The organism is Altererythrobacter sp. B11, assembly GCF_003569745.1.
Lineage (GTDB): Bacteria > Pseudomonadota > Alphaproteobacteria > Sphingomonadales > Sphingomonadaceae > Croceibacterium_C.
Genome location: NZ_AP018498.1, coordinates 115,344 through 173,014 on the forward strand (window position 1 = coordinate 115,344; position 57,671 = coordinate 173,014).

The 57,671-nt window shown below is 66.4% G+C and carries 53 protein-coding genes (2 of these 53 cut by a window edge); 20 read left to right on the forward strand and 33 right to left on the reverse strand.

Going from position 1 to position 57,671, the window contains the following annotated elements; genetic code table 11:
• From AEB_RS00495 to AEB_RS00535, 9 genes are all read right to left on the reverse strand, one after another.
• Positions 1–509, reverse strand: partial view of a hypothetical protein gene (locus AEB_RS00495; RefSeq protein ID WP_119081329.1) — the 5' portion only. It extends 370 nt beyond the left edge of the window; the window shows 509 of its 879 coding nt (coding positions 1–509); its start codon is at positions 507–509; its stop codon lies off the left edge, out of view.
• A 6-nt stretch (positions 510–515) separates the two neighbouring features.
• A complete protein-coding gene (locus AEB_RS00500; protein WP_172592950.1) occupies positions 516–1,025 on the reverse strand; it encodes a glycosyltransferase in 510 nt (169 codons plus the stop codon).
• A complete protein-coding gene (locus AEB_RS00505) occupies positions 1,022–1,459 on the reverse strand; it encodes a UDP-N-acetylglucosamine--LPS N-acetylglucosamine transferase (protein WP_231958831.1) in 438 nt (145 codons plus the stop codon). Before AEB_RS00505 ends, AEB_RS00500 begins: the two co-directional genes overlap by 4 nt.
• 24 nt (positions 1,460–1,483) lie before the next feature.
• Positions 1,484–2,608, reverse strand: coding sequence for a Gfo/Idh/MocA family protein (locus AEB_RS00510; protein WP_119081332.1), 1,125 nt, complete (start codon positions 2,606–2,608; stop codon positions 1,484–1,486).
• Between the two features lie 154 nt (positions 2,609–2,762).
• Complete coding sequence (locus AEB_RS00515; RefSeq protein ID WP_119081333.1) at positions 2,763–3,542, reverse strand: sulfite exporter TauE/SafE family protein; 780 nt, start codon at positions 3,540–3,542, stop codon at positions 2,763–2,765.
• Position 3,543: 1 nt separating this feature from the next.
• On the reverse strand, positions 3,544–4,290 hold the full coding sequence (locus AEB_RS00520) for a 3'(2'),5'-bisphosphate nucleotidase CysQ (RefSeq protein WP_119081334.1): 747 nt from the start codon (positions 4,288–4,290) through the stop codon (positions 3,544–3,546).
• 25 nt (positions 4,291–4,315) lie between these two features.
• Entirely contained in the window at positions 4,316–6,235 is a 1,920-nt protein-coding gene (gene cysN / locus AEB_RS00525) for a sulfate adenylyltransferase subunit CysN (RefSeq protein ID WP_119081335.1), read from the reverse strand.
• Positions 6,235–7,137, reverse strand: a complete 903-nt coding sequence (gene cysD, locus AEB_RS00530; protein WP_231958832.1) for a sulfate adenylyltransferase subunit CysD — start codon at positions 7,135–7,137, stop codon at positions 6,235–6,237. Before cysD ends, cysN begins: the two co-directional genes overlap by 1 nt.
• Before the next feature lie 151 nt (positions 7,138–7,288).
• Complete coding sequence (locus tag AEB_RS00535; RefSeq protein ID WP_172592951.1) at positions 7,289–8,665, reverse strand: acyltransferase family protein; 1,377 nt, start codon at positions 8,663–8,665, stop codon at positions 7,289–7,291.
• 5 nt (positions 8,666–8,670) lie between these two features.
• On the opposite strand from AEB_RS00535, the gene AEB_RS00540 reads away from it, so the two are divergent.
• From AEB_RS00540 to AEB_RS00560, 5 genes are all read left to right on the forward strand, one after another.
• Complete coding sequence (locus AEB_RS00540) at positions 8,671–11,373, forward strand: acyltransferase family protein (protein ID WP_145985248.1); 2,703 nt, start codon at positions 8,671–8,673, stop codon at positions 11,371–11,373.
• A gap of 105 nt (positions 11,374–11,478) precedes the next feature.
• On the forward strand, positions 11,479–11,916 hold the full coding sequence (locus tag AEB_RS00545) for a hypothetical protein (RefSeq protein ID WP_119081339.1): 438 nt from the start codon (positions 11,479–11,481) through the stop codon (positions 11,914–11,916).
• Between the two features lie 146 nt (positions 11,917–12,062).
• Positions 12,063–13,553, forward strand: coding sequence for a TolC family protein (locus AEB_RS00550; protein WP_172592952.1), 1,491 nt, complete (start codon positions 12,063–12,065; stop codon positions 13,551–13,553).
• 101 nt (positions 13,554–13,654) lie between these two features.
• Positions 13,655–15,382, forward strand: a complete 1,728-nt coding sequence (locus AEB_RS00555) for a type I secretion system permease/ATPase (RefSeq protein WP_119081341.1) — start codon at positions 13,655–13,657, stop codon at positions 15,380–15,382.
• Between the two features lie 12 nt (positions 15,383–15,394).
• Entirely contained in the window at positions 15,395–16,747 is a 1,353-nt protein-coding gene (locus AEB_RS00560) for an HlyD family type I secretion periplasmic adaptor subunit (RefSeq protein ID WP_119081342.1), read from the forward strand.
• 22 nt (positions 16,748–16,769) lie between these two features.
• Here the strand turns inward: AEB_RS00560 and AEB_RS00565 are convergent, their stop codons facing one another.
• Complete coding sequence (locus AEB_RS00565; RefSeq protein WP_119084366.1) at positions 16,770–17,195, reverse strand: TIGR01244 family sulfur transferase; 426 nt, start codon at positions 17,193–17,195, stop codon at positions 16,770–16,772.
• 125 nt (positions 17,196–17,320) lie between these two features.
• On the opposite strand from AEB_RS00565, the gene AEB_RS00570 reads away from it, so the two are divergent.
• Positions 17,321–17,959, forward strand: a complete 639-nt coding sequence (locus AEB_RS00570; RefSeq protein ID WP_119081343.1) for a peroxiredoxin — start codon at positions 17,321–17,323, stop codon at positions 17,957–17,959.
• Positions 17,960–17,961: 2 nt separating this feature from the next.
• Entirely contained in the window at positions 17,962–18,327 is a 366-nt protein-coding gene (locus AEB_RS00575) for an ArsR/SmtB family transcription factor (RefSeq protein ID WP_231958833.1), read from the forward strand.
• A 4-nt stretch (positions 18,328–18,331) separates the two neighbouring features.
• Here the strand turns inward: AEB_RS00575 and trxC are convergent, their stop codons facing one another.
• The 3 genes from trxC to AEB_RS00590 are packed head-to-tail and all read right to left on the reverse strand — an operon-like array spanning position 18,332 to position 23,014.
• On the reverse strand, positions 18,332–18,772 hold the full coding sequence (trxC, locus tag AEB_RS00580; protein ID WP_119081344.1) for a thioredoxin TrxC: 441 nt from the start codon (positions 18,770–18,772) through the stop codon (positions 18,332–18,334).
• Positions 18,765–22,004 carry an efflux RND transporter permease subunit gene (locus tag AEB_RS00585; RefSeq protein ID WP_119081345.1) on the reverse strand — a complete coding sequence of 1,080 codons (3,240 nt, stop codon included), beginning with the start codon at positions 22,002–22,004 and terminating at the stop codon, positions 18,765–18,767. Before AEB_RS00585 ends, trxC begins: the two co-directional genes overlap by 8 nt.
• Complete coding sequence (locus AEB_RS00590; protein WP_231958834.1) at positions 22,001–23,014, reverse strand: efflux RND transporter periplasmic adaptor subunit; 1,014 nt, start codon at positions 23,012–23,014, stop codon at positions 22,001–22,003. The genes AEB_RS00585 and AEB_RS00590 overlap by 4 nt, the downstream gene beginning before the upstream one ends.
• Before the next feature lie 191 nt (positions 23,015–23,205).
• Here AEB_RS00590 and AEB_RS00595 point away from each other — a divergent pair, with 191 nt between their 5' ends.
• The 3 genes from AEB_RS00595 to AEB_RS00605 are packed head-to-tail and all read left to right on the forward strand — an operon-like array spanning position 23,206 to position 25,975.
• The gene (locus AEB_RS00595) at positions 23,206–24,486 is read left to right on the forward strand and encodes an NAD(P)/FAD-dependent oxidoreductase (RefSeq protein ID WP_119081347.1); all 1,281 of its coding nucleotides are present in this window, start codon (positions 23,206–23,208) and stop codon (positions 24,484–24,486) included.
• 11 nt (positions 24,487–24,497) lie between these two features.
• Positions 24,498–24,701: a YgaP family membrane protein gene (locus tag AEB_RS00600; protein ID WP_119081348.1), complete on the forward strand. Its 204-nt coding sequence runs from the start codon at positions 24,498–24,500 to the stop codon at positions 24,699–24,701.
• 8 nt (positions 24,702–24,709) lie between these two features.
• Positions 24,710–25,975: a TolC family protein gene (locus tag AEB_RS00605; protein ID WP_119081349.1), complete on the forward strand. Its 1,266-nt coding sequence runs from the start codon at positions 24,710–24,712 to the stop codon at positions 25,973–25,975.
• Positions 25,976–26,067: 92 nt separating this feature from the next.
• Here AEB_RS00605 and AEB_RS00610 read toward each other — a convergent pair whose 3' ends face one another.
• Entirely contained in the window at positions 26,068–26,403 is a 336-nt protein-coding gene (locus tag AEB_RS00610; protein ID WP_119081350.1) for a hypothetical protein, read from the reverse strand.
• A gap of 379 nt (positions 26,404–26,782) precedes the next feature.
• On the opposite strand from AEB_RS00610, the gene AEB_RS00615 reads away from it, so the two are divergent.
• The gene (locus tag AEB_RS00615; RefSeq protein WP_119081351.1) at positions 26,783–27,748 is read left to right on the forward strand and encodes a diguanylate cyclase domain-containing protein; all 966 of its coding nucleotides are present in this window, start codon (positions 26,783–26,785) and stop codon (positions 27,746–27,748) included.
• 109 nt (positions 27,749–27,857) lie between these two features.
• Here AEB_RS00615 and AEB_RS00620 read toward each other — a convergent pair whose 3' ends face one another.
• The 3 genes from AEB_RS00620 to AEB_RS00630 form a co-directional block, all read right to left on the reverse strand.
• On the reverse strand, positions 27,858–28,514 hold the full coding sequence (locus AEB_RS00620; RefSeq protein WP_172592953.1) for a flavin reductase family protein: 657 nt from the start codon (positions 28,512–28,514) through the stop codon (positions 27,858–27,860).
• 355 nt (positions 28,515–28,869) lie between these two features.
• Positions 28,870–30,459 carry an ATP-binding cassette domain-containing protein gene (locus AEB_RS00625; RefSeq protein ID WP_119081352.1) on the reverse strand — a complete coding sequence of 530 codons (1,590 nt, stop codon included), beginning with the start codon at positions 30,457–30,459 and terminating at the stop codon, positions 28,870–28,872.
• Positions 30,459–31,994, reverse strand: a complete 1,536-nt coding sequence (locus tag AEB_RS00630) for an ATP-binding cassette domain-containing protein (protein ID WP_231958835.1) — start codon at positions 31,992–31,994, stop codon at positions 30,459–30,461. Before AEB_RS00630 ends, AEB_RS00625 begins: the two co-directional genes overlap by 1 nt.
• Positions 31,995–32,154: 160 nt before the next feature.
• On the opposite strand from AEB_RS00630, the gene AEB_RS00635 reads away from it, so the two are divergent.
• Genes AEB_RS00635 through cydX form a run of 3 tightly spaced genes read left to right on the forward strand, consistent with a single transcriptional unit; the run spans position 32,155 to position 35,039 of the window.
• A complete protein-coding gene (locus AEB_RS00635; protein ID WP_197714478.1) occupies positions 32,155–33,732 on the forward strand; it encodes a cytochrome ubiquinol oxidase subunit I in 1,578 nt (525 codons plus the stop codon).
• A gap of 23 nt (positions 33,733–33,755) precedes the next feature.
• Complete coding sequence (gene cydB / locus AEB_RS00640) at positions 33,756–34,907, forward strand: cytochrome d ubiquinol oxidase subunit II (RefSeq protein WP_119081354.1); 1,152 nt, start codon at positions 33,756–33,758, stop codon at positions 34,905–34,907.
• A 12-nt stretch (positions 34,908–34,919) separates the two neighbouring features.
• Complete coding sequence (cydX, locus tag AEB_RS00645; RefSeq protein ID WP_119081355.1) at positions 34,920–35,039, forward strand: cytochrome bd-I oxidase subunit CydX; 120 nt, start codon at positions 34,920–34,922, stop codon at positions 35,037–35,039.
• Positions 35,040–35,275: 236 nt separating this feature from the next.
• Here the strand turns inward: cydX and AEB_RS00650 are convergent, their stop codons facing one another.
• The 3 genes from AEB_RS00650 to AEB_RS00660 form a co-directional block, all read right to left on the reverse strand.
• Positions 35,276–35,878, reverse strand: a complete 603-nt coding sequence (locus AEB_RS00650) for a twin-arginine translocation pathway signal protein (protein WP_119081356.1) — start codon at positions 35,876–35,878, stop codon at positions 35,276–35,278.
• Positions 35,879–35,994: 116 nt separating this feature from the next.
• The gene (locus tag AEB_RS00655; protein ID WP_119081357.1) at positions 35,995–37,668 is read right to left on the reverse strand and encodes an alkaline phosphatase D family protein; all 1,674 of its coding nucleotides are present in this window, start codon (positions 37,666–37,668) and stop codon (positions 35,995–35,997) included.
• 2 nt (positions 37,669–37,670) lie between these two features.
• Positions 37,671–40,199 carry a TonB-dependent receptor gene (locus AEB_RS00660; RefSeq protein ID WP_119081358.1) on the reverse strand — a complete coding sequence of 843 codons (2,529 nt, stop codon included), beginning with the start codon at positions 40,197–40,199 and terminating at the stop codon, positions 37,671–37,673.
• 174 nt (positions 40,200–40,373) lie between these two features.
• Here AEB_RS00660 and AEB_RS00665 point away from each other — a divergent pair, with 174 nt between their 5' ends.
• The 6 genes from AEB_RS00665 to gluP all read left to right on the forward strand — a co-directional run bounded on the left by AEB_RS00665 (position 40,374) and on the right by gluP (position 45,596).
• On the forward strand, positions 40,374–41,759 hold the full coding sequence (locus AEB_RS00665) for a spinster family MFS transporter (protein ID WP_119081359.1): 1,386 nt from the start codon (positions 40,374–40,376) through the stop codon (positions 41,757–41,759).
• Positions 41,756–42,166: a nuclear transport factor 2 family protein gene (locus AEB_RS00670; RefSeq protein WP_119081360.1), complete on the forward strand. Its 411-nt coding sequence runs from the start codon at positions 41,756–41,758 to the stop codon at positions 42,164–42,166. Before AEB_RS00665 ends, AEB_RS00670 begins: the two co-directional genes overlap by 4 nt.
• Positions 42,163–42,570, forward strand: coding sequence for a nuclear transport factor 2 family protein (locus tag AEB_RS00675; RefSeq protein ID WP_119081361.1), 408 nt, complete (start codon positions 42,163–42,165; stop codon positions 42,568–42,570). Before AEB_RS00670 ends, AEB_RS00675 begins: the two co-directional genes overlap by 4 nt.
• Before the next feature lie 79 nt (positions 42,571–42,649).
• On the forward strand, positions 42,650–43,111 hold the full coding sequence (locus AEB_RS00680) for a MarR family winged helix-turn-helix transcriptional regulator (RefSeq protein WP_172592954.1): 462 nt from the start codon (positions 42,650–42,652) through the stop codon (positions 43,109–43,111).
• Between the two features lie 151 nt (positions 43,112–43,262).
• Entirely contained in the window at positions 43,263–44,243 is a 981-nt protein-coding gene (locus AEB_RS00685; RefSeq protein ID WP_119081363.1) for a LacI family DNA-binding transcriptional regulator, read from the forward strand.
• 72 nt (positions 44,244–44,315) lie between these two features.
• Positions 44,316–45,596, forward strand: coding sequence for a glucose/galactose MFS transporter (gluP, locus tag AEB_RS00690; protein ID WP_119081364.1), 1,281 nt, complete (start codon positions 44,316–44,318; stop codon positions 45,594–45,596).
• Between the two features lie 108 nt (positions 45,597–45,704).
• Here gluP and pcaF read toward each other — a convergent pair whose 3' ends face one another.
• The 13 genes from pcaF to AEB_RS00760 form a co-directional block, all read right to left on the reverse strand.
• On the reverse strand, positions 45,705–46,913 hold the full coding sequence (gene pcaF / locus AEB_RS00695; protein ID WP_119081365.1) for a 3-oxoadipyl-CoA thiolase: 1,209 nt from the start codon (positions 46,911–46,913) through the stop codon (positions 45,705–45,707).
• Positions 46,910–47,590 (reverse strand): 3-oxoacid CoA-transferase subunit B, encoded by a 681-nt coding sequence (locus AEB_RS00700; RefSeq protein ID WP_119081366.1) that lies wholly within the window; start codon positions 47,588–47,590, stop codon positions 46,910–46,912. Before AEB_RS00700 ends, pcaF begins: the two co-directional genes overlap by 4 nt.
• A complete protein-coding gene (locus tag AEB_RS00705) occupies positions 47,587–48,291 on the reverse strand; it encodes a 3-oxoacid CoA-transferase subunit A (RefSeq protein ID WP_119081367.1) in 705 nt (234 codons plus the stop codon). The genes AEB_RS00700 and AEB_RS00705 overlap by 4 nt, the downstream gene beginning before the upstream one ends.
• Positions 48,292–48,340: 49 nt before the next feature.
• Complete coding sequence (locus AEB_RS00710; protein ID WP_119081368.1) at positions 48,341–49,639, reverse strand: MFS transporter; 1,299 nt, start codon at positions 49,637–49,639, stop codon at positions 48,341–48,343.
• 2 nt (positions 49,640–49,641) lie between these two features.
• The gene (locus AEB_RS00715) at positions 49,642–49,914 is read right to left on the reverse strand and encodes a hypothetical protein (RefSeq protein ID WP_172592955.1); all 273 of its coding nucleotides are present in this window, start codon (positions 49,912–49,914) and stop codon (positions 49,642–49,644) included.
• Between the two features lie 144 nt (positions 49,915–50,058).
• Complete coding sequence (locus tag AEB_RS00720; protein ID WP_231958836.1) at positions 50,059–50,841, reverse strand: GntR family transcriptional regulator; 783 nt, start codon at positions 50,839–50,841, stop codon at positions 50,059–50,061.
• Positions 50,842–50,859: 18 nt separating this feature from the next.
• Positions 50,860–51,576 carry an HpcH/HpaI aldolase family protein gene (locus tag AEB_RS00725; protein WP_119081369.1) on the reverse strand — a complete coding sequence of 239 codons (717 nt, stop codon included), beginning with the start codon at positions 51,574–51,576 and terminating at the stop codon, positions 50,860–50,862.
• Positions 51,573–52,397 (reverse strand): hypothetical protein, encoded by an 825-nt coding sequence (locus AEB_RS00730; protein WP_145985249.1) that lies wholly within the window; start codon positions 52,395–52,397, stop codon positions 51,573–51,575. The genes AEB_RS00725 and AEB_RS00730 overlap by 4 nt, the downstream gene beginning before the upstream one ends.
• A 15-nt stretch (positions 52,398–52,412) precedes the next feature.
• A complete protein-coding gene (locus AEB_RS00735) occupies positions 52,413–53,066 on the reverse strand; it encodes a flavin reductase family protein (RefSeq protein WP_172592957.1) in 654 nt (217 codons plus the stop codon).
• Between the two features lie 193 nt (positions 53,067–53,259).
• On the reverse strand, positions 53,260–54,117 hold the full coding sequence (locus AEB_RS00740) for an amidohydrolase family protein (protein ID WP_172592958.1): 858 nt from the start codon (positions 54,115–54,117) through the stop codon (positions 53,260–53,262).
• A gap of 226 nt (positions 54,118–54,343) precedes the next feature.
• Positions 54,344–55,528, reverse strand: a complete 1,185-nt coding sequence (locus tag AEB_RS00745) for an alpha/beta hydrolase (protein ID WP_172592959.1) — start codon at positions 55,526–55,528, stop codon at positions 54,344–54,346.
• 111 nt (positions 55,529–55,639) lie between these two features.
• Entirely contained in the window at positions 55,640–56,452 is an 813-nt protein-coding gene (locus tag AEB_RS00755; protein WP_119081374.1) for an IclR family transcriptional regulator domain-containing protein, read from the reverse strand.
• 173 nt (positions 56,453–56,625) lie between these two features.
• On the reverse strand, positions 56,626–57,671 hold the 3' end of the coding sequence (locus AEB_RS00760) for a TonB-dependent receptor (RefSeq protein WP_119081375.1). 1,498 nt of this gene lie beyond the right edge of the window; 1,046 of the gene's 2,544 nt are visible here — the last part of the coding sequence; the start codon falls outside the window, past its right edge — the gene reads right to left on this strand; the stop codon is at positions 56,626–56,628.

Consider the following 57,671-nt stretch of genomic DNA (forward strand, 5'->3'; position numbering starts at 1 on the left):
AAGATGGCGAAGGCTTCGTAATAGCCGAGACCAAGGATCAGGTCGGTGACGATATTCTGCAGGAAGATGACCGGCGTATCCAGTCCCTTGAAGGCCTTCATCTCGGCGTCGATCAGCAAGGTGGCGACCTTGGCTACGTCACCGCTGACCAGGGCCTTGCCGCCGCGCATCATGGCATCGACGATGCCGCCCGACGGCAGCAACTGCTTGAGCGCGCCGAAATAGCCCAGCTCGGTGACCGCATTGGCGTATTTATGGGCATAGGGCATGCCCGGATAGAACCGCAGCCCTTCCCACCGCTCGGGCTCGCTCTTGATGATCTTGACGAGTTCGATGATCCGCTCATGCGTGGTGCAGGCAAAGCCTCGCACCCCTGCATCATAGGCATCGTGCAGCGTATCCGCGATCACGCGGATATCCTGGAACTTCATCAACTGCTGGCGGGCCTTCTCCTCCGACGCATGGTTGATGCCGAAGAACTGGTTATCGCCGTAAAGAATGCGATCCATGGTGAATTAATTCCCCCTCTGGAGCGGTGACCTGCCGGTGCGCAGGAAATAGGCTATGTTGTCGGTCATCGCTTGCGGAGCGAAAGGCGGAAGGCCTTCCGATTCCGGCAGCGGGTTGGCGAGCAGCTCCGAAATGCCGGCCTTCAGCGCGGCGGCATCGTCCACGATCCGCAGCCCGCGGACATGGCCGAAGCGGGCCGCCGTATGCAGCTGGTGATCGGTCGTATGTTCGCGCAGGGACGCTTGGCGGGGCAGCAGCAGCATCTGTCGGCGCAGTTCCAGCCCCTGAAGGATAGAACCCATGCCGACATGCGCGACGAAGAGCGAGCAGCCCTCCAGACGCTGGCGATATTCCTTGTAGGGGACGATGCGCGCCCACGGGGCGTGCTGCGGCTCGTACTCGCCCTCGCCGATCTGGATGAAGACCGGCTCTTGCGGGTTATCGCGCGCCCAGTCGTCCACCGCACGCACGAAGCGGTCGAACGGCAGCATGGAACCGACCGAAGCGAAGATCATATCACCGCCCCCCAATGCGGCACGCCCTCGGCCTCGGCCACTTCCGGCCATTGCGAAACGACCTGATGCGCCAGCTTCCGCGCCATCCGGCCAGAGGAGGACATGCGTTCCGAATTGGCGATGCTGTCCACCCACAGCGTGCGAATGCCGAACAGGCGGCCAAGGAGGATGAACGCCAGCATCGGCGCCGATCCGGTCGTCACGATGGCAACAGGCCGTTCCTTGAGGATGATCCTGAGCGCCTTGGTGAAGACCGGCGCGAAGCCCTTGATGTCGAAGCGGGAAGCATCGGGAACCAAGTGGAAGCGCGCTTCCCCGACCTGTTCGGCATAGCTTTCCAGCATCGACACGAAGACGACGTCATATTCCTCGAACGCCGGGCGCAGGCGCAGCAATTGGACCCAGTGCCCCCCGCCAGATGCGATCGCGAGCATTTTCCGACGGGCGGCCATAACGGATCAGCGCCCGATGACTTTGGCGAGCAGGCCGCGGCGGCGCCGCACCGGCTCCGACCGATCCACTTCCGCCGGAACATACTCGGCATGAACGCGCTCGGCCGAAGCCGCCGCGCGGATCATTTCCAGCGTCAGGTCTGTCTGCGCGGCACTGGCGAAGCCGTTCTCCAGCGCCCCGTTCCCCTGCGTGATGGCGCGGCCGAAGGCATCAATCTGCGCCGAATATTCCTCGCCGCGGAGGTAGTAATCGACGTTCTCGGTCAGTTCGGTGATGTTGCGCACCGTCCAGCCTTCGCCGTAGCCGTCGATCTGCTTTCCGGTGGCGCCGACGTAGATCATCAGTTCCTGCCGATCGACGATGATCTTGCCACCATCGCCGTAGACGGTCACGCGGGTGGTCATCTTCCGCATGGTCTCGTCCGACCAGTTGACGGAAACCTGCCCAGTCACGCCGTTGGGGAACGTCAGATTGGCATAGACCGCATCTTCCACGCCGGTGGAATATTGCTGCGGCAGTTCGGCGCCGCCGCACATGATCGGCGCGCCCACATACCAGTTCATCAGATTCACCGGGTGCGCGGCATAGTCATAGAGGCAGCCGCCGCCCTCCTTGGGGTCGCTGCGCCAGGTTGCAGCCGTGGGGCGCAGCACCACGGGACCATATGCCTCTGCATGGACATGGCGAACGCGGCCGATGACGCCGAGGTCGATCAAGCGCTTCGCCTCGCCGAAGGTGCCGACGAACCGATTGTGGTAGCCGACTTGCCCCACCAGGCCCGCATGCTCCGCCGTATCCGCCAGCGCGCGGCTTGCCGCGGCGGAAAGCGTCATCGGCTTTTCGCAGAACACATGCTTGCGCGCCTCAAGCGCCGAGGAGACCATCATGTCGTGCACCCGCGTGGGCGTCGCGATGATGACCGCGTCAACCTCCGGCATGGCGATGACGTCGTTGTAATCCTTGATGAAGCGGATACCGCAGTACCGTTCCACGCCCTGACCCACCAGGCTCGAGCTGTCGCACACGCCGACCACGCGGAGATGGCGGCTGGCGTTGGCAATGGCGAGGTGGGAGATGCCCATCTTGCCCAAGCCGACGACGACAACACCCGGCACTTCGGACTGAATCATGGCTAATTCCCTCTTGCTGCGCCCCTCCTAGAGTTCACCCCCCCGAGCCGCAAGTGCCGCAGTGCAGCATAACGGCTCTGATCCAAACGGGGGCAGTCACTCCAGTTTCGTGGACACCATTTTCACCTTGTGGCCTCGCGCCGTTTTTCCTGCGCTAGCCGAAGATCATCTTGATTGCCGAAATCGCCAGCATCGTGGCCAGCGCGGTGCGCACCAGCACTTCGTTCACGTGCCCCGCGACGAGCGAACCGATCACAATGCCGGGAAGCGAGCCCAGCAGCAGATTGCCGAGCAGCGTTACATCCACATTACCCAGCCAGCTGTGCCCGAGTGCCGCCACCAGCGCGAGCGGAACCGCGTGCACGATATCGGTGCCCACGATGGACCGGGTGCGCAGCCGCAGCGGGTAGAGAATGGCGAGCATGACTGCCACGATGGCGCCCGCGCCCACGGAGGTCAGGGTGACGAGGCTGCCTACCACCGCGCCGCCGATCACGGTCGCGGCGACCTGCCGGCTGCGCATCGCGGGGCCCAGCGCGTTTCGCAAGCGCAGCAGCGGCCCATGCAATCGCGGCTTCACCAGCATCATGCCCGCGCTCACCAGCAGGGCGACGCCCAGCAAATGCATGAGCAATTCCGGTTTGAGACTCCCGCCCTGGTATCGGGCGAGCCAGAACAGCGTGAGCAGGGCCGCGGGAATGCTGCCGGCTGCCAACCGCAGCACGATCTTCCAGTCCGGGGAGCCGAGGCGGTGATGAATTCCGCCGCCGACGGACTTGGTGATGGCGGCGAACCACAAATCAGTGCCGATGGCGGTGGCCGGATTGATTCCGAAGATGATCAGGATGGGCGCCATCAGCGAGCCCCCGCCGACGCCGGTCAGTCCCACGAGGAAGCCGACGAAGGCCCCCGCCAGGGCGTAGCCCGGCTCCATCTCAGGCCGTGCGCGCCATCGCCTGGAGCGAATTCAATACCGGCTCGGCCCATTCGGGCCGACAAATCAGCAAGTCAGGCATGTAGGTGTCCTGCTGGTTGTAGACGAGCGGGCTGCCATCGATCCTGCTGGTATGGAGGCCGTGCGCCTTTGCCACTGCCGCCGGGGCGCAGCTGTCCCATTCGTATTGGCCGCCGGAATGGAGGTAGATATCGGCCTCACCGCGGATGACGGCCATGGCCTTCGCCCCGGCGGAACCCATGGCGACCAGTTCGCCGCCCAAGCGCTCAGCCACGGCAACGGCTTCGGCAGCAGGGCGCGTGCGGCTGACCAGCAGCCGCGGCGGGCCATCATGCACGGGAAGCGACACGGGCTTGTCCGTCCGGAACACGGTTCCGCCGTCAAGCCCCGGCAGGGCCACGGCGCCGGTCACCGCCTCACCATCGATGGTCAGTCCGACATGCACCGCCCAGTCGGCGCGTGCCTCGCCATACTCGCGCGTGCCGTCCACCGGATCGACGATCCACACGCGTGACTTGCCGAGCCGCTCCGCCGTGTCCTTGCTTTCTTCGGACAGCAATCCATCCTCCGGCCGTTGCTGGCGCAGCGCGTGGACCAGGAACTGGTTCGCCGTCTGATCGCCCGCCTTGCCCAGCGCCTTGCCCTCGAACATCCCGCTGTCTCGCACCTGCAACAGGATACGCCCGGCGCAGTCGGCGAGATGGGCGGCGAGTTCCGCGTCGGTCATTGCTGTATGCCCCCCTTGCCCCGGCTCAGCCGATCAACCGGTCGACGATAATCTGTGCCGCTTCCTCGGGGCTGATCGCCGTGGTGTCGATATGCAATTCGGGCTGCTCCGGCGCTTCATAGGGGCTGTCGATCCCGGTGAAGTTCTTGAGCTTGCCCTCGCGCGCCTTGCGATACAGGCCCTTCACGTCGCGGGATTCGGCCACCTGCAGCGGCGTGTCGATATGCACTTCGATGAATTCGCCTTCCGGCAGCATCGCGCGCACCATCTCGCGCTCGGCGCGGAAGGGGCTGATGAAGGCGGTGATCACGATCAGCCCGGCGTCCGCCATCAGCTTCGCCACTTCGCCCACGCGGCGGATATTCTCGATCCGATCCGCCTCGGTAAAGCCGAGATCCTTGTTGAGCCCATGCCGCACATTGTCGCCATCGAGCAGGAAGGTGTGCCGGTTCATCCGGTGCAGCTTCTTCTCCACGAGATTGGCGATGGTGGACTTGCCCGAGCCGGAGATGCCCGTGAACCACAGCACCGCCGGCTTCTGGTTCTTGAGCGACGCGTGCTGTTCACGCGTGATCTCCAGCGCCTGCCAGTGGACGTTCTGCGCCCGCCGCAGGGCGAAGTGGATCATGCCCGCTGCCACGGTGGCATTGGTGATCTTGTCGATCAGGATGAAGCCGCCCAGCTGCCGGTTATCGGCATAGGGCGCGAAGGTAATCGGCCGCTCGGTCGTCAGCTCGGCCACGCCGATCCCGTTGAGACCCAGCGTCCGCGCCGCCAGATGCTCCAGGCTGTTGACGTCGATCTCGTATTTCGGCTCGGCCACCGTGGCGGTGACGGTCTGCGTTGCCAGCTTGAGCTGGTAACCCCGGCCGGGGATCAGCGCTTCGTCGCTCATCCACACGATCGTGGCTTCGAACTGGTCGGCGCTCTCCGGCGGATCGCCCGCTGCCGCGATCACGTCGCCCCGGCTGCAATCCACCTCATCCATCATCGTCAGCGTGACGGACTGGCCGGAGACCGCCTCCGCCAGATCGCCGTCCATGGTCACGATGGACTTCACAGTGCTGGTCTTGCCCGAGGGGAGGATGCGCACCGGATCGCCCGGCTTCACCGTGCCGCTTGCGATCAGGCCCGAGAAGCCGCGGAAGTCCAGATTGGGCCGATTGACCCACTGCACCGGCATGCGGAAAGCATGTTCCTGCGCCGCCATGTCCGCGATCTCCACCGTCTCGAGGTGGTCGATGAGGCTCGGCCCGCCATACCACGGCGTGTTGGCCGAAGGCGCGGCGGTGATGTTGTCACCCTTGAAGCCCGAAATGGGGATGGGAGTGAAGGCCTCGATCCCGATACCGCTGGCGAAGGCGCGGTAATCTTCCACGATGGCATCGAACGTCGCCTGGTCGTAACCGACGAGGTCCATCTTGTTCACTGCCAGCACCACATGCGGAATGCCGATCAGCTTGGCGAGGAAGCTGTGCCGCCGCGTCTGCGGCAGCACGCCCTTGCGCGCATCGATCAGGATCACGGCGAGGTCGGCTGTGGAGGCGCCCGTCACCATGTTGCGCGTATATTGCTCGTGTCCCGGCGTATCGGCGACGATGAACTTGCGCTTCTCGGTCGCGAAGAAGCGATAGGCTACGTCGATCGTGATGCCCTGTTCGCGTTCGGCGGCAAGGCCGTCCACCAGCAGGGCGAAGTCGATCTCCTGCCCCTGCGTGCCCACACGCTTGCTGTCGGCTTCCAGCGCGGCGAGCTGATCCTCGAAGATCATCTTGGAATCGTAGAGCAGGCGCCCGATCAGCGTGCTCTTGCCGTCATCCACGCTGCCACAGGTGATGAAGCGCAGCAGCCCCTTGTTCTGGTGCAGCTCGAGATAGGCATCGATGTCCTCTGCAATGAGGGCATCGGTGCGATAGGTGGGTTCCTGAGTGGAGAGATCGGCCATCAGAAATAGCCCTCCTGCTTCTTCTTCTCCATGCTGGCATCGCCGGCGTCGCGATCGATCGCGCGCCCCTGCCGTTCGGAGGTGGTCGTGAGCAGCATCTCCTGCACCACTTCGGAAAGGTTCGCCGCGGTGCTTTCCACCGCGCCTGTCAGCGGATAGCAGCCCAGCGTGCGGAAGCGGATGGAGCGCATCACCGGCTCCTCCCCCGCCGCCAGCGGGAAGCGATCGTCATCGACCATCAGCAACAGCCCGTCGCGCTCCACCGTGGGGCGCATCGCGGCCATGTAGAGCGGCACGATCTCGATATTCTCGGCCATGATGTATTGCCAGATGTCGAGCTCGGTCCAGTTGCTCAGCGGGAAGACGCGGATGCTCTCCCCCTTGTTCTTGCGGGCGTTATAGAGGTTCCACAGCTCCGGGCGCTGGTTCTTGGGATCCCAGCCGTGGCTGGCGGTGCGGAAGGAAAAGATCCGCTCCTTCGCGCGGCTCTTCTCCTCGTCGCGCCGCGCGCCGCCGAAGGCCGCGTCGAAGCCATGCTTCGTCAGCGCCTGCTTCAGCCCTTCCGTCTTCCACATGTCCGTGTGCAGCGGACCGTGGTCGAATGGATTGATCCCGCGCTCCTTCGCTTCCGGGTTCTGATGCACGATCAGTTCCATCCCGGCATCGCGAGCCGCCTTGTCGCGCAGTGCATACATGTCGCGGAACTTCCACGTCGTATCCACATGCATCAGCGGGAAGGGCGGCGGCGAAGGGTAGAAGGCCTTCTTCGCCAGATGCAGCATCACGGCGCTGTCCTTGCCCACCGAATAGAGCATGACGGGGCGGCTCGCCTCCGCCACCACTTCGCGCATGATGTGAATGCTCTCGGCCTCTAGCCGCTCAAGATGGGTCAATCGCTGCATCGCAACATGGGATTGCCCCATAGGCCGGCCGGTCGCAAGGCAACTCTTGGTAAAAAATTCTTGATCGGTTCAAAGCTGGACGCACTTGGCAGCCTGCTGCCGCAGCCCGAACGCAGCAGGCCGGGATAGCCCGCTCCGGCCGTGGCCCCCGTCACAATCCGTCATTCGGGCTAAGCGGCCGGATCGGCGTGTTGGGCTGGCGTTTCGCGTCGGTCATGCGGCGTATCCAGCGATTCATTCGCGCCTCCAGCAGCGCATAGACTGCCAGTCCGCTCATGGCCCCGAGAAGCGCGGCCACAAGGATCGCAATCCACACCGAACCCGGCAAGATCTTCGCTATGATCAGGGCGCCCAGGCCCACGCCGAACATGTGGAACAGATAGATGGAGTAGCTCGCATCGCCCGCCACTTCCAGCGACCGCGGGGTAGACCAGCCGAGCCGCGGCGCGCCGGCCAGCACGGCAACCTGCAAGGCGCAGGCGATGATGACCCATATCTGCGTCCACGGATTGTCCCGGATCGGCTCGTAATAGGCGAGAATCGCCGCCACGATCACGAGGCTGGCAAATCCCGCGGCCAGCAGATTCCCTTTGTGCAACGGGGGAAGCCTGCGCGTGGCGACCGCCAGCCAAACGCCCGCCACAAAGCCCAGCGTGTCGATACGGGTATAGAATGCCAGCGGAGCGCTCTGGAAATCGAACACCGAACCCAGCGCGATGAGGAAGAGGAAGAGCGCGCTGAGCAGCGCGGCCCGCATGATGTCGGTGAAGGCGAACAGGCATGCAAAGCACAGGTAGAAGAACATTTCGAAATTCAGGGTCCACCCCAGCTTCAGAAAGGGGCGTATCGAACCATCTTCCGCATAGGACGGGATGAAAAACAGCGCCTTGACCACTTCCGCCGCATCAAACGCCGTCTTTCTGAATACACTGGGGATGAGCAGCGTCAGCGCGGCCATCAGAAACACGGCAATCCAGTATAACGGAACGATGCGCCGGACCCGGTTCTTGACGAACCGCAACGGATCGAACGCGGCAGGGCCGGTTGAGACGACCATGATGTAGCCGCTGATCACGAAGAACAGGGTGACGCCGTAGCGCGCGAAGAAATGCGCATGCACCGGGGGCTCTATGATAACTTGTCCCACGGCATGAGTAATCACCACCGCCAGCGCGGCAATCGCCCGCCCCGCCTGGATACCGTGAAGGCGACTGCGGGGCTGGGCTTGCGCCGTCAATTGTTCGACCATCCCTGCGCGCAGCCTTCCACTAGCATCTGGCACCCCTGAGGGGCGCAACTCGATCCGGCGTTCAAAAACTTGCCTTTCATCATTTATGCTGCGCCGCAACCAGTTTAGGAAAGGCCGCCCCCCTCGTGCGATCAACGGCCGGCCGCGCATAGGGAAGGATACGGGGGACTCGCAAAGCGTATCGAATTGAGGCAGATCGAAATCAGAGCGGCAGCGCCTTTGCAGCCGTAGAACCCCGCCGTTACCAAGCCGCTCGAACTCATGAACAAGGCGGGTCACACGTGGTGGACACACACATTGTGAAAGCGCAGATGGGACACTCGCACAATATCGAGGTCGTGGCCATCGAGCGCATCAGTTCGATCGACTTCCTGCGCGCTGTCTTTGATTGCCATTCTTCCGGCAAGGTGGCGATGCCCATCGAACCCGGCACTCAACCGAACATCGCCGGAATTTCGGTGGTCGATCGCATTTCCTGCGCCAGTGGCGGCGGCTGGTTCACCCAGTCGATCTCCCCGCGCCACGATTCCACGCCTGCGCAGGTCGTCCATACCTCCGGATCGACGGGTGAGCCCAAGGCCATCCTGCTGTCACATCAGTCTCTGGGCGACGTCACGACCCGCCTGGTGGACTTCATGAAAATGGATGCCAGCGTTCGGGAATATGTCGGCGTTCCCGTGACTTACTCCTTCGGCTTCGGCCGCGTCCGGGCGGTGTCGGCCGCCGGCGGCGCGAGCTATCTCCCCGAGCACGGCTTCCGCGTCGACGAACTTGCCCGCATGCTCGAACGGGATGAGGTAAACGCCCTCTCGGCCGTTCCCACGCTGCTGCGGGTCCTCCTCGGCCAGCGCGCGCGCATCGGATCCGCCGGGGCCAAGCTGCGCTGGCTGGAGATCGGCAGCCAGGCAATGACGCGTGCGGAGAAGGAAGCGATCCGCGAACTGTTCCCCAACGCCCGCATCGTCCAGCACTACGGCCTCACCGAAGCATCTCGCAGCACCTTCCTCGATATTTCGAAGGAGGAAGGGGAGGCGCTCGATTCGGTGGGTGGCCCCTGCGGTGCGGTGGAGGTGCGAATCGCCGACGACGGTCGGATTGCCATTCGCGGCCCGCATGTCGCCGCGGGCATCATCACTGCGGGCGGTTTGCAAACCCTCACCGACGCGGATGGCTGGCTGACCACCAACGACCTGGGGCGCATGGAAGACGGACGCCTCGTCTTCGGCGGACGCGCGGACGATCTCATCAATGTCGGGGGGATCAAGGTGCCCTCGGAAGTTTTCGAGGACCGCCTGCGGGCCATTGTCGGGCTGGATTTTGCCTATGCCGTGGCCCCCGGAAATCACCCGCTTCGTGGACAGATCGTCGCCATCGCCCACGAAGAAACCGCCAGCCCTGCCCAAGTGACGGCGTTGGAAGCCGCCGCGAAGCAAGTGGCCCGCGACATGGGTGTGGCCGACAGCGTGGCCGTGTTCGGGGTGCAGACGATCCCGCGAACGACGACCAACAAGATTCGCCGCAAGGAAGTCTCTGCGGAATTCGGGGCCTTCAGCGCACAGGCGCAGGATCCTGCCAAGGATGCAGCTGCCCCCGGCGAGCAGGCGGCCGGCATTGCCGAGGCGTTCCTGGCGAAGTTCGGTGAACCAGCCAGGGATCGGCGCGAAAGCTTCCGTTCGCTGGATGGCGATTCGCTGAGCTACATCGACATGATGCTGCGGCTGGAGCAATTCCTGCCGCAACTCCCGGAGGATTGGGAAAGCAAGTCCATCGACGAGCTTGTCGCGCTGGCCGATACGCCCGCCGATGTCGAAGCCGCCTTTGCCCGGGAGTTCGGCGACGATGCGCTGGACGCCGGGGCAAGCTTCGATTCGCTGGGCGGCGACGAGGCGCAGAGGCAGCGCCTGCGAAGTCAGCTGAAAGCGTTTATCTCGCCGCTGCCGGCCGACTGGCACGAGATGTCGATCGGTGCGCTGAGTACGCTGGCAGAGCAGCGCGCCGCACCGGCGAAGCCGGGCAAGTGGGCGGCGTACCGGCCGACCAATCTCGACACGGTGCGCGGGCTCGCCTGCGTCCTCATCGTCGCGCTGCATGTGCTGGGCGTGCGCCCCGATCGCGGGCTGGAGGTTCCACGGCCCTCCACCTGGCACGCCATCATGGACGCCCTCGAGGTGGTGCGGCTGCCGCTGTTCACCGCGATGGCAGGCTACATCTACGGCGCCATGCCAGCCACGCGCGAAGGCTTCGGCCCCTATATGGCCAGCAAGCTCAAGCAGCTCGCCGTGCCGCTTCTCTTCGCCAACGCCGTGTTCTGGGCGATCAAGGCGGTGATATTCCACGAGCCCGGCGTCGGCCTGCTGGCGACCTACGCCAACGGATATGAGCATCTCTGGTATATCTACGCGATCCTGCTGATGTTCGCGATCGTTGCCTTCGTGGACGAGAAGTTCCACCCCACCGTGGGGGTGTGGGTGGCCCTGATCGCGGTGCCGATCGTGCTCTATACCGTGCTGCCCGCCAGCCCCGTCACCTACATCCGCAAGGGGCTGCTCCTGCTCCCCTTCTTCCTCTTCGGCCTCGTGATCCAGCGCAGGTCCGACTGGATGATGAACCCGCTGGTGAGCGTCCTCGCACTGGTCATGCTGGTCGGCTCAATCGCGATGAAGCCGCTTGGACAGCCGGAAGCGGTTGGTCCCGACCAGACGGGCCTGATCACCTGGATCGGCGGCGCCGGCGCGGTGGTTCTGCTGCTGCTCTATCTCCCCAAGATGAGGGGGCTGGAAAGGCTCGCGGCCTATTCCTTCACCATCTATCTCTGGCATCCCGCTGCCAGCGCGGCGATGCGGACGGTACTGTGGAAGCTCGGCGTCCATAATACTGCGATCGCCTTCGTGGTGGGGCTCGCGGTGGGGGTTGGCGTGCCGGTGGCCATGCATCTGGTCTGCCTGCGGCTGCCGAAATATCTGAGCATGCCGGTTATCGGGAAATAGCGCCTTGCCCTGATCCGGCCTGACAAGTCCGCCGAGGTAAACCAGCTTTTAACCATGCCGCCCCTAGAAGATGGCCATCGTCATCTTCCAGGGAAGCGGACCAGCATGTCCCCGAACGAATGCCACAGCAAAGGGCTGGCCACCGCCGCGCGGCAGACAGCCCGCGACTTGCGCTCCGCGCTGGCCGGCACCCCGGAACAGGCCGAGGCTGCGGGCGACCCGCGCAACCTGGGGCGAATCTCGGCCCTGCTCGATGCCCTCGGCGGCGAAGTCGCCAAGTGCGGCGGTGAAGCCTGCTTCACCCGCCCCATCAACGGCGTCCGCGCTTGGGTGCCGCTGGAAACCTTTAACGCGGAGCGCTGCCAGACCCAGCAGCTGCGGGCAGAGATCGAAAGCCTCAAGGCCGCTCTTGGCGAGATAGCCGAGGAAAAGCCTTCGCTCGGCTCTGGCATGATCGCCGGCCGGCGGAACGCCCAGCGCGCCTTCGAGATCGCCCGCGATGCGCTCGCGCGGCAGGGCGCCAGCGATGCGGGGCTCAACTGACCGCCATGCAGACACGATGCCGGAGCCTGGCAATGCGGATGCGCGCACGGAGTTCTGCGGCTCAGCGAAGCTCCGCGAACCTGCTTCAGAGCGCCCCCGATCATCACGGCAGCGAGTGCCGGGAACATAAAGGTACACCACTGGCCATGCGTAAGACACGATTGCGGCGCGAACTGATCGGCGCGATCATAGCGCCCGCCCTGCTGATCCCGGTTGCCGCCCACGCCGAAACGCTGGGCGAGGCGATTGTCGAGGCTTATCAATTCAATCCCAACGTGCAGGCGAGCCGTGCCCGCAACCGCGCGGCGGACGAGCGCGTGGCGCGGGCGGAGGGCGAATTCGGCCCCTTCATCAGCGGCTCCGCCAGCTATGACTACAATTACCGGCGGCTGCGCACCAATGGCGAGCTGGCCCCGGCGGAGCACGGTTTCACCCCCACCTTCGGCGTCACGCTCTCCCAGCCGCTGTTCACCTCGGGCAGGCTGAGCTCCCAGCTGCGCATCGCGGAGGCGAATTACGGCGCATCCACCGCAGACATGCGCGCGGCGGAACTCAATCTCCTCGCCAATGTCATCATCGCCTACGCCAGCGTGCTGCGCGACCAGAACCTGGTCAGCATCGCGCGCGAGAACCTCGATCTGCTGGGCGACCAGCTGGGCCAGACGCAGGCCCGCTTCGATGCGCGCTATGCGACGCGCACCGATCTGGACCAGACGCGTAACCGCCTGCTCACCGGGCAGGCCCAGCTCGAGCTTGCCGAGGGCAATCTGCGGGCGAGCCGCAACGCCTTCCGCAACCTCGTCGGGCACTATCCCGACGATCTGGCCCCCCTTCCGCAATTGCCCGGCCTCCCCCAGTCGCTGGAAGAGGCCGAGGACATGGGCCTCCGCTTTAACCCCGTGCTGGAGGCAGCGCGCTTCGATTCGCGCGCCGCGCGCGCCGCGGTCGGGCTTGCGCGATCAGATGCCGGCCCGCAGGTGACGCTGCAGGGCACCGCCGCCCGCACCCCGCTGTCGATCGAGAACGACGCCGTGCGCCAGTTTGATGCCCAGGCGCGGATCGAAGTGACCATGCCGCTTTACGCCGCAGGCCGAATCGCCGCGGGAATCCGCGAAGCGAAGCAGAGCGCCGATGCGGCCAATCAGGTGGAGGAACAGGTCACCCGCGACGTGCGCGAGGATATTGCCTCGGCCTGGGACCGGCTTTCCGCCAACCGCCGCGCCAGCCCTGCCTATGCGGAAGCGGTCACCGCCGCGGAAACGGCTCTTCAGGGCGCGCGGGAGCAGCAACTCGCCGGCCAGCTCACCGCACTCAACGTACTCGACACCGCGCGGGACCTGCTCAATTCCCGCCAGGCGAAAGCCTCGGTGGATGCCCAGCTCTACATCCAGCACGCGATCCTGCTTGCGGCGATGGGCCAGCTCTCGCCTGGTCGCTTCGGGCCGATGACGCCGGAATATGATCCCGATTCCTATTCCCGCACCGCCTTCGCCGGATTGCCCACTGGCCCGCTGGTGGAACTGCTCGACGATGCGGTGGTGATGGATGGAGTGACATACACGCCGGTTCAGCAGGAACGGTCGGAGGAGCCGGGCCACGATATGGCGCCGGCAGCGGAAACGTCACCCGCGCCCTAGCGACGCGGCAAGTCGCGGAACGACCGGCAAAATCTTGCCTCTTTTAACCCGATATTGACTGTGGCGGGCTAGATTCGGATTCTCACCAAAGGGAATTCGACGTGTCAGCGAAATTGTCCGGGCTGAAGGGGCTGTTCCAGCCTCTTCTGCCGATCCTGTGGCCTGTGTTGGGCTTCAGCGCGGTCTTCAACGTGCTGCTGCTCTCCGGCTCGTTCTTTATGCTGCTGGTTTATGATGACGTGCTGGCCAGCCGCAGCGTGCCCACTCTGGCGGGCCTGCTGCTGATGGTTGCCGTGGCCTATGCGTTTCAGGCCGCCCTGGACATCATTCGCAACCGTGTCCTGTTCCACTCGGGCGCGATGGCAGACCGGCAGCTTTCAGCCCGTGTATATGATGTGCTCAGCCGGTTCGGTAGCGAAGCGGGGCGCCTGCCTTCGGGTGCAGCGCCGGTGCGCGATCTCGACATGGTGCGCAACTATATCGCCGGTCCCGGACCGCTGGCCCTGCTCGACCTGCCCTATGTTGCGATGTTCCTCGTCATCCTCACGATGTTCCACTGGGCTCTCGGCCTCACTGCGCTGGTCGGCGCCTTGGCACTGATCCTGCTGATGGCGGTGAGCGCGAAGCTGACGAATGAGCCCGCCCGCGATGCCGCTACCATGTCGGGGCTGCGCTTCTCGATGGCGGAGGACATCCGCCGCCGCAGCGAGACCATCCGCGTACTGGGCATGGGCGAACGGCGCCGCGCCGCTTGGGATGAGGCGAACCAGCACCTGCTGACCGCGCAGGATCGGCTGTCGGAGATCTCTGGCCGGATGCAGGGCATCAGCAAGACCTTCCGCCAGTTCCTGCAATCTCTGATGCTGGCCGTCGGCGCGCTGCTGGTCATCGAAGGCGAAGCGACTGGCGGCATCATCGTTGCGGGTTCGATCCTCGGTGCGCGGGCGCTGATGCCGGTGGAGCAGACCATCGCCCATTGGAAATCCATGGTGGACGCGCGCCAGGCGCTGGAACGGTTGGCCGCACTGCAGCAGGCCGTGCCGCAGGAATACGCCCCCATGCCGCTGCCGCGTCCGAAAGAAAGCCTGGAAGTGCAGCAGCTCACCTCTCGCCCTCCGGGCATGAAGGCGGTGACGCTGGCAAATGTGAACTTCCGCCTCAATGCGGGCGAGGCGCTGGCGGTGATCGGCCACAGCGGATCGGGCAAATCGACCCTGATGCGCTCGATCGTCGGTGCCTGGCAGCCGCTGCGCGGATCGGTGCGGCTGGACGGCGCTGCGCTGGATCAATGGTCTCCGGCGGATCTGGGCCGGGACATCGGCTATGTCTCGCAAAGGATCGAGCTGTTCGAAGGCACGATCGGGCAGAACATCGCCCGCTTCGATCCGGCTGCCGATCCGGAGGCGATCATCGCCGCGGCGCGGCAGGCGGGAGTGCACGAGATGATCGTGGCGCTGCCGGGCGGCTATGACTACCAACTCGGCCCCGGCGGGGATGGCCTTTCCGAAGGCCAGCAGCAGCGCCTTGCCCTGGCCCGCGCGCTGTATGGCGATCCGTTTCTGATCGTGCTGGACGAGGCCAATTCGAACCTCGACGCGCAGGGCGAGCAGGCGCTGGCCCAGGCGGTGCTGCGCGCCAAGGAGCGCGGCGCCATCGTGATCATCGTCGGCCACCGCCCCTCCGTCTTCGCGCATGTCGATCACATTCTGGTGATGGCCGGCGGCGAGGCGCGGCAGATGGGCCCGCGTGACGAAATGCTGAAGATGCTGGGCCTGTTGCGGGTTCCAGCCGCCGCAAATGACGGCCCCCGCGCAGCGGCGGCAGGCTGAGGATCTACGAAAATGGCAAGCGAACTTACCCTCCACCGGCCCTACCTCCCCGCCCTTGCGGAAGCGCCGCTCTATCAGCCCGACGCACGGCTCGGGCGCACGCTGCGGCTGGGCCTCAGCCTTTCGGCGGCGCTGGTTTTTGGCCTGGGCGGTCTGATGGCGCTGGTGCCGATCGCCGGGGCGGTCGTCGCTCCGGGCCAGGTCAGCATGGCTTCGCATGTGAAGCAGCTGGGCCATCCGTCCGGCGGCGTGGTGGCCGATATCCTCGTCCGGGACGGCGATCACGTGAAGGCCGGGCAGCCCCTGATGCGGCTGGAAAACACCGTGTCCGGCGCCAATGCGCAGCTGACGGGGGAGAATGTCGATCAGTTGCTTGCCCGCGCCGCACGGCTGACCGCGGAGCGTGACGGGCTGGGCGCCATCGCCTTCCCGAAGGAACTGACCGACCGCGCGGGAGACCCGAACATCGCCGCGCTGATGGATGCGGAGCGCAAGACCTTTGCCCTCCGGCGCCAGTCCCGTTCGGGCCTGGTCGCGCAATTGCAGCAGCGCGTGAACCAGGCACAGGCCGACATCCGTAGCAGCCGCAGCCGGGCCGACAGCTACAACCGGCAGGCTTCCCTTATCGGCGAGGAGCTGGATGCAACGCGCGCCTTGTACGAGAAGCGCTATACCACGCTGGACCGGCTGAACTCGCTCGAACGTTCCGCCTCCGGGCTTGCCGCCGAAGCCAGCAGCGCCCGCCAGGGAGCCGACGCAGCGAGCGCGCGGATCGGCGAATTGCGCGCGCAGATGGCGTCCGTGCAGCAGGATTCGCGAAGCGCGGCAGCGGCGGAGCTGATGGAGGTCGAGCGCCAGATCACCGAACTGCGCCGCGTGCAGGTGGCCGCGGACGACAGCTTCGACAAATCGGTCATCCGCGCGCCGCAGGCGGGCGTGGTGGACAAGCTGGCCTTCCGCACCGTCGGCGGCATCGTCCCCGCGGGCGAGACGATCATGGAAATCGTGCCCGACAACGATCGGCTGGTGGTGGAGGCAAGCGTCAGCCCCGCCGACATCGACCAGATCCATGAAGGCCAGCCGGCCACCGTGCGGTTCAGCGCCTTTTCCAACCGCACCACGCCCGAAGTGACGGGCGAGGTTACGCATGTTTCCGCCAGCCGGGTGGACGACCGGGCGACCGGCAGCGCCTTCTATCGCGTGACGATCAGCTTCACGGCCCGCGAACTCAAGGAACTGGGCAATGTGGCGCTGAAGCCGGGCATGCCGGCGGAAGCCTTCGTGCGGACGCGCGACCGGACCATGCTGAGCTATATCCTGCGGCCGCTGACCGATCAGTGGTCACGCGCGTTCCGGGAAAACTGAGCACACCGGCGACGTCGGTCCCTTATCCGCGCGCCCGCGCTTCCAGCGCGGGCCGCAGCGGGGCAAGATCGTAACCGGCGGCGGCAGCACTCGCGATCACCTGCTCTGTCCCCATTCCGGCGCAATTGCACAGCGCCCACAGCGTGCTCGCCCGCATTCCGGACTTGCAATAGCCGAGGATCGGCTTGGGCAGGCGCTCCAGCGCATCGGCAAAGGCGGCGATCTGCTCGGCGCCGATCTGCCCCGGCACCACCGGAATATGCAAATAGTCGAGTCCGGCCGCTTGTGCCGCGGCGGCGATCTCTGCGGAACTGGGCTGGCCCGGCTCTTCCCCGTCCGGCCGGTCGTTGATGATGGCGCGATAGCCCTGCCGCGCTACCTCTACCACGTCCTCCGGCGTCAGTTGCGGATGGACGGCCATCGTGTCGCATAGTTTCCGGGGATTCATCATCTTCTCCGATCGCACGTCAGCATACATCATTTACCGATAACATGTAATCGTGTAACCGTATTGCGTCAACCGGCCGCTCGTGCGAAAAGCGACAAGTTTACCACGTATTTTCCGGAGGATCATTGGACCACATTCCCGCTCCCGGCCCGCTGCGCATCGGCGACGAGGTTCCGCGCTTCATCGCCCGCAGCACGCAGGGGCCGCTGGACCTTGCCGATTTTCGCGGGCGCTGGGTGGTGCTGTTCTCCCACCCGGCGGACTTCACCCCGGTCTGCACCAGCGAGTTCATCGCCCTGGCGAAGGCGGAGGAGCAGTTCGCCGCGATGGAGTGCGCGCTGGTGGGCCTTTCGGTCGACAGCCTCTATTCGCATCTGGCGTGGATCAGGATGATCCACGACATCAGCGGAGTGCGCGTGAACTTTCCGCTGGTGGAGGATCCCACCATGGAGATCGCCCGCGCCTTCGGCATGATCGCGCCCGATGCGCATGATGCCTCTGCCGTGCGCACCAGCTTCTTCATCGATCCGCAGGGCGTGCTGCGCGCCGCCACGTCCTACCCCGTCAACGTCGGCCGCTCCGTGCCGGAAATGCTCCGCCTGCTGGCCGCGCTGCGTCGGGTCGATGCGGCCGAGGTTCTCGCCCCGGCCGACTGGCAGCCGGGGGACGATTTGCTGCGCATGCCCGCCGAAACGGCACCGGAAATCCTGCGGGCGAACGGGCCGGACGCATGGTTCTTCACCCCCGTGGCTGACAAGGGCTGAGCGTGGCCGACGAGATGATCCCGCGTGATTTCGACGGCGGTGCCGAAGTGCTGCGCGCGCTGGCACACGCCGTGCGCCTGCAGATCCTGTGCTCGGTCAAGGAAACCGAACGCTCCGTGGGCGAGATCGAGGAGGTGACCGGCATCACCCAGCCGGGCCTGTCGCAACAGCTTGGCGTGCTGCGCAAGGCCGGGCTGGTGGAGACCCGCCGCGAAGGGAAGCAGATCTTCTACCGCGTCGACCGTGCGCGCATCGCCGCGGTGAGCGAACTGCTGAATACGCTGGCCGGCCCGGCGGCGGAACGGCCGGTCGCGCCGCGCAGCCGCCCGAGCAGCGGAGCCGCCGTGTTCGCCCGCGTGACGCGCTGAGCCCTCAGGCCCCGGCCACCGCGCGGCCGGCCCATTCCACGATTGCCGGTTCGGGCAAGGCGCCAGCGCGCCGGCCGATCTCCCGCCCGCCGCGCAACAGCAGCAGAGTGGGGATGGAGCGGATCTGAAACCGCTCTGCCAGCCCGGCTTCCGCTTCTGTATCCACCTTGGCGAGCACCATTCGCGGCTCCAGCCGCGCCGCCGCCGCTGCAAAGGCGGGGGCCATGGCGCGGCATGGGCCGCACCAGGATGCCCAGAAGTCCACCAGCACCGGCAGCGTGCCGCGCGTGACCAGCCGGTCGAACAGCGCCGTGTCGGCGGCAAGCGGCATTCCGGTGAACAAGGGCCGACCGCATCGGCCGCATTTCGGCTGCTCCGCAAGCCGCGCATGCGGCACGCGGTTCAGCGCGGTGCAAGAAGGGCAGACGATCGTCTCGTCAGTCATGGGCAGCCTCCGCCTGATGAGCCTGCCCCAGGGTGGCCGGATGGCCGTCGTCACGCAAGACGATATAGATGGCGGGGATGACCAGCACGGTCAGCAGCGTGGAGCTGGCAAGGCCGAACAGCAGCGAGATCGCCAGGCCCTGGAAGATCGGATCGGTCAGGATCACCGCCGCGCCGATCATCGCCGCCGCGGCGGTGAGCACGATGGGTTTGAAGCGGATCATCCCCGCTTCCAGCAGCGTATCGCGCAGCGGCTTGCCCGGCGCGCGCGCATGGCGGATGAAATCCACCAGCAGGATGGAATTGCGCACGATGATCCCCGCCAGCGCGATGAAGCCGATCATGCTGGTGGCGGTGAAGGGCGCGCCGAACAGCATGTGGCCGATCACGATGCCCACCAGCGTGAGCGGGATGGGGATGAGGATCACCAGCGGCAGCTTGAAATTGCGGAACTGCCCCACGACCAGCACATAGATCGCCAGCAGCGCGACCATGAAGGCAGCGCCCATGTCGCGGAAGGTCACCCAGGTGATTTCCCACTCCCCGTCCCACAGCAGGCTGGGCCGCTGCTCGTCCTCCGGCTGGCCGTTGAGCCGGATCACCGGCTTCTGCAGCCCGGCGGCCGCCCAATCGAAGGAATCGACCGCCTCGTCCACGGCCAGCATGCCATAGATCGGCGCCTCGTAGCGTCCGGCCAGTTCCGCCGTCACCATCGCCGCGCCGCGCCCGTCGCGGCGGAAGATCGACTGGCCGCCCTCCGTCGTCTGCGCATCCACCACCTGGTCCAGCCGGACGAGCTGCGGCCCGGCCGCACCCGCCGCGACGGCCACCGGCGTGGCCCCCAGTGCCCCGTCCCACCGGCGCTGCGACTGGTCCAGCGTGAGCTGGATCGGCAGCGGATCGCGCCCTTCCCCCTGCGGCGCATAGCCCAGCGTGGCGCTCCCCAGCATCGCGGCCATGCTGTCCAGCACCTGCCGCTCCGGCAGGCCGTAGTAATCCAGCCGGTCGCGATCGGGCAGCAGCCGCAGCTGCGGCACCGGTTCGCCGAAGCTGTTGTCCACGTCCACGATGAAGGGCACCTGGCGGAAGATCGCCTCCAACTGGCGAGCGGTGGCGCGGCGCGTCGCCTCGTCCGGCCCATAGACCTCGGCGAGCAGCGTCGCCATCACCGGCGGCCCCGGCGGCGTTTCCACCACCTTTACGGAGGCGCCCTTCGGCAAAGGAAGGGCGGCCAGCTTCTGGCGCAGATCCACGGCAATCTGGTGGCTGGAACGGGAACGGTCGCCCTTCTCGCGCAGCGTCACCATCACATCGCCCATCCACGGCTTGGCCCGCAGGAAGTAATGCCGGACCAGACCGTTGAAATTGAACGGGGCGGAGGTGCCGGCATAGAGCTCCATCGCCTCCACCTCCGGCACGGTGCGGGCCACGGCGGCGACACGCTCCAGCGCGCCGGAGGTCGCCTCCAGGCTCGTGCCCTCCGGCATGTCGACCACCAGCTGCACTTCGCTCTTGTTGTCGAAGGGCAGCAGCTTCACCGTCACCGCCTTGAAATAGAACATCGAACAGGCGAGCAGCGTGGCGAGGCCCACGGCGATCAGGAAGCGCAGGGCGCCCTGCCGCGTGGCGATCACCCCGCCCGCCACGCGGGCATAGAGCGCGCCCAGCCGGCCACCCTGCGCCGCTTCGCCATGGGCCAGCGTCTTGCGGGCGAAGCGGATCATCAGCCAGGGCGCGATGATCACCGCGACGAAGAAGGAAAACACCATCGCGGCCGAAGCGTTGATGGGGATCGGCGCCATATAGGGGCCCATCAGGCCCGAGACGAACAGCATCGGCAGCAGTGCGGCGACCACCGTCAGCGTGGCGACGATGGTGGGATTGCCCACTTCCGCCACCGCCTCCACCGCCGCCTGCTCGCGGCTCTTGCCGCTGTCCATCGCCCAATGGCGGGCGATGTTCTCGATCATCACGATCGCGTCATCCACCAATATGCCGATGGAGAAGATCAGCGCGAACAGGCTCACGCGGTTGATCGTGAAGCCCATCAGGTTGGAGGCGAACATGGTGAGCAGGATCGTGGTGGGGATCACGATCGCGGTCACGCCCGCCTCGCGCCAGCCGATCGCGAAGCCGATCAGGATGACGATGGACACCGTCGCCAGCGCGAGGTGGAACAGCAGCTCGTTCGCCTTTTCATCGGCGGTGGCGCCATAATTACGTGTGACGCTGACCTGCACCGTATCGGGGATGAGGCTGCCCTGCAGCGCCTCCACCCGCTCGACGATCGCGCCCGAGACCGTCACCGCATTTGCGCCCGCGCGCTTGGCGATGGCGAGGCTGACGGCGGGGGCCATGGTCCACTGCCCTTTCTCCTGCGCCCAGCGCCACACGCGCGCCTGATCCTGCGTCGGGCCTTCGCGGACCTGCGCGACATCGCGCAGGAACACGCGCGAACCGTCGATCGCGCGCAGCTGCAAACCGCCGATTTCGGCGGCGGAGCGCAGCGTTTCGCCTGCCATTGCGCCGCGCGCCAGCCCGCCCTCGCGCAGATCGCCCAGCGGGAAGGCGCGGTTCGCCTGCGTCGCCGCCTCGATCACGCTGGACAGCGGCACCTGCCTTGCGGCGAGTTTCGCCGGATCCGGCACGATCCGGATCGCCTGTTGCTGCCCGCCGGCGATGAAGGTCAGGCCGACATCATCCACCTTGGCGATTTCCGTCCGCAGCCGTTCGGCGAGTTGGTGGAGCGACTGGTCGGTCCACTCCCCGGGCGCGCCCGGCCTGGGGGTCAGCGTGAGCACCACGATGGGCACGTCGTTGATGCCCCGCACCGTGACCTGCGGCGGCGGGATGCCCACCGGAATGCGGTCGATATTGGCGTTGATCTTCTCGCTGACGCGAGTGGCGGCATCCTCGGGGTCCGAGCCGACGAGGAAGCGCGCCGTCACCAGCACGCCGTTGTCCTCGGCCTGGGTATAGACATGCTCCACCCCGTCGATGCTTTTGATGATGGTTTCCAGCGGCTTGGCCACCAGCTCCACCGCATCGCCTGCGGACAGGCCGGAGGCGGCCACCTGGATATCCACCATCGGCACGCTGATCTGCGGCTCTTCCTCGCGGGGGATGGTGATGGTTGCCAGCAGGCCCACCAAAATGGCCGCCAGCAGCGCCAGCGGGGTCAGCGGCGAATTGATCGTCGCCCGGGTGAGCCGGCCGGAAATACCCGGATTCACCGGCTTTTCTCCCCCGCCGCCCGCACCAGCGTGTCACCTGCGGAGACGCCGGACAGCACCTCCACCTTGCCGGGCTCGGCGGAGGGGGCGGTCTGCACCGGGACGGTTGCCGTGGTGCCGTCCGGCGCGCGCAGGACCACGGTGTCGATGCCGAAGCGGGTCGTCACATAGGCGGCGGGAACGAGGAGCGCCTTGCGGGTTCCGGCCTGCACCTGCGCCGCGACCCGGCGGCCGATCAGCCGCGCGTCGAGGCCAGCCACTTCGGCGTCGGCCCTCACTTGCCCTGCGGAAACAGAGGGATAGATGCGGGTGACGCGGCCTCGCTGCCCACGATCGAGCAGCACGGCGGCGCCGGGGCGGAGCGAGTCCGCCAGCGTTTCCGGCAAGTCCAGCCGCAGGATCACGGGGCCGGCGGTGATGGTGGCGATCGCCATGCCGGGCGCCACGGCGGAGCCGGCGGGAACATCGGCGGCGAGCACCCGGCCGCTGGCGGGGGCGAGGACGAGGCCCTGCCCGGCCACCGCCTCCACCGCCCGCTGCTGGGCGCGGGCCGCCTGCACCTGCGCCTGCGCCGCCGAAGCTGTGGCCTGCGCCTGCTCCAGCCGCGCCTTGGCATAAACTCCGTTATCGAACAGGAACCTGGCGCGATCCGCCTCGGCCCGGGCGGCGGTGGCCTGGGCAGCGGCGGCGGCGGCCTTGGCGCCATAGGCGCCGCTCTGATAGCCGAGCTGGCTGTCCGTAATGCGGCCGATCGCCTGCCCCTTCTGCACATAGTCGCCCTCTTCCACCGAGAGCGAGGCGAGGATGCCGGGGATGCGCGCCAGCGCCTGCGCCTGATCCACCGTCGCCACTTCGGCGCTGACGGAGGCCCAGTCGGCGGTCTCGGACGGCTGCAAGACCAGCGGCGCGACGGCCGCAGGGGCGCGTTGCTGCACCGGCTCCGCATCGCCGCTGCAGGCCGCCAGCAGCAGCAGTGCAAGTGTTAGGGCATGCCTTGGGGCTCTGCTCACCGCGATGTCTCCCATGTTCCCGCCTCGAAAACGTTAGCGCACCGCGCCGCCGCAACCTCTCGGTAGATATCCGGATCGACCGGCCTTGCCGTTTGCCGGATGCTCCACCTTGAGATTGCCCCAGTTGATTTCTCATTTGCATATATTGTGTATGTGTTGTAGGGGTCAAGGGGAAAGCGAAGGAGAGGGACGTGGCCGAAGCTCATGTGGTTATCCTGGGTGCCGGGTTGGGCGGCACCATCGCCGCCTATGAAATCCGTCAGGCCCTGCAGGACAGCGCCCGCGTCACCGTGGTGAACAAGGGGGAGGACTATTGGTTCGTGCCCTCCAACCCGTGGGTCGCCGTCGGCTGGCGCGAGCCGGAGGCGCTGCGCGTGCATCTCCCCCCGGTCATGGCAAAGCACGGGATTGCCTTCACCGGCGTGAGGGCGAAGCGGGTCGATCCCGCCAACAACCGGCTGGAACTGAACGACGGCACCACGCTGGATTACGATTATCTGGTGATCGCCACCGGGCCCGACCTCGCCTTTGACGAGATCGAGGGCTTCGGGCCGGAGGGCTTCACCCATTCGGTGTGCGAGACGCGCCACGCCGCCGCTGCCCATGCCGCCTTCGAGGATCTGTGCCTCAACCCGGGCCCGATCGTGGTCGGCGCGGTGCAGGGCGCCTCCTGCTACGGCCCGGCCTACGAAACGGCGATGATCCTCGATACCGAGCTGAAGCGCCGCCAGATCCGCGACCGGGTGCCGATCACCTTCATTACGCCCGAGCCCTATATCGGCCATCTCGGGCTGGACGGCGTGGGCGACACCAAGGGCCTGCTGGAAAGCGAGATGCGCCAGCGGCACATCAAGTGGATCACCAATGCCCGGGTGACGAAGGTGGAACAGGGCCTGTGCCATGTCGAGGAAGTGGACGAGGACGGCGCGCTGAAGCGGACGCATGACCTGCCCTTCGGCTGGGCGATGATGCTGCCCGCCTTCCGCGGCGTGCCGGCGCTGATGGGGCTGGAAGGACTGGTCAACCCGCGCGGCTTCGTGCTGACCGACCGGCACCAGCGCAACCCGGCCTATCCCAACATCTTCGGCCTCGGCGTGTGCATCGCGATCCCCCCGGTGGCCCCCACCCCGCTGCCGGTGGGAGTGCCCAAGACCGGCTTCATGATCGAATCCATGGTTACCGCCATCACCCGCAACCTGCAGGAGATCATGGCCGGCGGCGAACCGACGCATGAGGCGAGCTGGAATGCGATCTGCCTGGCCGATTTCGGCGATGGCGGGGTGGCCTTCGTGGCCAAGCCGCAGATCCCGCCGCGCAACACCAATTGGGCGAGCGAGGGCAAATGGGTCCACCTCGCCAAGATCGGCTTCGAGAAATACTTCCTGCGCAAGATCCGCCGCGGCGAAAGCGAACCCTTTTACGAGAAGCTCGCCCTGCATGTGCTGGGCGTGAAGAAGCTGCGTTTCGACTGAGGAGACTGCCGATGAACATCGATCGCGCCGTGCTGGCCTTCGCCGGCTTCGTGGTGGTGCTGGGCGCCGTGCTTTCGCTCACCGTGCATCCCTGGTGGATTGCCCTGTCCATCTTCGCCGGGCTCAACATGATGCAGGCCAGCGTCACCGGCTTCTGCCCCGCGGCCATGGTGTTGCGGGCGATGGGCGTGCGCCCGGGCACCGCCTTCCGCTGAGCGGAACGATGCGGCGGTTCGCCTTCTCCCTGCTGCTGGCCGGGCTCGCCCTGCCCCTGCCCGCCGCCGCCCAGTCGCTGGACGAGGCGGTGGCCGCCGCGCTCGCCCATGCGCCGCAGATCGCCGCCGCGCGGGCGCGCGAAGATGCCGCCGCCGCCGCGGTGGACGAGGCGCGGGCCCAGCGCATGCCGCAGGCGGCGGTGGAAGGGCAGATCGGCCTCGGCCGGCTGGACCCCAAGGGCTATTTCGGCCTCACCGCCGATGACGTGACGCCGCGCAGCGCGCAGGCGAGTGTCGAGCTGCCGCTGTTCACCGGCGGGCGGGTGGGCGCGGCGGTGCAGCAGGCGGAAGGCGGCAGCGCCGCAGCCAGGCTGGGCACGGCGCACGCCGCGCTCGATCTCCGCCTGCAGGTGGTGGATGCCTACACAACCGCGCTTTCGGCGCGTGAGCAGGCAGCGAGCTACACCGCGCTGCGCGCCTCGCTGGCGGAAGTGCTGCGGCAGGCGCGGCTGGCCTTCACCGCCGGGGCCGGCACCTCCACCGAAGTGGCGCAGGCGGAGGCGCGGCTGGCCGAAGCCGAAGCGGGGCTGGCCGGGGCCGAAGGCGCGCTGGCGGCGGCCCTCGGCCGGCTGGAACGGCTCGCCGGAATGCCGATCGCACCGCAGGGCGACCTGCCCCCGCCGCCGCCCACGCCCGACACGGTGGAGGCGGCCACGCAAATGGCGGTGGCGGGCAATCCGCAGCTGGAGCAGGCGCGCCGCATGGCGGAGGTCGCCCGCAAGGGTATTGCCGCCGCGCGCGCCGAATATCTCCCCAGCGTGGGCCTCTATGCCGAAGCCGCCACGGTGCGCGACCAGTTCTTCCCCGGCTATATCGCCGATAGCGCCAGCGTGGGCCTGCGCGGGCGGTGGACCTTCTTCAGCGGCGGGCGCACCGGCGCCAAGGTAAGCGGCGCCGAGGCCAATGCCCGCGCCGCCGATGCCGATGCCCGCGCGGCGGAACTGGCGGTGGAGACGCAGGCGATCACCAGCTTCGCCGCGCTGCGCACCGCGCGCCTGACGCAGGAGGCCGCTGCCCGCCGCGTCGCCGCCACGCAGGAGGCGCTGCGCGGCACCCGGCTGGAAGTGCAGGCCGGCGCCAAGCCGCAGCTCGCCCTGCTGGACGCGGAACGCGAAGCCATCGCCGCCCGCGTCGCCCGGATCGAAGCCGACGGCCGCCTCCTGCTCGCCGCCTACACCCTGCGCGCCGTGGCGGGGATGGACCGGCTGGATTGAGGGCGGGTGGCGTAACCGCTGGCGATCAGGGCGGGTTTAGGCGGACTTGCGGGCAGAAGCTGCCGGGCGGCAAACGACAACCTTGCGGACGTTCACGCGGGTTGAGGACGGGCCGCTATCCAACCACTTACCGCTGAGACAATTGAAACTGGCAGGGCCAACGCGCAAAGCATAATGATGCCAATCAGCCAAAGGGGTCCGGATCCGGTGTTGAGCCACATGACGGGCAGTTGCGCGAAAGTTAGCATCATTCCTGCGAGCCAGCCGCGCCTTTTCAAAAGCAGCCCTCCCAGCGCCGACAAGATAAAGGATACGGGATACCAGACGCTCCAGTAGGTTTCCGCGTCCCAAGGCTCCGCAGCGCCAGTCACTTTGGTTACTAGGAACCAGTAGGCCGCGCCGCCGATCATCATGAAGAAAATATTCATCGTCGGGCGCTCCCGCGCATACCTTCACTGCGAACCGAGTGAATCGGCTATAGCAGTCTCTTCCCGAATACTGCCATTCCGCTTTCCACCCCATACCCGCCGTCAGCCCGGCTGAGCAGCCTCCCCGGGGCGTACACCAAGTTTTAGCCGCCCTCCGGCCCCCGCCTCGTGCTCGCCGCCTACACCCTGCGCGCGGTTGCAGGGATGGACCGGCTGGATTGAGTGCGGGGGGCGGCGTAAGCGCCTGCGATCGGGCGGGTTTGGGCGGTCTTGCGGGCAGAAGCTGTCAGGCGGCAAACGACGCGAGTTCCGCCGTCGAGATGCCAATGCCGGCGCCTTGGACACGGTCTTTTAAGACACACCCACATATGGATACATCATGTCGATGCTTATCCAGCAGGCCGAGCTGCCCTGTCGCGCGCAAACCGAGACGCCGCCGACCTTGCTGAGAGGCCAGCCTGTTAGGATCGATCCGCTACTCGACCGTGCCATGGCCTCGGCGAAGGTCGGGGCTTGGTCCTGCAACCTTTCCGACAGTAAACTGACGTGGACCACGGGTGTCTATGATATCTTCGGGCTACCACGCGAAACCGCTGTCGATCGGCGAGAAGTGCTTGATCTCTACACAGAGGAGTCCCGCGATGAGCTGGAAAGGCTTCGCGCCGAAGCGATAGATCAAGGTGGCACCTTCATTCTCGATGCTCAAGTTAAGCGTCCGGATGGTGAAATGCGGTGGATGCGTATCCACGCAGAGATGGTCCGTCCGGCCGGTGCCGCTCCCACCCTCCATGGGTTGAAGCAGGATGTGACCGAGGAAAAGCTGCGTTCAGACGCGCTGCGGCGCCTGGCTGAAAACGACGCGCTTACCGGCCTCGCCAACCGGGCTATCTACGAAAGCCGTTTCCTTGATGCGGGGCGCACTCGCTCAGCCCTCACATCACTCGGCGCGCTGATTCTTTTCGATCTGAACGATTTCAAGAGGATCAACGACCGATGGGGCCATTTGGCGGGAGATGCCTGTCTCAAGGTATTCGCGGAACGGTTGTGCTCGTTCTTTCCAGATGCACTGCTGACCGCGAGGATCGGCGGCGACGAGTTCGCGGTGATCCTTCGCAATGATGAGTCAGCAGAGGCAATTGAGGCGCGCGTCAACCGCTCCCTGATCCGCTTGCGTGCCCCCATTCTATGGCAGGGGCACATGTTCACCGTCAGCGCCTCAAGCGGTATCGCGTTTCCCCCCGATCCCTATTTCTACGATGCCGAAGAACTGTTCGTCAGGGCTGATGCGGCTCTTTACAACACCAAAAGACGTTTTCGGCGAACGCGGGAATCTGACCGCTGTTGAAACCGGGCATAGCTGGTCATCGATCCATTCGACGCGCAAGGCCACACTCGCAAGCAGCTGCTGCGTCATGAGACCGGACTCTCCTCAAGCGCGCATTTCGCGCGGGCGCTTACTTGGAAAACTCTCGCTTGCGGTCCACCGGAGTGACCGGGCCGCGCCGCCATTTCTGAACCAGGGCGTCGGCACGCGCCTCGTAGTAATCGGCCGGGCCGCCCCCGCGCGAGACCGGGACCGCATGGGTGGTCTGATAGATGCCGTCGAGGAGGCATTCCTGATTGATGTGAACATGCACCACCTGGCCGAACACCATCCGGAAGTCGCTGGGGATGCCGTCCAGATCCTTGAGGTGGACGATCTCGGTCACCTTGCATTCGAACTGGGCGGGACTTGCCGCCACGCGCGGCGGTGCCACATCAACCGAGGCGATCTTCTCGATCCCCGCCATGTCGAACTCGTCGACATCGGGGCCCACCTCGTCCCCCGTGAGGATCATTACGTCGGTGACATCGCGGCCGACCAGGTTCCAGACGAATTCGCCGGTTTCGCGCGCATTGCGGACGCTGTCCTTCTCCCCGCCGGAGGAGAAGCCGATGATCAGCGGGCGATAGCTGGCGATGTTGAACAGGCTGAACGGCGCGAGATTGGCGACCCCCTCGGCGCTGACCGTGCTGATCCAGCCGATCGGGCGGGGCGCGACGATCGCATTGGCCGGCTCATGCTTGAGACGATGGCCTTCAGCCGGGCGATAGGAATGAAATTCTCTCATGATGGCGCAGGTCCCTGGCAAGCTGAGAAACCGGAAAGATTTCCGGTTTTCGATCTGCTCGGGTCTATAAGTCGGTATGCGCCTGGGTCCAAGAGATTTTCGGGCAGTGGTGAGGAAGTCCGCTTTCCCGTCCAAAGATAGCCAGACGCTCGTCTCTCCCCCATGATGGGGAGAGATACGCAGGCTTGGGCGCGGGGCGCCTAGCCGGAGTTGAGAGGGGCATGGGCGGTCACCCCCCTCTCCCAACCCTCTCCCCTGAAGGGGAGAGGGCTATGACCGCCCCCTTCCTGCCGTTCGGCGGGACGGAGCGATCTTCTGACAGCAGACTTCCTTGCGGACGGATCCGCCCGCCAGCCTAGCAGCGGACCAGTTCCGCCACATCCATGCTCGCCTCGGCCAGCGCGAGCGGGGCGCGGCGGTGGGAGACGAGGATCAGGCCGGTGCCGGTCTGCGCCAGCCAGTCGTCCAGCGCCGCCACCAGCACCGCCTCGGTGGCGGGGTCCAGCCCCTCGGTCGGTTCGTCGAGTAGCAGCCAGGGCCGCCGCGCCAGCAGGGCGCGGGCGAGCGAGAGCCGCTTGCGCTCCCCGCCCGAAAGGATGCCGCCCGCCTCCCCCAGCCGCGTGGCGAGGCCGGTGGGCGCGGTTTCGATCCGGCGGCGCAATTGCGCGATTTCCAGCGCCTGCCACATCTCCGCTTCCGTGATCCCCGGGCGCGCGAGGCGCAGATTGTCCTCCACCGTGCCGGCCAGCATCGGCGCATCCTGCGGCGAGAGGGCGAATTGCCCGCGCAGCACCTCCCCCGGGCATTGCGGCAGCGGCACGCCGCCCACTTCCACCGGCATGGCACCGGCGCGCATCCCGGCCAGCGCCTCCAGCAGCATCGTCTTGCCCGAGCCCGAAATGCCGGTGATCGCCAGCCGCGCTCCGGGTTCCAGAACGCGCCCGGCGAGGCGGAGCGGCTGTGCCGGCCGGGCGGCGGCGGGAAGGTGATCCTCCGCCAGCGGCAGTTCGCGCAGCGCGGCGATGCGGGCGAGGCCTTCCTCCACCGCGGCATTGCGGAAGGCGCTGCGCGCCAGGCCGCCCATGGCCTCCACCGCGGCGGCGGCAGCCAATAAGGCGAGCGCGAGGATCGGCACCGGCGCGCTTGCAGCGAGCAGCACTGCCACCACCGCCACCGCGCCATAGAGCGCCAGCAGCCCGCCCATCGCCGCTTCCGCGCGGAACAGCCGGCCACGGGCGGCGTCCAGCCGGGCGGCGAAGGGCGCGAGTTCCTCCGCCACGCGCTCCCCCAGCCCATAGGCGGCGATTTCCGGGCGGGCGGCGGCCAACTCCACATAGCGATCGCGCAGCGCGCCCAGCGCCTCCGCCGCGTCACGCGCGGGGGCGCGGGTCCAGCGTTCCGCCGCGCGCCGCAGCACGAACGGCAGCAGCGCCAGCAGCAGAGCCAGCGCCAGCGCGGCCGCCCAGCCCGCCAAGGCCGCGAGGGCGAGGCCGAGCGCCCCCGCCCCCAGCGCCGCTGCCCGCGCGGGCCGGCGGACCACCAGATCCTCCAGCGCTTCGATATCGCCGATCAGCCGCGCGCTGGCATCGCCCGCGGCAAGATCGGGCGCGCTGCGGCTGTCCTGCGCGGCGAGGCGGGCGAAGAGATCTGCGCGCAATTCGGCCATGCCCGACAGCGCGCCCTCGTGCGACCAGATCCGCTCGCCATAGCGGCCCGCCGTGCGCAGGATCGCCAGCAGGCGGATCGCGGCGCTGGGCACGAGATAGTTGAACCCCGCGACCGCGGCCGCGCCGCCTGCCCCCGCCAACGCCGCCCCGGCAAGGAACCAGCCGGAAATGCCGAGCAGCAGGATCGCGGACAGGGCAGCGACCACCGCCGCCAGCGCGCCCAGCCGAACGAGGCGGCGGGTGGCGGGCGTCATCCCCGCAAGATCGAGGAGCGGCATCACAGCGCCACCTGCAGCCGCGCGGCGGAGGCCACCAGCGGATCATGCGTGGCGGCGAGGATGCAGCGCTCCCCCGCCAGATCCTGCAGCAGGGCAACGATCGCGGCGGCGCTGGCGGGATCGAGATCGGCGGTCGGTTCGTCACACAGCAGCAGCGGGCGGCCGGAGAGGATCGCGCGGGCGAGCCCGATGCGGCGCCGCTCCCCGCCCGAAAGCCCCGAGCCATTGTGATCGAGCGGGAGGGCCAGCCCACCGCGCCGGGCGAGCAACGCGCCCAGCCCCACCCGCTCCGCCACGGCGGCGATCTCCGCCGCGCTGGCCTGCGGCGCGGCGAGCGCGATATTCTCGCCCAGCGTGCCGGGCAGCAGCAGCGGCCGCTGCGCCGCCCAGGCCACGGCGCGGGGATCGAGCGGGAGGCCGGACGCGGTGCGGATCGTGCCCGCAGACGGCGCCACCTGCCCGGCGATGGCCGCCAGCGTGGTCGATTTGCCGCTGCCGGTGGGGCCGGTGATGGCGGCGAAATCGCACCGTTCCAGCAGCAGGTCCACGGGGCCGATTTCCGTCCCCGGCCAGCTTAGCCGCAGATCGCGCAGGGCCAGCCCGTCGAACGCGGAAAGCGGCACGGCAGAGATTTCATCGGCGGAAGGGGCAGGCACATCGGGCGCGGCTGCGGCCAGCGCATCGCGTGCTGCCTCCCCCAGCTGCTTCTCGTGATAAACCGCCGCCAGCCGCCGCATCGGCAGATAGAATTCCGGCGCCATGGCCAGCGCGAAGAAGGCGGTGGCCAGCGTCAGCCGCTCAGGCGGAGCGAAGGGCAGCAGGCCGAGCAGCGAGAAGCCGCAATAGACCGCCACCAGCGCCACTGCGAGCGCGGAGAAGAATTCCAGCACCGCACTGGAGAGGAAAGCCAGGCGCAGCACCGCCACCGTACGCTGCGCCACTTCGCGCGTCGCCTGCCGCACTTGCCGCGCCAGCCGGTCTTCGGCAGCGAAATGGCGGATCAGCCGCAGATTGCGCAGCCGATCGACGAACAGGCCGGACAGGGCGGAGAGCGCCGCCAGTTGGCGGTCGCTCGCCCGGCGCGCCGCCGTTCCGGCCAGCACCATGCCGAGGATGAAGGGCAGCAGCGTGCCCAGCAGGATCAGCGCCGCCACCCAACTGGCCATGGCGACGATGGCGAGCACGATCAGCGGCCCCAGCGCGGCATTCAGGCGGACGGGGAGGTAGCGAGAATCGTGATCCTCCACCGCCTGCAGATGATCGATCGCCAGCGCCGCGCTTTCACCCGACAGCAGCGGCCGGGGCAGCGCGCCGCCCAGCAGGCGCGGCCACAGCCTGCCGCGTCGCGCCGCCGTGGCAGCCTGCGCCGCATCCATGCCCGTGGCGGCCACTCCGTATAATCCCGCAGCGCGCAGCAGCGCGCCGGCGAGTATCAGGCTGGCCGGTAGCAGCGCTTGCGCGGAAGCGTGCAGGCCCTGCCCGATAGCCACCGCCAGCCCGCCGGCGAACAGCGCGGCCCCGGTGATGTCGAGCAACCAGAACAGAGCTGAGGTTGGTCTAGATTGCAACTATCATAAACCGTGTAAGTGTTGCCTTGACTCGCTTGGGGCCGGGGCGTAGCGGCGTGGTAGGAACTCCACGCTGCGGGTGCAATCTTCCGACTAGGCCCGGGCCGAAAAAGGATGAGTCCGCATGATTGACATGGCAGTGGTCGAATTGTCGCGGCTGCAGTTCGCGCTGACGGCCTTGTATCATTTCCTCTTCGTTCCGCTGACGCTGGGCCTGTCCTTCATGCTCTTCATTATGGAGAGCGTGTATGTGATGACCAACCGACCGATCTGGCGGGACATCACCCGCTTCTGGTCCAAGCTGTTCGGGATCAACTTCGTCCTGGGCGTCGCCACCGGCCTCACCATGGAATTCGAATTCGGGACCAACTGGTCCTATTATTCGCATTACGTGGGCGACATCTTCGGCGCGCCGCTGGCAATCGAAGGGCTGATGGCCTTCTTCCTGGAAGCGACCTTCGTGGGGCTGATGTTCTTCGGCTGGGATCGCCTGTCGAAGCGCGGCCATCTTCTCACCACCTTCATGGTCGCGCTGGGTTCCAACCTCTCCGCGCTGTGGATCCTCGTCGCCAATGGCTGGATGCAGCATCCGGCGGGCGCGCAGTTCAATCCCGAAACCATGCGCATGGAAGTGACCAATTTCTGGGACGTTATCTTCAACCCCGTGGCGCAGGCCAAGTTCGTCCATACGGTGAGCGCGGGCTATGTCACCGCTGCCGTCTTCGTGGTGGGCGTTTCGGCCTGGTATCTGCTCAAGGGCCGGCATGTAGAGCTGGCGAAGCGCAGCCTCACCGTGGCCGCCGCCTTCGGCCTGCTTTCCTCGCTGTCGGTCGTCGTGCTGGGTGACGAGAGCGGCTATGCGCTGACCGAAAACCAGAAGATGAAGCTGGCCGCCATGGAAGGCATGTGGGAGACTGAACGCGCGCCTGCGGGCCTGGCGCTGTTCGGCATCCCTTCCAACACCGGCCACGCCACGCGCTATGAGATCAAGGTGCCCTTCGTGCTGGGCCTGATCGCCACCCGCAGCCTGACGGGCGAGGTGGTGGGCATCAACGAACTGGTGCTGCATGCCGACCAGCGGATCCGCAACGGGCTGAAGGCCTATCAGGCGGTGGAGACGCTGAAGGTGAACCCCACCGACCTTACCGCGCGCGAGGCCTATGAACGAGCCAAGGACGATCTCGGCTATGCCCTGCTGCTGAAGCGTTTCACCAGCGATCCCATGGCGGCCGACGATGCCACGATCCGCCGCGCGGCCTGGTCCACCGTGCCCAATGTGCCGGCGCTGTTCTGGATGTTCCGCATCATGGCCGGGCTGGGCTTCTTCTTCATCGGCTTCTTCGCGCTCGCCTTCTGGTTCGCCACCAAGCGCAAGTTCGACCAGAAGTGGTTCCTGCGCACGGCGGTGGCGATCATTCCGCTGCCCTGGCTGACGGTGGAACTGGGCTGGGCAGTGGCGGAGATCGGCCGCCAGCCCTGGGCAGTGGACGGCGTGCTGCCCACCTTCCTGGGTGCATCGAGCCTTACCGTCCCGCAGATCTGGACCACCATTGCCGGCTTCACCCTGATCTACGGCATCCTCGCCGTGATCGAGGTGCGGCTGATGCTGGCGACGATCCGCAAGGGGCCGGAAATCTACCAGCCGTGGGACGGCAAGCCCTCCGCCGCGTCCGCAAGCGGCGCCGTGCCCATCGCCGCCGAATAGACGGCCAGAGAAGGATACGAGACATGCCTCCGATACCTCTCGATTACGAAACGCTCCGGGTCATCTGGTGGCTGCTGCTGGGCGTGCTGCTGATCGGCTTCGCGCTGACCGACGGCTTCGACCTCGGCACCGCGGCGCTGCTGCCGATTATCGGCAAGACGGATGCGGAACGGCGCACGGTGATCAACACCATCGGCGCCACCTGGGAAGGGAACCAGGTGTGGTTCATCCTGGGCGGCGGGGCAATCTTCGCCGCCTGGCCCTTCGTCTATGCGGTCAGCTTTTCGGGCTTCTACCTCGCCATGTTCCTCGTCCTCGCGGCGCTGATCCTGCGCCCGGTGGGGTTCAAATACCGCTCCAAGAAGGCCGACGCCGCGTGGCGCAATCGGTGGGACTGGGCGCTGTTCGCCGGCGGCTTCATCCCCGCGCTGGTGTTCGGCGTGGCGGTGGGCAATGTGCTGGCGGGCGCGCCCTTCCGGCTCGACAGCGACCTGCGCACCTTCTTCGAAGGCGGGCTGCTGGGCCTGTTCACGCCCTTCACCCTGCTGACCGGCCTGCTCTCTGTCACCATGCTGGTGCTGCACGGCGCCGGCTGGCTGTCGATCAAGCTGGAACGGGGCGTGGTGCATGATCGCGCGCGCCAATGGGGGCAGGCGGCTGCGCTGCTCTCGCTGCTGCTCTTCGCGCTCGGCGGACTCTACATCGCCTATGGCGACATCGGCTTCCGCCTTGCGGGCGTGGCCGATCCCATGGGGCCGTCGAACCCGCGGCTGACCGGCGCGGTGGCCGCGCCCGGCGCCTGGCTGGACAATTTCGGCCACTATCCCTGGATGCTGATCGCCCCCATTCTGGGCTTCGCCGGCCCCGCCCTGTCGCTGATCGGCATTCGCAGCGGGCGCGACCTGCTGGTGCTGGCGGGATCTTCCCTCGCCAATGTGGGCATCATCTCCACGGTCGGCCTGTCGATGTTCCCCTTCATCCTACCCAGCTCCATCGACGCATCCTCCAGCCTCACGGTGTGGAACGCCTCGTCCAGCCCCGGCACGCTGTTCATCATGCTGCTGGTCACGATCGTGCTGCTGCCCATCGTGCTGCTCTACACCGCCTGGGCCTACAAGGTGATGTTCGGCCGCGTGAGCGAGGCGGAAAGCACGATGAACCCCGACTTCTACTGAGGACACGCGCAGATGTGGTATTTCTCCTGGATCCTCGGCGTCGGCCTCGCGGTCGGGTTCGGCATCCTCAATGGCATATGGCACGAATTCCAGACCGATCCCGAGGATCGCGACAAGACCGTGCTGGATTGAAGATAGCTGGATTCCCGCCTTCGCGGGAATGACGAGAGAAGGGCGCGGCCCGCGCCGTCAGAGCGCGTCCTTCGCAGGCTCAGGACGAGCGGATGGGGGCAATAGCGAACCCCGCTGGGGACGTCTCTCCCCCCTTCGTCATCCCCGCGCAGGCGGGGATCCAGGGCGGCAGGCGCAGCGCCCAAACCGGATTCCCGCCTGCGCGGGAACGACGAGGGGGCGGTGGGGGCCAGTGCCTAGCGCGGCTTCTCCGCCACCATTGCGTCCCAGCTGGCCCAGTCGATCGCGCGGCCCGGATAGGCGACCTTGGCGAAGGGCCATTCCTTTTTCACCCAGGCCTGCACCCAGTCATACAGCTCGGCGTCGAAGCCGGCGTCATACTCCGCCTTGGTGACCCACAGGCGGACGACGGCGTCATAGCCCGGCACCGGACTGGGGGAGACATAGACGCTGCCCCGCTCCCGGCTGCCATCGGGCGTCAGCACGCCATAAGCGAAGGATTTACGCGCCGCGAAACGCGCCTGTTCGCCCTCCATGTCGCGCATCGCATCGGCATCGTTAAGGCCTTCGCGGGGCCAGTCCGTGCTGCGCGAGAAGGTCTGCTGCAGGTGCGGAATGGACGACATATAGGCGTCGAAATCCAGCTTCACGAGATCGGGGCCGAGCGGCACGAGCGTGAAGCCGGGGCCTTCGGCGCGCTGCGGAACCGCGAAATCGGCCGGAACGAAGGGCGCCGGCGCCTGTGTCGCAGCGGGGGCGGCTTCCTGCGCCTGTGCCGGAACGCTCGCCATCGCCAGCAACGCCAGCGCCAGACCCATGCTCGCGGTCTTCACATTCATTCCGTCACCCCCTGAAAGCTGCGGTCAGCCGCGCCCGATCGGGCCGCCCGCCACGCGCCTAACACGAAGGCCGGACGCGGGGGATGCGTATTCTGGACACCCCGCCGAGGAAGTGCCTACTCCGCTGCCACGCGGTGCAGCTTGCGCCCGGCCTCGCCCGCCTCCACGGTGAAGCGCGCCAGCACGTGATCGGTGTAGCGGGGCTCGTAAATGGTCGACATGGCGATGTAATCCGCCTGCGCCCGCTCCGGCGTGAGCGTCAGCAGGATATAGCCCTTGGCGCGCTGGTCGCACAGTTCCACTTCGGGATTGGCCGCCGCCAGCAGATCGCCCAGCGGGATTTCCGGCAGGGAATCGCCGATCGACGGGCTGCTGATCGCGCTGGTGCCGAATTCCACCGCCACCGGGTTGCCCTGCGCATCGGCCAGATTGTTTGCCCAGAAGGCGTGGCTGTCCCCCGCCAGCACCAGCGGCTGCGATCCGGCGCGGCGGAAGCCGGCATAGAGCCGCTCGCGCGCGGCGGGATAGCCATCCCAGCTGTCGAGATTGAACGGCAGCCCGGCGCGATAGCCGGCCTGCGCCGCCATCACCTGCTGCCGCGTCGCCTCCGGCAGGGCGGCGAACATGGCGGCCGCGCGATCCTTGCCGAACAGCTGCTCGACATCCGGGCCGGCGACGCGCGCCATGACCACCTGATTGCCCAGGATCTGCCAGGGCACGCCGGCTGACACGGATTGCGCCAGCCCCTGTTCCAGCCATTCGCGCTGCGGCGCGCCCAGCATTTCCCGGTCTTCACGGTTGCGCACCGCCAGCACGCGCCCGATGGCGTCCGCCGTGGGCGTCGCGCCCTTAAAATCGGCCTGCTCGCTGCGCGCCAGAAGCCGCGTTTCCACCATCATCAGCGTGGCGAGATCGCCGAAGGCGAAGCTGCGGTTGATCGCTTCCCACGGATTGCCTGGTGCGGGATCGCGGATCGGCATCCATTCGAAATAGGCCTGCAGCGCCGCCGCCTTGCGCGCCTGCCAATCGCCTTCGGTTTCGGGCTGGTGGTTTTCGGCGCCGTTCACCCAGCTGTCGTTCGCCGTTTCGTGATCGTCCCACACGCAGATGAAGGCGGCGCGAGCATGGGCCGCCTGCAGCATGGGATCGGTCTTGTACCAGGCATGGCGCCGGCGATAATCCGCCAGCGTCACGATCTCATGCTCGGGCTCCAGCCTGCGGCCGATGCGCGCGCCAATTTCCGCGCCATAGCCGTCAGCGCCATATTCATAGATGTAGTCACCCAGATGGACCACGGCATCCAGCCGCTCCAGCCGGGCGATGGAATCATAGGCGTTGTAATAGCCGCCGAGGAACAGCTGGCAGGTGACCACGGCCAGCGCCGCATCGGCCGTGCGGCCGCGCGGCAGGGTGCGGAAGCGGCCGATGGGCGACGTGCTGCCGTCGGCCAGGGTGAACCAGTACCAATAGTCCTTTCCCGCAGTGAGACCGGCGGGTTCCACCTTCACGGTGAAATCGCGCGCGGAGCGGGCTTCCGCCTCGCCGCTCTTCACCGGATCGCCGCCTTCGCTCTCCGCCACATGCCAGGTGACCGGGATGGCGCCGGCATGGGCCTCATCGGCCGGGGTTACGCGGGTCCACAGCACGGCCCCGCCGGTGGTGGGATCGCCGCTGGCGACGCCGTGCAGGAAGGCGGCCTGTGCCGCCTGCTGCTGGGCATGGAGGCCGGCCACGGGCAGGACTGCGCCCGTGCCGATGACGCCCAATGCGGCGCGGCGATTCATCCTCATGACTACCCTCCGAAGCGGAAGCTGGCGGAAATGCCGTAGAAACGCGGGGCGCCGGCGATGAAGGTGGGCAGGCCCAGACTGTCCCCCGTGTTGCCCGCGTCCATGATGTATTCCTGGTCGAACAGGTTCTCCACGAAGGCCTCCACCCGCCAGGCCGCATCCGGCGCGGCATAGCCCAGCCGCGCGTTCACCAGCGCGTAGCCACCCTGGAACTCGTCGACGATATTGTCCGCCACCAGCGCGGCCGGGGGCTGCTGCAGATCGCTGCGATCGTTGTCGTCATCGAAGAAGACCTTCGATTGCCAGGTGAGCGTGGGAGAGAATTCCACCCGGCCGGCACCTGCCGGAACGCCCAGTATCGCGCCCAGCGAGGCGCTGTGATCGGGCGAGAGGCGGAAGCGATTGCCGTCGCGCACGCCTGTGGTGAAGCGGCTGTGGTTGTAGGCATAGGTGCCGAACAGGCTGACGATGTCGCTGGGCGCCCAGCGGATCTGGCCTTCGAAGCCATAGCTTTCGGCCTTGCCGGCGTTGGTGACGACAAATTGCGTGCCCTGCTGCTCCGTCGTCTGGAAATTGTCGTACTGATAGAAGAACGCCGCGCCGTCGAGGAACAGCGTGCGATCGGCCAGCGCCGTCTTGGCGCCGAGTTCGAAACTGTCCACCGTCTCCGAAGGCAGCAGGTCGAAGTCGGTGGCCGCGAAGGGAACGCCAGGGGCACTGGCGGCCAGCACCTGCGGACGGCGTCCGCGCGAATAGGTGGCATAGATGCTGGCGTCGGCGCTGGGGATGTAGCGCGCGGTGAGGCGCCAGGAGAACCCGCCGTTGTCATTCTCCGCAATGTCCGCATCGCCGTTGTTGGCCGTGGGCTGCGTGCCGAGGCCGAAGAGCGGGACGGGGAACAGGACGGAGGGCGGAATGCTCGCCGCGCCCGGCGTCGCGAGCGCGGTAAGCAGAGCCGTGGGATCGCCGCCCGCTGCCGCAATGCTCTGCGCCGCGATCACGCCGCCGAGGATCGACCGACCGTTGAGCACGGCCGAGCTGTAGCTGCTGCGCTTGTCGTCATGGCTGTAGCGCACGCCGCCGCCGATCTCGAACCGGTCGGACAGGCGATAGGTCACGTCGCCGAACAGGTCGAAGGCGGTGGTGCGCGAACCGTTGGTGGACGTTTCCAGATGGCCCGTCTTCATATTGGCGGCGATGCCCGCGGCCAGCGGCGCGGGCAGGCCGAAGGCGCGCTGCAGGATGCCGCTGGTGAGCGCGGCATTGTCGATCACACTGATGGGGGCGGGCGTATCGGCCGGCCGGCCGGGCAACACGCCGCCGCCATTCAGCGCCCCGGCCAGCGTGGCCAGCGCCGCACGCTCGTCGAACTGAGCAGGGCTACGCTGTTCGCCCTTCTCCCAGAAATAGCTGGCGCCCACGAAGGCCGACAGCGGGCCATCCTCGAAGCTCAGCCGCAGTTCCTGGCTGAACTGCTTGCCCCAGGCGTCCTCTGCCGCGGTGAGCACCGGCAGCGAGATGCCATCCGCATCGAAGATCTCCAGCGCATCGAACCGGCGGAAGGCGGTGATGGAATTGAGGGTGACGCGATCGCTGAGCTCGTAGCCCGCAAGCGCGGTGATGCCCCACACCTCGCGATCAAGTCCCAGCTCGCTGCCATCGGGGAAGTCGGCCGCCGCGGCCAGCGCCGCGCCGCTGTTGCGCCCGCGGTCCCCCAGCACCTCGCCGGTCGTCGGATCGGTGGGATTGAAGGCGATGGACTTGAAGGCGGTGCCGGCCGGCTCGTCCTTCTGGTAGTTACCGATCAGGTCGAAGGTCAGCGCGCCCGTTTCGGCATGCAGCGATCCGCGCACCGCGCTCGTATCGGCGGAGTTGAAATCCTCCCCGCCCAGCAGGTTCTCCACATAGCCGTCGCGCTGCCGCACGCGCCCCGCGATGCGCAGGGCCACGTCGTCACCCAGCGGGGCGTTGGCCATGCCTTCGATGCTCCAGGCATCGTAATTGCCATAGGAGCCCTTGGCGAAGACTTCGGCCACGCCCAGTTCGGCCTTGTTCTGGATGATGTTGACGGCACCGATCAGGGCGCCGCGGCCATAGAGCGTCGATTGCGGCCCTTTGGCCACCTCCACCCGCTCGACATCGAACAGCTCCACATAGGAGCCGCGCGACTTGGAGATGGAGACGCCATCCTGATAGACCGACACGCGCGGCTCGGTCGTCGCCTCGCCGCTGTCGGAGGTGATGCCGCGCATCACGAAGCCGGGATTGTTGGGCGACTGGTTCTGCACCTCGAAGCCGGGGGTGAAGCGCGAAAGATCGTCAAACTCGTCGATGCCGAAGCGATCGAGTTCCTCCGCGCTCAGCACGCTCAGCGTCATCGGTACGTCGATCGGATCCTGCTCGCGCAATTGCGCCGTCACGGTGATCGTGTTCTCGCCCGGCGCCTCCTCCGCGCTTTCGGCGCGGGCGGCGGATGCTGCAGCAAGCGAGGCGAGGCTGGCAGCGGCCAGCGTACAGGTTCGAAATCTCATGAGAACTACCTTTCTTCGCGGCGGTTAGAACCGATGCGTTAAAGGCGGATGACAGCGCAATGCCCCGCGAAGCACAGGCTTACGTTGACGTATCAACATGCCTGCGGCATCGTCCCTGCAAGGCCCCCGCAAAGAGGGTGAACCGCGATTGAATCGCATGGAGGGAGAGTGGCAGTGGCGCGACAGGATCAGGATCTGCTGTCCCCGCGATACCGGCGGATGTTCGTGCTGGTGGTGTCGCTCATCGCGGTGTTCAATTTCGCCGATCGCGCTGTGTTCGCCGCGCTTGCGCAGCAGATCAAGGTCGACCTTGGCCTGACGGACCTCGACCTCGGCATCCTGCAGGGGCTAGCCTTCGCCTTCCTCTACGCCCTGCTCGGCCTGCCCATCGGCCGCCTGGCGGAGCGCACATCGCGGGTGAAGATCCTGGCGGTGGCAATCACCGTCTGGTCGGTGGCCACCATGGCCTGCGGGGTTGCCGGCGGCTTCCTGCACCTGCTGCTGTGCCGGGTGGCGGTGGGTGTAGGGGAGTCGGGCGCGCAGCCGGCCACGGCATCGCTGGTGGGCGATCACTTTCCGCGGGACCGGCGCGCCTCGATCATGGGGGTGATCATGCTGGGTTCGCCCATCGGCACCTTCCTGGGTGCGGCGGTGGGCAGCTGGATCGCCGGCATCTGGGGCTGGCGCGCCGCCTTCGTCGCGCTCGGCCTGCCGGGCGTGCTGGTGGGCGTGCTGATCGTCCTGCTGCTGCGTGAGCCGCCGCGCGGGCTGGTGGACCGGCTGCCGCCGTCCCCCAAGCCGGCGCCGGACTTCAAGGCCTTCCTGAAAGTGGTCTTGCGGAAGAAGAGCCTGCTGTTCGTCATCCTGGGCGGCTCTCTGGCGGGCTTCGGCATGACCTCGATCTCGCAGTTCCTCGCGATCTTCCTGATCCGCATGTATGATCTGCCGGTCGCCTTCGGGGGCACGCTTTACGGCGTTATATCCGGCGTATCGCTGGGCACGGGGCTGCTGGTGGGATCCTTCGGCACGGACTGGCTTGCCCGCCAGCGCGACGAACGCTGGCCCGCCTGGGGTGCCGCCGCCGGCCTGGTGATCGCGCCGCCGCTGTACTGGATCGCCTTCAGCACGGAATCGCTCGTCCTCGGCACGATCCTGCTGATCGTCGCCGGATCCTCGCTGCTGCTCTATTACGGGCCGACGCAGGGCCTGATCCAGAACATGCTGGAGCCGCGCATGCGCGCCACCGGCATTGCGCTGTTCAGCATCCTCTACACCATCTTCGGCTATGGCCTCGGCCCCACCTTCGTTGGCTGGCTGAGCGACCGCTATGCCGCCGGCGACTATGCCGGGCCGGGCGACTATCTGGCGCAATGCCATGATACGAAAGCGGCGCTGGCCCGCGCCGCGGGCGGCACGGATTATTGCGCGCTGGCGGCCAGCCACGGCGTGCAGGCGGCGCTGATGACTTCGGTCAGCGTGTTCTTCGTCGCCGCGCTGTGCTTCCTCATCGCCTCGCGCACGCTGCGCGAGCATTATTACGTTTCCGGCGAGGAGGCATGAGCGAGGGCAGCTTCCGATCCTGGTTCGAGACCTATCTCGCCGCTTTCAACGCCGGGGATTTCCCCCGTTTCGGCGCTTACTATGCCGATGATGTGGTCTTTCACGGGCAGGCGGCGCAGGTCACCGGGCGGGAGGCGGTGCTCGATTTCTACCGCGTGGTCCGCGACTATCTCGAAGAGACGGTGGAGGTGCTGATCTTCGTCGGTGCGCCCGATCGCCGCGGCTTGATCGCGGAATTGCGCACGACATTGGTGGCCGTGCGGGACTGGCCCGAGATGCCCACGGGCGCCATGCGCAAGGGCGACTGCCGCCAGAGCATCAATTTCATTTCCTATCGCATCGCGGACGATCGCTTCACGAGCATTCGCACGGCGAATTACGCCCGCTTCAACGGGCGCCAGCCATGACGCCCGAAAGCCGCTTTCGCGCCTATATCGACGCCTTCAACGCCGGGGACTGGCAAAAGCTGGTCACCTTCTACGCCCCCGACGTGCAATTGGTGATCGGCAACGGGACGGAGCTGATCGGCCGTGAGGCAATCGTGGCCTTCTACACCCGCGTGCGCGCGCAGGCCCGCCGTACGATCGAAATCGTGGACTGCTTCCACGAGGGCGGCATTCTGGCGGCGGAGCTGGAATCCGAATTCGTGGTGCTGGCGGATCTCGACGATTTCCTGGGCCGCCCGGTGCGGCAGGGGGATCGGCATTATGTGAACAGCCTGGTGTTGTACGAATATGACGGTGCCGTGTTCACCCGCATCCGCGCCGCCACGATCACCCGCGAGTTCCGCCCGGCGGCCATCCACCGGTGATCCCGCCGCCGGAACCCGGCGCTTCTTCGATGCAGTGGCTCTTGCATTCGGCACACGCAATTGGCAGCGATCCGCCACGATGAAGCTCCCGGCGATGTGGAACCTGTTTGGCGACGATCACGTCCCGTATCAGCTGCTGCTGCTGGCCAAGCTGATCGATCGCCATTCGGCGCGGCAATTGCAGGCGGAGCATGGCCTTTCGCTGGCAGAGTGGCGGGTGCTGGCCTTCATCGGCTCCTCCGGCCCGGCCAGCGCGAGCGAGATAGGCACCGCGGGGGAGATCGACCGGGCGGAAATCAGCCGCGCCGTATCGAAGCTGCTGGAGGCGGGCCTCGTCCAGCGCCACCCATGCGAGTCCAATCGCCGCCGCCTGATCATCAGCGTGACGCCTGCCGGGCAGGCGAAGTTCGAACAGGTCCGGGCGGATCGGCGAAAGTTCTTCGCAGAGATCACCGCATCGCTGTCGCAACAGGATCGCGCGCGGCTTTCGGGCGACCTGGAGGTGATGGCGCGCAACATCCTGGGCGCAGAAGGGGCGTAGCGGCGCCCCTGCCCGCCCCCTCGCCCCGTCTGTGGAGAGGGGGCGCGGCGCGATTTCCCTAGGAGCCATGATGATGTTCGGCTTTATGCATGGCTTGCATTGGCAGGGGAAAGCGGGCGACGCAGCGCCCGCGAACACGCGGGAGTAGCGAGTGCCGACCATTCTTGATGTCGCGCGACATGCCGGCGTATCGATGAAGACCGTCTCGCGCGTGCTCAATCAGGAAGCCCATGTGCGCCCTGCGCTGCAGGCCAAGGTCAAGGAGGCCGTGGAGGCGCTTGGCTATCGCCCCAATCTCGCGGCGCGCCAGCTGGCCGGGCAGAGATCCTTCATCATCGCCTATCCCTTCAACAATCCCAGCCCCGCCTACATCACCGAAGTGCTGATGGGCGCAGCGCGCGCCTGCCGCGACAAAGGCTATCACCTCGTGTCGGAGCCGATCGACCTTGGCGAAGAGGCGCTGGAGATGATCGAGCGGCTGGTCCGGACGCTCCGGCCCGACGGAATGATCCTGACGCCGCCCCTGTGCGACATGGCCCGCGTGGTGGAGCATGTGGAGCGGCTGAAGGTGCCGCTGGTGCGCATCGCGGGCGGGCTCGACCTCTACGGGGAAGCCATCCAGATGGATGATCGCGCCATTTCCCGCGAGATGGTGGCGCATCTGGTGCAGCAGGGCCACCGGCGGATCGGCTTTGTGCTGCCGCATCCCGATCATGCCATGGCCCAGTCGCGCTATCGGGGCTATCTCGATGGACTGGGAGATGCGGGCATCGCGCCGGAGGAGAGCCTGATCCGCCCCGGACGGTTCGATGTTGAGTCGGGCGCCGAGGCCGCCCATGCCCTGCTCGACCTGCCGCAGCCCCCCACAGCGATCTTCGCCGCCAATGACTACATGGCGCTTGGCGCGATGCGGGTGGCGCATTCCCGCGGCCTCGCGATACCGGGCGACGTCGCCATCGCCGGGTTCGACGATTCCTCCGGCAGCCGCCTTGCCTTCCCCGCCCTGACGACCGTGCGCCAGCCGGTGCGAGCGCTGGGCGAAACCGCGGCGGCCATGCTGCTGGGCGAGAAGGTGGATCTCTCGCAGCTGCGGCATGAACTGCTGATCCGCCCGTCCACGGCGATTTGTTGACAGCGTTGGCACCCGGCGGGATATACCATTGCCGCAGCCGCATTTCACGGCGCCTGGGGAGGGGACGAGAGGATGGCCAGACAGGCGCAAGCAACCAGCGCATTCGCCACGGTGACGGCGCTGTTCTTCGGGTGGGGCTTCATCACCTCGCTGGTCGATCCGCTGATCGCCGCCGTGAAGAGCATTTTCAGCCTGAGCAATGTGGAGGCGCAGCTGAGCGCCTTCGCCTTCTTCATCGCCTATGGCGTGGTCTCTCTGCCCGCCGCGCTGATCGTTGCGCGCCTGCGGCAGGTGCGCGGCGTGCTGCTGGCGCTGGCGCTGATGACGCTCGGCTGCTTCGTGATCCTGCTCGCCAGCAATGCGGCCCTGTATGAAGGCGTGCTGCTCGGCCTGTTCGTGATCGCCAGCGGCATCACCATTCTGCAGGTGGCGGCCAATCCGCTCGCGGCGGCACTCGGCCCGCCGGAACGAAGCCATTTCCGCCTCACCTTCGCGCAGGCCTTCAATTCGCTTGGCACTGTGCTGGGGCCGCTGCTTGGCGCCGGGCTGCTGCTGCAGGGCCTGGAAGCCCGCACCGGCGAAGCGCTGGATGCCGCGACCCGCGAATCCGCCCTCTCCGCGATCGACACGGCCTTCCTCCTGATCGCGGCGCTCATCGTGCTGCTCGGCCTCTTCATTGCCGTGATGCGCAAGCGGATCGAGGCATCTGCTCCCCCGCCCGCCCCCGCCGCATCCGTCGGGCAAACGATCGGCGCCGCCCTGTCCTCGCGCTGGGCGCTGCTGGGCGGCCTGGCGATCTTTCTTTACGTGGGCGCGGAAGTGTCGATTGGCGCGCAGATGGCGCTCTTCCTCCATTCGCCCGACGTGTGGGACATTCCGCTGCAGCGCGCCGGCTATTTCGTCAGCCTTTACTGGCTGGGCGCGATGATGGGCCGCTTCGTGGGCTCGGGCCTGATGATCCGCATCCCGGCCTACCGCCTGCTGATGGTCGCAACGGCGGCCGCAGCGACCCTGTGCCTGGTGGTGTTCCTGCTGGGCGGCGGCATCGGCGGTTACGCGGCGCTGGCCGTGGGCCTGTGCAACTCGATCATGTTCCCGACGATCTTCACGCTGACGCTGGAACGCTCCACCGCCAGCGAGGAAGCAACGGCGGGCTTCCTGTGCACGGCCATCGTGGGCGGGGCCTTCCTCCCGCTTCTAGCAGGCGCGATCTCGGATGCCGCCGGCTATGCCCAATCCTTCATCCTGCCCGCGCTGTGCTACCTGGGGCTCTGCGCCTTCGCAATGGCGGCAGGCCGCGCGATTGTCCGCCGGGGAGAGGAAGCGGATCCCGCGCTCAACGCGGCGCATTGAAGCGCTCGAGCAGAACGCGGTGGCAATGGCAGATCAATCCGGCGATCGATTCACCCGCAGCTAGGGGTTCATGTCCGGCATGTTCCTCTGAACACGAGCGTTTACGGATCACACCTTTTCCACCGCGAGCGCGAGGCCCATGCCGACCCCCACGCAAAGGGTGGCGAGGCCAAACCGGCCCTCGCTTTCCTCCAGCTCTTGCACCAGGGTCAGCGCGAGCCGGGCCCCGGACATCCCGAGCGGATGACCGAGCGCGATCGCGCCGCCGCTGCGATTGACGTGCTCCGCGTCATCGGCGAGGCCGAGCGAGCGGAGCACCGCCAGGCTCTGGCTTGCGAAAGCTTCGTTCAGCTCGATCGCGTCAAAATCGTCAATAGACAGGCCGAGGCGCGCCATGAGCTTTTGCACGGCGGGCACGGGCCCGATCCCCATTACGCGCGGCTCCACGCCGGCGGCGGCCATGCCCATGATGCGCGCGCGTGGCACCAGCCCGTGGCGTTTTGCCGCTTCCTCGCTGGCGATGAGGATCGCCGCAGCGCCGTCGTTGATGCCCGACGCATTGCCGGCCGTCACCGTCCCGCCGGGCGGGAACAGCGGCCTGAGAGCAGACAGGGACGCGAGCGAACTGTCGGGTCGCGGATGCTCGTCAGCGCTGATCTCGATCGTCTCGCCCCGAGACTTCCCGGGAGCGATTACCGACACGATCTGCGCGGCATGGAATCCGCGCGACACGGCAGCGCGCGTGCGCAGCTGACTCCGCAGGGCAAAGGCGTCCTGGTCGTCTCGGCTGATCTTGAACAGTTCAGCGACGTTTTCGCCGGTGCGCGGCATGGTATCGGTTCCATACCGATCATGCAGCGCGGGGTTCACGAAGCGCCATCCCATGGTGGTGTCCATCAGCGCCTGGTCGCGCGCGAAAGCGGCGCCAGCCTTGCCCATGACATAGGGTGCCCGGCTCATGCTTTCGACGCCACCTGCGATGGCAAGCTCCATCTCTCCCGCCCGGATAGCCCGTGCGGCGCTGCCGACCGCTTCGAGCCCGGAAGCACACAGCCGATTGATCGTGACGCCCGGCACCGAGGGGGGAAGCCCCGCGAGCAGCAGGCTCATGCGGGCGACGTTGCGATTGTCTTCCCCGGCCTGATTGGCGCAGCCGTAGAAGACTTCCTCCACGGCTGACGGGTCGAGCGAAGCATTGCGATCCATGAGCGCCGTGAGCGGCACCGCCCCCAGATCGTCGGCCCGCACGCCGGCCAAGCCGCCGCCGTATCGCCCGATCGGTGTACGGACGGCATCACAGATGAACGCTTCGCTCATGCGCGACTCCGGGGCTCAAGGTCGTTTGCGGATGATGGCGCCGAGGATAAATCGAGGCCGGTCAGGCCGCGCAGCTTGTCGATGCTCATGCCCTCCACCATCTCGATCACCGCGGCCCCGCCAGCCCCAACCGAGAATATGGCGAGATCGGTGTACACGCGGCTGACGCAGGCGAGGCCGGTGAGCGGATAGGTGCATTTTTCCACGAGCTTGCTCTCGCCGTGCCGGGTCAGCAGCTCCATCATCACGAAGGTCTGCTTTGCGCCGATCGCCAGGTCCATCGCGCCCCCGACCGCCGGGATGGCATCCGGCTGGCCGGTATGCCAGTTGGCGATGTCTCCGCTCGCGGACACCTGATAGGCACCGAGAACGCAGATATCGATATGTCCACCGCGCATCATGGCGAAGCTGTCGCCATGATGGAAGAAAGCGCCCCCCTTCAGCAGGGTTACGGCCTGCTTGCCGGCATTGATCAGGTCCCAGTCTTCCTCGCCGGGATCGGGAGCCGGCCCCATTCCGAGCAGGCCATTCTCGCTCTGCAGGAGGATCTCGCGTCCCTGTGGCAGGAAATCTGCAATTCGCGTCGGCAGGCCGATCCCCAGATTGACGCAGGCGCCTTCGGGAATGTCCTGCGCCACGCGCGCGGCCATCTGATCACGGTCGAGGCGCCTCGTCATGCGGCAGCCTCCGCAGGATAGCTGCTCACTTCGGCCGACTGGGCGATCTCGACCACATGCTGCACGAATATGCCGGGCGTCACGATTGCTTCGGGATCGAGCACGCCGAGCGCCACGATCTGCGACACCTGGGCGATACAGATCCGCCCCGCCATCGCCATGAGCGGGCCGAAATTGCGCGCGGTCTTGCGATAGACGAGATTGCCCCAGCGGTCGGCTCTGTATGCCTTGATCAGCGCGAAGTCGGCGGCGATGGGATATTCCAGAACATAGTCGCGGCCGTCGATGCGGCGGGTTTCCTTGCCGCGGGCAAGCTCGGTGCCGAACCCGGTTGGGGTGAAGATCGCCCCCAGCCCCGCCCCTGCCGCCTGGATCCTGGCCGCCAGATTGCCTTGCGGCACGAGCTCCAGTTCGATCTCCCCCTTTCGAAAGCGCGCGTCGAAATGGTGGGAATCAGCCTGACGAGGGAATGAGCAGATGATCTTCCGAACGCGCCCGGCCTTGATCAGCGCGGCAAGGCCGGTCTCCCCGTTCCCGGCATTGTTGCTGATGATCGTCAGTTCGCCGACCTCGCGCGCAATGAGCGCATCGATGAGTTCGTTGGGCATGCCTGCCGTCCCGAAGCCACCGATCATCACGGAAGCTCCGTCAAACACCTCGGCCACAGCGGCAGCGGCGGTGCGGGTCGTCTTATCGATCATGGGCGTTCTTCCGCTGGAGCGTGCGACTGGCAGAGCGCACGGGCAGAGCTCATCCCGAGCGGGTCTCTTCTGTTTCGAAGCGCGAGGCGATCAGGATCAGCAATCCGCCAACCGCCGCGGCAAATGCGACGATACCCATCGAATACCGGATCGCATCGGTCCCAAGGGAGGCGAAGACGGTGTCGTTCATGAGGCCTATGCTTGTCGGACCGATGAGATCAGCAAGCAGATTGCTGGCCAGCAGCGCAAAGGCCAGGCCCGTGGCGCGAAGCCCGGCCCCTGAGACATCCATGCAAATGGCGATCGTCGCCGCTTGCGAACCCATGATCAGCATGCCGGTGAGAAGATAGGCCGGCAGCCAGACCCAGTACGCATCCGCCATCAGATAGGTCAGTTCCGCGGGCGCGCCGAGCATCAGCATCACGCCGGGGACCCAGAACCTCCACCGATGATCGCGCCGCGCCATGCGATCGGTCAGCCAGGCGCCGATCAGCGATCCGAGCAACAGGGCGGGCCCCCGCGAGATACCCGAGATCATGCCGATCTCCGTCGAGGAGAGGTCGCGCACGCGCGTCAGGAAGGCGGGCGCCCATACGCTGTTCGCCTGAAGCGTGACGCCTGCCAGCGCAAAGCCGGTGATGACGAGGAGAAAGGTTGGAGAGCGTCGCCATTGCGCCCATGCCTGCCGGAGACTTACCGGGCGCACCTCGCGCCCGTCGGCGCCCTTTTCGCGATCCGGCTCACGGACGGTGAACATCATCAGGGGTACGAAGATGATCGCCGGTAATGCGAGGACGTAGAAGGAGGCTCTCCATCCGAAGGTTTCGGTGATGTAGCCGAGGCTGCTCATCATCACGAGGACGGTGATCGCGCCGAAGACGCGCAGGCTCGCGAGCGCCATGCGCAGGTTCTTGGGCGGAACGAGATCATTGACCATGGCGCTCGACGGCGCATTGCCCGATGCCTCGCCGATGCCCAGCAGCATGCGTGTGACCAGCAGCCCGGCGAAGCTCGTCACCATTCCCATCGCGCCGATGATCAGACTGTAAAATGCGAAGCCGATCGCGACGATGTTTCGCCGGCTGTAACGGTCCGCGAGCCGGGCCAGCGGAATTCCGGCGATGGCGTTGAGAAGGAAATAGCCGATCCCTGCGGCAAGGCTCATCTGGGTGTCCGTGGCGCCCAGATCGAGCTTTATAGGCTCGAGGTTGAGTGCGAGCAGCCCGCGATCGACCATGTTGAAGCCGGTCAGGACGCCGAGGATCGCCAAGGCCCACATCTGCCGGCGGGAGAATTTGCGCTTGGGCTGGTCCGCCTCAAGTCCGAGATCGCTGGCGCGCGCGTCCATGATCAGTCCTTCCGGCCAGAGCCGCGAGCGGCACCGGCTTCTGCAGGGTCGAGAAAGCCGTCACCATCGGTGTCGAGCGAGGGAAATCGGTCAGCATGGCCGCCGGCCTGCAACCATTCTGCCTGCGAGACGCGTCCGTCATGGTTCGCATCGCTCGAACCTAGCGCGCCCCGTTCGTCTTGAGTGGGGAGCCGTTCGGAGTCGAGCAGGCCGAGCGTACCCACTCCGGCCGCGGCAATCGCCAGCCCCAATCCCACCATCTGCGGTCGGTTCATCCACGCCTCTCCCAGGCAAAGCGGCGCCGATACCCCGACCCGCGCCTTCATAAAACCTATATAACTAGTTTTTAGGTCGGTAAAGGCTGAAGGTGAAATTGCGCCGATTTGCGGGAGCCGTGCCGCACGGCGCCCTTGGCTGTCTTACTTGGACTTGATGTTGAGCCTCACCACGTCGCCGCGATAGGTATTGCGCGCGAAGAGGACGAGAATGCCATCGCTGTCGGTGACGCAGCGCTCGATCTGGGCGACCGGCGCGTTGAGCGGAATGCGCAGCGCCGTGGAGGCTTCGAGATCGGCCACGCCGATCGTCATGATCTGTTCGACATCCGCGATTGTCAGGCCTTCGATATCTGCAATCAGCTTCAGCGCGGTCTTGCTGGTGAAAGCCGATCGCGGGATCTTGTTGGCCCAGCGTTCGGATATGAAAACATCCGCCACCATATAGGGCTGATCCTGCCGCCAGTGGCGCCGGTGCAGCCGGCGGTAAGCCACGTCCGGGACTCCGAACTCGATCCTGCCGGTGATCGGAACCTTCCGCTCCTCTTCGATCAGTTCGATCTGAGCGCCCTCGCGCGCCTGCAGCAGTCCGAGGAAGTTGGTCTCCAGCTGGCACCAGATCTGGTCACGCGGGGCGGCCGTTACAAAGGTGCCCTTGGCCCGATAGCGCCGGATCAGGCCCTCGTCCGCCAGCATGCCAAGCGCCTGCCGCACCGTTTCACGGGCGACGTCGTAGGATTGCGCAAGCTCGATAACGGTGGGGATCTGGCTGCCGACCTCCCATGTCCCGGTTTCAATCTGCCGCCGGAAGACAGCCGCCAGCTGGTGGTAGCGGGCGATCCCGCGGCTGCTGAGATCGGCTGTCGGTTTCGCCGCCGCATCATCGGGTGATTGCCTCGCGGCCTTCTGCGGAGCGCGCGCTTTCAAATTCGTCCTCCTTTCACGTCACGCCGACAGTAGCTGCCGCAATGCTTTACGCAAAAGGCTTTGATCATTGCCCATGATGAACCAGTTGGCGCCGAGTTGCGCGTAGCGCTGACGCTCGGCCTCGCTCGAGACCACCACGCCCTTGATCTTTTGGCTGTCGCGAACGTCGGAAAAGATGCGCAGGACAAGCTCCTCCACCACAGGCGCGGCCGTGTCGCCCTCCCCCATCGCGATCGCCAGATCAGCCCTGCCCACCACGATGCCGTCGACCCCGTCCACCTCGAGGATGTCCCGCGCACGCGCCGCGGCTTCGGGATGCTCGACCTGCACCAGGACCTGCGAGCGGTCGCCGGTCGCAATAATGTCGCGCATCGTCATCGACCCGTAGGACGCGTGGCGCGGCGCGCTCGAAAAGCCTCGCGTCCCGCCGACGTAGCGAGCCCGGCCCACCGCGTCGCGCGCAGCCTCTACCGAAGCGATATGGGGAACCATCACTCCTGCGGCGCCGAGGTCCAGTGCGCTGCCGATCGAGTGTCCGGCAGCATCGGGTACCCGCACGAAGAGTGGCAGCCGGGCGGCGCGGCCCGCCAGCATCATCAGGTCGATCATGGCGCGGTCGAATGGCCCATGCTCCGCATCGATGACCGCGAAGTCGGGCCGCTCCAGGGCGATGAGCTCGACGATTTGCGGTGCGGGGGTCTTGATGAACAGCCCGCGCGGACCGTCCGGGATCATGCCGCCACCGGCGCAAGCGCAACATATTCGTCGGCGTTGAACACCCAACCCCTGGCGATGAAGTCGTCGCGCGGCGGGGCGAAGACATCCACCAGCACGTGGCGCCCCCCGCCGCTTCCCTCGGTGGTGTGAACGATCTCGGGCGGAATGATCATGACGCTAGCCGGCCCGGCGACCAGATGCTGATCCTCTTGCCAGAGATCGGCGTTACGCCCCCAGGGCGTGCGCAGGTGGTGGATGAAGGCTCCCTCAATGGCGAGCGAGGCCTGTTCGAAGTCCGTGTGCGCATGCGGGCTGAGGGCGCTGCGATCGCGGACACCATCGTATTCCACCCAGTTCAGGCTCATCGTCTCGCTCTGCACGAAGCGCAGGCGCCCGTTATCCGGTGGAATGGGGATGCTTGCGACCGGATGGATCCGCACTTCGCCGCGGCGGGCCACGCGCTGGTAAGGCCGGCCTACCGCCCGGATCCGCGGGTCATGCCCCGTGTGGTGGTCATCGGGTACCTCGCCGGCGACCGTGGAATCGGTCGCAAGCACAAACACCTCGCCCGCTTCCGGCACCGTAAGGGTGTAGGTTCCGGGCGGCACGATGGCGATCGCCTGTCCGGGCAACTCCGCCTCTCGGGCCCCGCTGAGGCGGGCACCAGTCCGGGGCAGTAAAATGATCAGCTCTGTCTCGGAAGCGATAGGAAATGGCGTGGCACTCCCTCCACACAGGCGTTCGACCGTGAAGTTCTGCGCCTTGGCGATGGCTCGTGCCGGCGCCTCCGCCGAAGGCTGAAGATCCACGAGCCGTGGCGGTTGAGGGTGCTGTGTCATGGGCAGCTGCTGCTTTCAGTAAGTGGCTTCATTGGCCCGGGTGAACTTGCGGGTCAGGACAAAGCTCTCCTCGGTAACTGAATATTCGGCGCCGCCGAGCCGCGAGACGGGGCGAGCGGCAAGCGTATCGAAATGCCCGTCTTCATGGAGATACCCCGGCGCGATATGCACTCCGACGACCTGCCCGAAGGTGACATTCGTCTGCGGTCCCAGATCTCCCCCGCCGAAGGATACGATCTGAATGACCTTGCACTCCAGGCTGCAGGGTGACGCCGCCACACGCGGGGCGGCGACCATCCGGCTGGGCGCCTTCTCGATGCCGAAATGCTCGAACTCGTCGGTCCCATAGGGTACCGGCGATGAGGTGTCGTTCATCTGCGCGACCTGCTCTGCGCCCACGAGATTGAACACAAACTCGCCGTTCTGCCGGACATTGGTGAGTGTGTCCTTCGCCGCCCGATCCTCGGGCGTGTTGCACGAGAACATGAGGATCGGCGGCAGATTGGACACGATGTTGAAATAGGAGAAGGGCGCCAGATTGGCCTGTCCCTGCCCGTCGATCGTGCTGATCCAGCCGATGGGGCGCGGGGCGATGATCGCGTTGAATATGCCGCGCTTGAACGTGCCGGCGTCGGCCGGATCGAGGAACACGGGCTGGGAATTGGCCATCGTCAGTTACCTTCCGCCGCAGCGCGACGCCGCGCCAGCTTCGCCATTATGCCGGGCAGGTGCCCGCACCTCAGGCTTCCAAAGTATCCGGCGGGGCGCACCGCAAGGCGGCCGAATACAGCGCCTCCGGCACCTCCTGCACAAGATCCTCTATCGCCATCGCAACAAACATCCATATATCTAGGTTTTTGTTTTATGGGCCCGCTTCCGCTGCGTCAAGGTGCTCGCCCCACGCTATCAGCCGGTCGGGATTATCCCGCAGGCACAAGGCGAAGATTTCGGGACCCAGCCATTCGCTCAGCAGCCGGACGAGCCGGGCACCATTGGGGGGCGGGTCCAGACGTACGAAGGGCCAGTCGGAGCCCCATATGATCTGTTCCGGCACCCGTTCCGCGAGCGCTTCGACCACCGGCCGGATATCCTCATACTCACCGGGCTGCCGCGACCGTCGCAGATAGGTGAGTTTCACCCAGGCCATTCCGCTGCTGAGCGCGTCGGCGAAGCGGTCAAAACGTGGCGTGCCGGGCGTATCCTCCGGCGAGAGGCCGCCCAGATGGTCCAGCACGATGGGAAGGTTGCCGGTGGCGGCTGATGAGGCGAGAGAGGTGCAGGTTTCGAGGTCTGCCCAGAGATGGACCTGCATTCCGGCGGCCGAGAGGGCGGGATAGAGATGCTCCAGCACGTCCAGCCCTTGCGTTCCGGGATAGGCCCCGCCGCCCGGGCCGAGCACCCCGACAAACCGCATCGCGATCACGCCCTGGCTGCGCAGGTGGTGCAGGTCCGCCTCGGTGGTCGAGACCGGGCATGATCCGATCCCGCGTAGCTGTCCCCCGCTTCTGGCGAGAGATGCAAGGAGCACGCTATGATCGGTTCCGTAGAGCGATGGCTGCACGAGCAGTGCCCGCTCGAAGCCCAGCGCAGCGAGCATTTCCCGATGCATCGTAAAGTGGCCTGCGGGAGGAGCATAAGCGGCGGCATCCAGCGGAGGACCCTCGCCCGATGGTGCGAAGATATGGGTGTGGCAATCCCAGCTTCCGCGCGGGATTTCCATGTCCGCCGGCAAGGAAGATGCCCTGTTCAGATTGGAAGCCAAGCGTGCACCTCGTCCCGCATCTTGTCTCAAAAGCCGGCGCTGAGGCATGCTCGCCGCGCCTTCCCGGCTAATGACCTATAAATATAGGTCATGCAAGCGAGGGCTCGTCAGAATGAGCGGTGCCGGGCAAGCCCTGCCGCCGCGCGAGGGCTTATCCATCCGCCGTTTGCCGGAACAGGAGCGGTCAACGGCGGTCGAGACCGTTGCGCTTGAGAAAGGCGGACAATTCGTCCGCCACTGCGACATTGTTGAGATCTGCGAAGGGGATGTGCGTATTCCCCTTCAGCCCCACCTCGGGCAGCGAGAGGATCTCGGCATGGCCGCCGTTCGCATTCACGACTTCAACGAACTGCTGGCAGAGCCGGTAAGCCGCACTCCAATTTCGCGACTGTGCGATATTGTCGCCGAAGACGATCTGGATCGGTATCCGCGTGAGGCGACGGAAATCTTCGAGCGGCACCTTGATCGGCCCGAACGGGCCATACCCCGCCTCAGGCCCAGCCCCTTCAGGAAAGACGTATCCCGGCGATTCATACGCGACGATGCCGCGGACATTGTCGCTTTTCGTGGCGGCAAGGAAGGCGCGCAGCCCACCGGCTGAATTGGTGAGAAGGACGGTGGGACCGATGCGATCGATCGCGGCTGCCGCTGCCTCGGCCTGAAGCTCGGCATTCTCGACCGTGTCGAATTCGTCATACCTCGCGCGCATCGCCTGATCCCACGCCAGGGGATCGCCGACCGGAAACTGGACGCCCGGAAACCACTCCGGAAACTTGCTGCCGAGACGCCAGGCGGTGAAGTTTCCTTCGTCGCGCCCCGGTGTCGCCCGGTAGGTGTAATCCTCACACCCCCAATTGGCGCGGCCGACGCGGGGGCCATCCCACAGATAGACCGGATAGCCACGCCGGAGGAAAATGCTCTGGAAGCCTTCGCCGCCGTCCCATCGGTTTTGCCACACCGCCACGCTGGAGCTGTGCCACATCAGCAGCGACACCTTGCGCGGGTGTTCGGGGATCTGGAATTCCACAAAGCCGTGATCGCATGACAGGTGTCCGCTGGTCGCGTCGCCGATCGTCGTACCACCGGCCGAAAAGGATCCCTGCCGCTCGATCCGGATCGGCGATGCAGCGGTTGCCGATGCAAGGGCCACGGCGCTGAGCGCAGCGCAGGCCAACACTCCGCGGCGAAACAGCGAACGGGCGACTGCGTTGAGAATCATGTGCCGCATTTCTCCCATCCCGTGACATGTGCCGGCTGCACCGCCCGGTAGCCTTGATGGCGAAACAGATCGCCCAAGCGGGGCTACCGGAAATTTTTCCGCCATACAAGCTGGCGTCCTGAGCGGCGCCGAGATCGCTACCGTCCACATCGCTCGGCAGCTGGACGACCAGAGCATCGGTCAGATCACCACCTCCCTCGCCCGGCATTGGGGGATCTTTTCAGCGGTCGGGATTTAAGTGCAGAACGGCAGCATCACGCCCTAGAGCAGGGCGGCGGCGGCCTCCTCAATTTCTGCTGCAGCGTTCTGCAAGGGGCCTAGCAGCTCCGCCACCAGCCGCTCCACCGATGCCTCACTGACAGAGGTCGCAGCCACGATGGCGGCGGACTGCCTGCCCCCCAGCGACAGGGGTACCGCGATCGACCGCTGCCCGAGAAACAATTCCTGATCATTGATGGCGTATCCGGCCCCGCGCGCTGTGGCGAGGTCCTCCAGCAATGCCTCGGCGGTGGTGATGGTGTTGGGCGTGATCGCGTCGAGCTTCCAGCCTTTCAGCTGTTTCTTCAGCTCCGGCTCCGGCAGGCCGGCCAGCAGGATCTTCCCCGGCGCGGTTGCATAGGCGGGCAGGCGCGCGCCGACATGCACGTAGAAGGGCTCGATCGCCTTGTGCGTGCCGCGCGCGATATACACCACCTCCCGATCGTCCAGCACGGTGATGCAGCAGGTTGCCTTGAGCTGTCGCGCCAGCCGCACAAGCATGGGCTGCGCCACGGCCGCAAATGGCTGTGAGGAGAGATAGGCGAAGCCCAGATTGAGGACGCGGGGCGTCAGAGCAAAGCGACCTTCGTCAGCCGCAGCATAGCCGAGCTTCTCGAGGGTGCGCAGGATTCTGCGTGTGGTTCCGGGCGTCAGGTCGAGTTCACGAGCGACCTGGCTGAGCGTCCATTCCGGTCGATCGCTGCCGAAGAGCTCCAGCACGGCGAGGGCCTTCTCCAGCGACGGGATATAGTCGTCGTCCGCAGCACGTCTGGCGCGAGGCGTCTGGCCGCTGCCTGTCGAGTCCGGCGTTGCCATAGCGTCTTGTCCCCACTGCCAGTCTCAAATGCCAAACCGGCATTTCAGCCCCGCGGCCACAAATCAAGGGGATCGATCCTCGCCGCCCGAGGCCAGCCAGAAGAGCGAGGACCAGCTGTTCAATAGTAACGCCCATGAATTGGCGGACCGGCCTGCGCCGGCCCGCCTGCCAATCAGAAGGTTTTCTCAAGGGTGATGTAGAGCTGCCGCGGCGCAGCCGGCTGGGCACCGGTGTAGGCGGCGCCAAGGGCCTGGGAATCGAAGACGTTGTAGTAATAGACCTTGTCGAACAGATTGGTCGCGCCCACGGCAATCGAAAATTCGTGCTGGTAGTTGTCATAGGTAAGGCGGGCATTGAACACGGAGCGGGCGGGCAGCAGGTTGTCGAACGTGGTCGATGTGCCCGACACCACCTGGCTGGATTCATAAGTCCAGTCGATCCGCGGCGTCAGCGATCCGTCGAGGGCGGCCGTGTCCACGGTATACTGGACGCCCGCGTTTGCGGTCCAGAAAGGGGTATTCTGGCGCCGGTTCACCGACCGCTCGCGGATGTCGGGGGCAGTAAGCTTCGAATAGCCGAGCGAGCCGTTGATGAGCAGGTCATCAACCGGGTTGATCGTGTATTCGGCTTCGAATCCGCGGATCTTGGCGGGCTGATTGCGATAGTAGGTGCGCCCCAGGCAGGTGATCCCCGTACCTGCCGGGACCAGATCGCCGCACGCGGTCGAGCCCTCGGGCCCGCCCGCCAGCGGGACGAGAGTGCGGTTTCCGGGCACCGGCTGTCCGGCAGCATCGAGCAACGCTTCCGAACCGGAGATCGACGTCGGGCGGTTCTTGAAGTCGGTATAGAAGGCGGCGAGGTTGAGCCGGACCCTGCGGTCCAGCAGGTCAAGCTTGGCACCGAGTTCGTACGCGATGTCGTCATTACCGTCATATTGCGCGATTTGCGACGGTTGCTGCGGACGGGGGTCGAAGCCGGGCAGCGAGTTGCCCGTCGCTGCCGAGGCGTAGAGGAGGACATCCGGCGTCGCCTGATAGTTGAGGCCGAGTTTCCAATCGAACCGCGTCTGCTGCGGCACGACGTAGAAGATCGTGTCGCTGGGGCTCGGAGAGGTGTCGAGCACATTGTAGAAGTCGACCACCTTCTTGTCGTCGGAGTAGCGTCCGCCGAGCACGATGCCGAGCTTTTCCCCGAAGGGACGCACGGTGGCATTGGCAA

Coding starts and splice junctions, on each gene's coding strand:
- AEB_RS00500 (WP_172592950.1), bottom strand. CDS start 1,025: ATGATCTTCGCTTCGGTCGGTTCCATGCTGCCGTTCGACCGCTTCGTG.
- AEB_RS00505 (WP_231958831.1), bottom strand. CDS start 1,459: ATGCTCGCGATCGCATCTGGCGGGGGGCACTGGGTCCAATTGCTGCGC.
- AEB_RS00510 (WP_119081332.1), bottom strand. CDS start 2,608: ATGATTCAGTCCGAAGTGCCGGGTGTTGTCGTCGTCGGCTTGGGCAAG.
- AEB_RS00515 (WP_119081333.1), bottom strand. CDS start 3,542: ATGGAGCCGGGCTACGCCCTGGCGGGGGCCTTCGTCGGCTTCCTCGTG.
- AEB_RS00520 (WP_119081334.1), bottom strand. CDS start 4,290: ATGACCGACGCGGAACTCGCCGCCCATCTCGCCGACTGCGCCGGGCGT.
- cysN (WP_119081335.1), bottom strand. CDS start 6,235: ATGGCCGATCTCTCCACTCAGGAACCCACCTATCGCACCGATGCCCTC.
- cysD (WP_231958832.1), bottom strand. CDS start 7,137: ATGCAGCGATTGACCCATCTTGAGCGGCTAGAGGCCGAGAGCATTCAC.
- AEB_RS00545 (WP_119081339.1), top strand. CDS start 11,479: ATGTCCCCGAACGAATGCCACAGCAAAGGGCTGGCCACCGCCGCGCGG.
- AEB_RS00550 (WP_172592952.1), top strand. CDS start 12,063: ATGCGTAAGACACGATTGCGGCGCGAACTGATCGGCGCGATCATAGCG.
- AEB_RS00560 (WP_119081342.1), top strand. CDS start 15,395: ATGGCAAGCGAACTTACCCTCCACCGGCCCTACCTCCCCGCCCTTGCG.
- AEB_RS00565 (WP_119084366.1), bottom strand. CDS start 17,195: ATGAATCCCCGGAAACTATGCGACACGATGGCCGTCCATCCGCAACTG.
- trxC (WP_119081344.1), bottom strand. CDS start 18,772: ATGACTGACGAGACGATCGTCTGCCCTTCTTGCACCGCGCTGAACCGC.
- AEB_RS00600 (WP_119081348.1), top strand. CDS start 24,498: ATGAACATCGATCGCGCCGTGCTGGCCTTCGCCGGCTTCGTGGTGGTG.
- AEB_RS00605 (WP_119081349.1), top strand. CDS start 24,710: ATGCGGCGGTTCGCCTTCTCCCTGCTGCTGGCCGGGCTCGCCCTGCCC.
- AEB_RS00610 (WP_119081350.1), bottom strand. CDS start 26,403: ATGAATATTTTCTTCATGATGATCGGCGGCGCGGCCTACTGGTTCCTA.
- AEB_RS00615 (WP_119081351.1), top strand. CDS start 26,783: ATGTCGATGCTTATCCAGCAGGCCGAGCTGCCCTGTCGCGCGCAAACC.
- AEB_RS00620 (WP_172592953.1), bottom strand. CDS start 28,514: ATGAGAGAATTTCATTCCTATCGCCCGGCTGAAGGCCATCGTCTCAAG.
- AEB_RS00625 (WP_119081352.1), bottom strand. CDS start 30,459: ATGCCGCTCCTCGATCTTGCGGGGATGACGCCCGCCACCCGCCGCCTC.
- cydB (WP_119081354.1), top strand. CDS start 33,756: ATGCCTCCGATACCTCTCGATTACGAAACGCTCCGGGTCATCTGGTGG.
- cydX (WP_119081355.1), top strand. CDS start 34,920: ATGTGGTATTTCTCCTGGATCCTCGGCGTCGGCCTCGCGGTCGGGTTC.
- AEB_RS00650 (WP_119081356.1), bottom strand. CDS start 35,878: ATGAATGTGAAGACCGCGAGCATGGGTCTGGCGCTGGCGTTGCTGGCG.
- AEB_RS00655 (WP_119081357.1), bottom strand. CDS start 37,668: ATGAGGATGAATCGCCGCGCCGCATTGGGCGTCATCGGCACGGGCGCA.
- AEB_RS00660 (WP_119081358.1), bottom strand. CDS start 40,199: ATGAGATTTCGAACCTGTACGCTGGCCGCTGCCAGCCTCGCCTCGCTT.
- AEB_RS00670 (WP_119081360.1), top strand. CDS start 41,756: ATGAGCGAGGGCAGCTTCCGATCCTGGTTCGAGACCTATCTCGCCGCT.
- AEB_RS00675 (WP_119081361.1), top strand. CDS start 42,163: ATGACGCCCGAAAGCCGCTTTCGCGCCTATATCGACGCCTTCAACGCC.
- AEB_RS00680 (WP_172592954.1), top strand. CDS start 42,650: ATGAAGCTCCCGGCGATGTGGAACCTGTTTGGCGACGATCACGTCCCG.
- gluP (WP_119081364.1), top strand. CDS start 44,316: ATGGCCAGACAGGCGCAAGCAACCAGCGCATTCGCCACGGTGACGGCG.
- pcaF (WP_119081365.1), bottom strand. CDS start 46,913: ATGAGCGAAGCGTTCATCTGTGATGCCGTCCGTACACCGATCGGGCGA.
- AEB_RS00700 (WP_119081366.1), bottom strand. CDS start 47,590: ATGACGAGGCGCCTCGACCGTGATCAGATGGCCGCGCGCGTGGCGCAG.
- AEB_RS00705 (WP_119081367.1), bottom strand. CDS start 48,291: ATGATCGATAAGACGACCCGCACCGCCGCTGCCGCTGTGGCCGAGGTG.
- AEB_RS00710 (WP_119081368.1), bottom strand. CDS start 49,639: ATGGACGCGCGCGCCAGCGATCTCGGACTTGAGGCGGACCAGCCCAAG.
- AEB_RS00715 (WP_172592955.1), bottom strand. CDS start 49,914: ATGAACCGACCGCAGATGGTGGGATTGGGGCTGGCGATTGCCGCGGCC.
- AEB_RS00725 (WP_119081369.1), bottom strand. CDS start 51,576: ATGATCCCGGACGGTCCGCGCGGGCTGTTCATCAAGACCCCCGCACCG.
- AEB_RS00730 (WP_145985249.1), bottom strand. CDS start 52,397: ATGACACAGCACCCTCAACCGCCACGGCTCGTGGATCTTCAGCCTTCG.
- AEB_RS00735 (WP_172592957.1), bottom strand. CDS start 53,066: ATGGCCAATTCCCAGCCCGTGTTCCTCGATCCGGCCGACGCCGGCACG.
- AEB_RS00740 (WP_172592958.1), bottom strand. CDS start 54,117: ATGGAAATCCCGCGCGGAAGCTGGGATTGCCACACCCATATCTTCGCA.
- AEB_RS00745 (WP_172592959.1), bottom strand. CDS start 55,528: ATGTGGACGGTAGCGATCTCGGCGCCGCTCAGGACGCCAGCTTGTATG.
- AEB_RS00755 (WP_119081374.1), bottom strand. CDS start 56,452: ATGGCAACGCCGGACTCGACAGGCAGCGGCCAGACGCCTCGCGCCAGA.